At 69.2% G+C, this 42,508-nt stretch carries 49 protein-coding genes, 2 tRNA genes and 2 pseudogenes; 25 read left to right on the forward strand and 28 right to left on the reverse strand.

Features of this window, described 5'->3' with window-relative positions; translation table 11 throughout:
* Positions 1–273: 273 nt before the first annotated feature.
* The 4 genes from C503_RS0133745 to C503_RS0133760 all read right to left on the reverse strand — a co-directional run bounded on the left by C503_RS0133745 (position 274) and on the right by C503_RS0133760 (position 3,163).
* Positions 274–936 carry a VTT domain-containing protein gene (locus C503_RS0133745; RefSeq protein ID WP_018686643.1) on the reverse strand — a complete coding sequence of 221 codons (663 nt, stop codon included), beginning with the start codon at positions 934–936 and terminating at the stop codon, positions 274–276.
* 86 nt (positions 937–1,022) lie between these two features.
* The gene (locus C503_RS0133750) at positions 1,023–1,286 is read right to left on the reverse strand and encodes a hypothetical protein (RefSeq protein WP_018686644.1); all 264 of its coding nucleotides are present in this window, start codon (positions 1,284–1,286) and stop codon (positions 1,023–1,025) included.
* Positions 1,287–1,295: 9 nt separating this feature from the next.
* On the reverse strand, positions 1,296–2,438 hold the full coding sequence (gene nagA, locus C503_RS0133755) for an N-acetylglucosamine-6-phosphate deacetylase (protein WP_018686645.1): 1,143 nt from the start codon (positions 2,436–2,438) through the stop codon (positions 1,296–1,298).
* A 101-nt stretch (positions 2,439–2,539) separates the two neighbouring features.
* Positions 2,540–3,163, reverse strand: coding sequence for a SigE family RNA polymerase sigma factor (locus tag C503_RS0133760; protein WP_018686646.1), 624 nt, complete (start codon positions 3,161–3,163; stop codon positions 2,540–2,542).
* 77 nt (positions 3,164–3,240) lie between these two features.
* On the opposite strand from C503_RS0133760, the gene C503_RS0133765 reads away from it, so the two are divergent.
* Positions 3,241–3,522, forward strand: coding sequence for a YciI family protein (locus tag C503_RS0133765; RefSeq protein WP_018686647.1), 282 nt, complete (start codon positions 3,241–3,243; stop codon positions 3,520–3,522).
* A 13-nt stretch (positions 3,523–3,535) separates the two neighbouring features.
* Here C503_RS0133765 and C503_RS0133770 read toward each other — a convergent pair whose 3' ends face one another.
* The 3 genes from C503_RS0133770 to C503_RS0133780 form a co-directional block, all read right to left on the reverse strand.
* A complete protein-coding gene (locus C503_RS0133770) occupies positions 3,536–4,465 on the reverse strand; it encodes a short-chain dehydrogenase/reductase (protein WP_018686648.1) in 930 nt (309 codons plus the stop codon).
* Between the two features lie 121 nt (positions 4,466–4,586).
* Positions 4,587–5,528, reverse strand: a complete 942-nt coding sequence (locus C503_RS0133775; RefSeq protein ID WP_018686649.1) for an aldo/keto reductase — start codon at positions 5,526–5,528, stop codon at positions 4,587–4,589.
* Between the two features lie 96 nt (positions 5,529–5,624).
* Positions 5,625–5,909, reverse strand: coding sequence for a DUF427 domain-containing protein (locus C503_RS0133780; RefSeq protein WP_018686650.1), 285 nt, complete (start codon positions 5,907–5,909; stop codon positions 5,625–5,627).
* 84 nt (positions 5,910–5,993) lie between these two features.
* On the opposite strand from C503_RS0133780, the gene fbaA reads away from it, so the two are divergent.
* Positions 5,994–7,028 carry a class II fructose-bisphosphate aldolase gene (fbaA, locus tag C503_RS0133785; protein ID WP_018686651.1) on the forward strand — a complete coding sequence of 345 codons (1,035 nt, stop codon included), beginning with the start codon at positions 5,994–5,996 and terminating at the stop codon, positions 7,026–7,028.
* A gap of 55 nt (positions 7,029–7,083) precedes the next feature.
* Here fbaA and C503_RS0133790 read toward each other — a convergent pair whose 3' ends face one another.
* Positions 7,084–8,229, reverse strand: coding sequence for a hypothetical protein (locus C503_RS0133790; RefSeq protein WP_018686652.1), 1,146 nt, complete (start codon positions 8,227–8,229; stop codon positions 7,084–7,086).
* A gap of 109 nt (positions 8,230–8,338) precedes the next feature.
* Here C503_RS0133790 and C503_RS0133795 point away from each other — a divergent pair, with 109 nt between their 5' ends.
* A complete protein-coding gene (locus tag C503_RS0133795; protein ID WP_018686653.1) occupies positions 8,339–8,749 on the forward strand; it encodes a DUF3151 domain-containing protein in 411 nt (136 codons plus the stop codon).
* Positions 8,750–8,938: 189 nt separating this feature from the next.
* On the opposite strand, the gene C503_RS0133800 is transcribed toward C503_RS0133795, so the two are convergent.
* The 4 genes from C503_RS0133800 to C503_RS0133815 all read right to left on the reverse strand — a co-directional run bounded on the left by C503_RS0133800 (position 8,939) and on the right by C503_RS0133815 (position 12,442).
* On the reverse strand, positions 8,939–9,925 hold the full coding sequence (locus C503_RS0133800) for a hypothetical protein (RefSeq protein ID WP_156893697.1): 987 nt from the start codon (positions 9,923–9,925) through the stop codon (positions 8,939–8,941).
* 110 nt (positions 9,926–10,035) lie between these two features.
* Positions 10,036–10,665: an HNH endonuclease family protein gene (locus C503_RS0133805; RefSeq protein WP_018686654.1), complete on the reverse strand. Its 630-nt coding sequence runs from the start codon at positions 10,663–10,665 to the stop codon at positions 10,036–10,038.
* A 129-nt stretch (positions 10,666–10,794) separates the two neighbouring features.
* Entirely contained in the window at positions 10,795–11,655 is an 861-nt protein-coding gene (locus C503_RS0133810; RefSeq protein WP_018686655.1) for a hypothetical protein, read from the reverse strand.
* Between the two features lie 106 nt (positions 11,656–11,761).
* The gene (locus C503_RS0133815; RefSeq protein WP_018686656.1) at positions 11,762–12,442 is read right to left on the reverse strand and encodes a hypothetical protein; all 681 of its coding nucleotides are present in this window, start codon (positions 12,440–12,442) and stop codon (positions 11,762–11,764) included.
* 99 nt (positions 12,443–12,541) lie between these two features.
* Here C503_RS0133815 and C503_RS0133820 point away from each other — a divergent pair, with 99 nt between their 5' ends.
* Positions 12,542–13,828 (forward strand): adenylosuccinate synthase, encoded by a 1,287-nt coding sequence (locus tag C503_RS0133820; protein WP_018686657.1) that lies wholly within the window; start codon positions 12,542–12,544, stop codon positions 13,826–13,828.
* A gap of 63 nt (positions 13,829–13,891) precedes the next feature.
* Here the strand turns inward: C503_RS0133820 and C503_RS0133825 are convergent, their stop codons facing one another.
* The 6 genes from C503_RS0133825 to C503_RS0133845 form a co-directional block, all read right to left on the reverse strand.
* Entirely contained in the window at positions 13,892–15,037 is a 1,146-nt protein-coding gene (locus C503_RS0133825) for an LLM class flavin-dependent oxidoreductase (protein WP_018686658.1), read from the reverse strand.
* Positions 15,034–16,095 carry an ABC transporter substrate-binding protein gene (locus C503_RS0133830; RefSeq protein ID WP_018686659.1) on the reverse strand — a complete coding sequence of 354 codons (1,062 nt, stop codon included), beginning with the start codon at positions 16,093–16,095 and terminating at the stop codon, positions 15,034–15,036. The genes C503_RS0133825 and C503_RS0133830 overlap by 4 nt, the downstream gene beginning before the upstream one ends.
* Entirely contained in the window at positions 16,082–16,831 is a 750-nt protein-coding gene (locus C503_RS0133835; RefSeq protein WP_018686660.1) for an ABC transporter ATP-binding protein, read from the reverse strand. Before C503_RS0133835 ends, C503_RS0133830 begins: the two co-directional genes overlap by 14 nt.
* Positions 16,819–17,646, reverse strand: coding sequence for an ABC transporter permease (locus C503_RS0133840; protein ID WP_026316974.1), 828 nt, complete (start codon positions 17,644–17,646; stop codon positions 16,819–16,821). Before C503_RS0133840 ends, C503_RS0133835 begins: the two co-directional genes overlap by 13 nt.
* Positions 17,647–17,716: 70 nt before the next feature.
* Positions 17,717–17,794, reverse strand: a complete 78-nt coding sequence (locus C503_RS48980; RefSeq protein ID WP_156893704.1) for a putative leader peptide — start codon at positions 17,792–17,794, stop codon at positions 17,717–17,719.
* Between the two features lie 403 nt (positions 17,795–18,197).
* Positions 18,198–19,742, reverse strand: coding sequence for a Na+/H+ antiporter (locus C503_RS0133845; RefSeq protein WP_018686662.1), 1,545 nt, complete (start codon positions 19,740–19,742; stop codon positions 18,198–18,200).
* Between the two features lie 65 nt (positions 19,743–19,807).
* Here C503_RS0133845 and C503_RS0133850 point away from each other — a divergent pair, with 65 nt between their 5' ends.
* The gene (locus C503_RS0133850) at positions 19,808–20,068 is read left to right on the forward strand and encodes a UBP-type zinc finger domain-containing protein (RefSeq protein ID WP_018686663.1); all 261 of its coding nucleotides are present in this window, start codon (positions 19,808–19,810) and stop codon (positions 20,066–20,068) included.
* A gap of 53 nt (positions 20,069–20,121) precedes the next feature.
* Here the strand turns inward: C503_RS0133850 and C503_RS0133855 are convergent, their stop codons facing one another.
* Positions 20,122–21,189, reverse strand: a complete 1,068-nt coding sequence (locus C503_RS0133855) for a glycerophosphodiester phosphodiesterase family protein (RefSeq protein WP_018686664.1) — start codon at positions 21,187–21,189, stop codon at positions 20,122–20,124.
* A 326-nt stretch (positions 21,190–21,515) separates the two neighbouring features.
* Here C503_RS0133855 and purD point away from each other — a divergent pair, with 326 nt between their 5' ends.
* The 7 genes from purD (at position 21,516) to C503_RS0133890 (ending at position 27,518) form a co-directional block, all read left to right on the forward strand.
* Positions 21,516–22,784 (forward strand): phosphoribosylamine--glycine ligase, encoded by a 1,269-nt coding sequence (gene purD / locus C503_RS0133860; RefSeq protein ID WP_018686665.1) that lies wholly within the window; start codon positions 21,516–21,518, stop codon positions 22,782–22,784.
* A 90-nt stretch (positions 22,785–22,874) separates the two neighbouring features.
* Positions 22,875–23,294 (forward strand): PE domain-containing protein, encoded by a 420-nt coding sequence (locus C503_RS0133865; protein WP_018686666.1) that lies wholly within the window; start codon positions 22,875–22,877, stop codon positions 23,292–23,294.
* Positions 23,287–23,940, forward strand: a complete 654-nt coding sequence (locus C503_RS0133870; RefSeq protein ID WP_169514649.1) for a DUF3558 domain-containing protein — start codon at positions 23,287–23,289, stop codon at positions 23,938–23,940. The genes C503_RS0133865 and C503_RS0133870 overlap by 8 nt, the downstream gene beginning before the upstream one ends.
* Before the next feature lie 10 nt (positions 23,941–23,950).
* Positions 23,951–25,219 carry a PPE domain-containing protein gene (locus tag C503_RS48675; protein WP_018686668.1) on the forward strand — a complete coding sequence of 423 codons (1,269 nt, stop codon included), beginning with the start codon at positions 23,951–23,953 and terminating at the stop codon, positions 25,217–25,219.
* Positions 25,220–25,221: 2 nt separating this feature from the next.
* A complete protein-coding gene (locus C503_RS0133880; protein WP_018686669.1) occupies positions 25,222–25,986 on the forward strand; it encodes an ESX secretion-associated protein EspG in 765 nt (254 codons plus the stop codon).
* Positions 25,987–26,053: 67 nt separating this feature from the next.
* On the forward strand, positions 26,054–26,353 hold the full coding sequence (locus C503_RS41895; protein WP_018686670.1) for a hypothetical protein: 300 nt from the start codon (positions 26,054–26,056) through the stop codon (positions 26,351–26,353).
* A 10-nt stretch (positions 26,354–26,363) separates the two neighbouring features.
* The gene (locus tag C503_RS0133890; protein WP_018686671.1) at positions 26,364–27,518 is read left to right on the forward strand and encodes a transglycosylase SLT domain-containing protein; all 1,155 of its coding nucleotides are present in this window, start codon (positions 26,364–26,366) and stop codon (positions 27,516–27,518) included.
* A gap of 288 nt (positions 27,519–27,806) precedes the next feature.
* Here the strand turns inward: C503_RS0133890 and C503_RS42785 are convergent, their stop codons facing one another.
* Positions 27,807–28,472 carry an ISAs1 family transposase gene (locus C503_RS42785; RefSeq protein WP_051115011.1) on the reverse strand — a complete coding sequence of 222 codons (666 nt, stop codon included), beginning with the start codon at positions 28,470–28,472 and terminating at the stop codon, positions 27,807–27,809.
* A complete protein-coding gene (locus tag C503_RS46460; protein WP_156893699.1) occupies positions 28,472–28,738 on the reverse strand; it encodes a hypothetical protein in 267 nt (88 codons plus the stop codon). The genes C503_RS42785 and C503_RS46460 overlap by 1 nt, the downstream gene beginning before the upstream one ends.
* A gap of 392 nt (positions 28,739–29,130) precedes the next feature.
* Here C503_RS46460 and C503_RS47070 point away from each other — a divergent pair, with 392 nt between their 5' ends.
* Both C503_RS47070 and C503_RS48680 read left to right on the forward strand, forming a co-directional pair.
* Positions 29,131–29,301, forward strand: coding sequence for a hypothetical protein (locus C503_RS47070; protein ID WP_018686672.1), 171 nt, complete (start codon positions 29,131–29,133; stop codon positions 29,299–29,301).
* Between the two features lie 42 nt (positions 29,302–29,343).
* Positions 29,344–29,466 carry a hypothetical protein gene (locus C503_RS48680; protein WP_018686673.1) on the forward strand — a complete coding sequence of 41 codons (123 nt, stop codon included), beginning with the start codon at positions 29,344–29,346 and terminating at the stop codon, positions 29,464–29,466.
* A gap of 69 nt (positions 29,467–29,535) precedes the next feature.
* On the opposite strand, the gene C503_RS0133910 is transcribed toward C503_RS48680, so the two are convergent.
* A complete protein-coding gene (locus C503_RS0133910; RefSeq protein ID WP_156893700.1) occupies positions 29,536–30,036 on the reverse strand; it encodes a hypothetical protein in 501 nt (166 codons plus the stop codon).
* Positions 30,037–30,104: 68 nt separating this feature from the next.
* Entirely contained in the window at positions 30,105–31,142 is a 1,038-nt protein-coding gene (locus tag C503_RS0133915) for a threonine aldolase family protein (RefSeq protein ID WP_018686675.1), read from the reverse strand.
* Positions 31,143–31,276: 134 nt separating this feature from the next.
* Here C503_RS0133915 and C503_RS0133920 point away from each other — a divergent pair, with 134 nt between their 5' ends.
* The 10 genes from C503_RS0133920 to C503_RS0133965 all read left to right on the forward strand — a co-directional run bounded on the left by C503_RS0133920 (position 31,277) and on the right by C503_RS0133965 (position 38,571).
* Positions 31,277–31,795 (forward strand): SigE family RNA polymerase sigma factor, encoded by a 519-nt coding sequence (locus C503_RS0133920; protein ID WP_018686676.1) that lies wholly within the window; start codon positions 31,277–31,279, stop codon positions 31,793–31,795.
* A 17-nt stretch (positions 31,796–31,812) separates the two neighbouring features.
* Positions 31,813–32,568 carry a hypothetical protein gene (locus C503_RS41905; RefSeq protein ID WP_018686677.1) on the forward strand — a complete coding sequence of 252 codons (756 nt, stop codon included), beginning with the start codon at positions 31,813–31,815 and terminating at the stop codon, positions 32,566–32,568.
* A 36-nt stretch (positions 32,569–32,604) separates the two neighbouring features.
* Positions 32,605–33,195 (forward strand): TetR/AcrR family transcriptional regulator, encoded by a 591-nt coding sequence (locus tag C503_RS0133930; RefSeq protein ID WP_018686678.1) that lies wholly within the window; start codon positions 32,605–32,607, stop codon positions 33,193–33,195.
* An 11-nt stretch (positions 33,196–33,206) separates the two neighbouring features.
* The gene (gene purB, locus C503_RS0133935) at positions 33,207–34,646 is read left to right on the forward strand and encodes an adenylosuccinate lyase (protein WP_018686679.1); all 1,440 of its coding nucleotides are present in this window, start codon (positions 33,207–33,209) and stop codon (positions 34,644–34,646) included.
* Between the two features lie 155 nt (positions 34,647–34,801).
* A complete protein-coding gene (locus tag C503_RS0133940; protein ID WP_018686680.1) occupies positions 34,802–35,587 on the forward strand; it encodes an ABC transporter substrate-binding protein in 786 nt (261 codons plus the stop codon).
* Positions 35,587–36,330, forward strand: a complete 744-nt coding sequence (locus C503_RS41910; RefSeq protein ID WP_018686681.1) for an amino acid ABC transporter permease — start codon at positions 35,587–35,589, stop codon at positions 36,328–36,330. The genes C503_RS0133940 and C503_RS41910 overlap by 1 nt, the downstream gene beginning before the upstream one ends.
* On the forward strand, positions 36,302–37,030 hold the full coding sequence (locus C503_RS0133950; protein WP_156893701.1) for an amino acid ABC transporter ATP-binding protein: 729 nt from the start codon (positions 36,302–36,304) through the stop codon (positions 37,028–37,030). Before C503_RS41910 ends, C503_RS0133950 begins: the two co-directional genes overlap by 29 nt.
* An 18-nt stretch (positions 37,031–37,048) precedes the next feature.
* Positions 37,049–37,867 (forward strand): MOSC domain-containing protein, encoded by an 819-nt coding sequence (locus tag C503_RS0133955; protein ID WP_211222505.1) that lies wholly within the window; start codon positions 37,049–37,051, stop codon positions 37,865–37,867.
* A gap of 43 nt (positions 37,868–37,910) precedes the next feature.
* Positions 37,911–37,997 (forward strand) — tRNA-Leu (locus C503_RS0133960).
* A gap of 67 nt (positions 37,998–38,064) precedes the next feature.
* Positions 38,065–38,571 carry a hypothetical protein gene (locus tag C503_RS0133965; RefSeq protein ID WP_026316980.1) on the forward strand — a complete coding sequence of 169 codons (507 nt, stop codon included), beginning with the start codon at positions 38,065–38,067 and terminating at the stop codon, positions 38,569–38,571.
* Positions 38,572–38,676: 105 nt separating this feature from the next.
* Here C503_RS0133965 and C503_RS48985 read toward each other — a convergent pair.
* Positions 38,677–39,753, reverse strand: a pseudogene (locus C503_RS48985) (recombinase family protein); the annotation flags it as partial.
* A 242-nt stretch (positions 39,754–39,995) separates the two neighbouring features.
* Here C503_RS48985 and C503_RS0133975 point away from each other — a divergent pair.
* Positions 39,996–40,066: transfer RNA gene (locus C503_RS0133975), tRNA-Ser, on the forward strand.
* Between the two features lie 149 nt (positions 40,067–40,215).
* Here the strand turns inward: C503_RS0133975 and C503_RS48990 are convergent.
* From C503_RS48990 to C503_RS41915, 4 genes and pseudogenes are all read right to left on the reverse strand, one after another.
* Positions 40,216–41,289, reverse strand: a pseudogene (locus C503_RS48990) (tyrosine-type recombinase/integrase); the annotation flags it as partial.
* Positions 41,289–41,516, reverse strand: coding sequence for a helix-turn-helix domain-containing protein (locus tag C503_RS48995; protein ID WP_084477459.1), 228 nt, complete (start codon positions 41,514–41,516; stop codon positions 41,289–41,291). The pseudogene C503_RS48990 and the gene C503_RS48995, both read right to left, overlap by 1 nt.
* A gap of 12 nt (positions 41,517–41,528) precedes the next feature.
* Complete coding sequence (locus C503_RS45270) at positions 41,529–42,179, reverse strand: ImmA/IrrE family metallo-endopeptidase (protein ID WP_084477460.1); 651 nt, start codon at positions 42,177–42,179, stop codon at positions 41,529–41,531.
* A 50-nt stretch (positions 42,180–42,229) separates the two neighbouring features.
* Positions 42,230–42,508 (reverse strand): IS30 family transposase (locus C503_RS41915; protein ID WP_018682247.1); only part of this gene is annotated, 279 nt, incomplete at its 5' end.

A 42,508-nucleotide genomic window follows, 5' to 3' on the forward strand; every position in this document is an offset into this window, starting at 1 on the left:
CGGCAGGAGAAGTGGCCGGTCGAGGTGATGGTGGAGGGTCGGCTGCTGCCGCCCTACCAGGCGGCCGCGGTCACCGCCGCGCACCAGATCTGGGCGGCGGCGTAGGCGCTGTCCTGCAAGTCCGGCACGCGCTATCCGCGCCCGCGCGGCCTCTGGCCGCACGGGCGGAAAGCCCAAGTACAACCCGGTACGTGCGGCTTCCCGCCCGCACGCCCAGAGACCACGCGGATCACGAATCCCGCGCACCAGACTTACCGGACAGCGCCTAACCGCTCAGCGGTTGGTCTCGCGCCTGCGCTCGGCGCGGGCCTTGAGCATCTCGATGATGATCGGGATGACCGAGATCAGCACGATCAGGACCAGCATGGCTTCGAGGTTCTTGTGGATGAACTCGATCTTGCCGAGCACCGCGCCGAGCAGTGTGACGCCGTTGACCCACAGGACCGCGCCGACGGCCGAGTAGGTGAAGAACTTCTTGCGGTCCATCTGGCCAACGCCCGCGATGGCCGTGATGAACGTGCGCACGATCGGCACGAACCGGGCGAGCACGATGGCGCGCGGGCCGTACTTCTCGAAGAAGGCGTGTGTCTTGTCGACGTGCTCCCGCTTGAACAGCCTGGAGTCGGGCTTGTCGAACAGCGCCGGGCCGACCTTGGCGCCGATGAAGTAGCCCACCACGTTGCCGACGAACGCGCACACCGTCAGCAGCACCAGGACCAGCCACAGCGGCGCGCTGAGCTTGTCCAGCGTGGCGAACAGGCCCGCGGTGAACAGCAGCGAGTCGCCGGGCAGGAAGAAGCCGAGCAGCAGGCCGCACTCCGCGAAGATGATCAGGCAGAGGATCGGCAGCAGCGAGGGGCCCAGGCTGTCGAGGATGACCTCGGGGTCCAGCCAGCTGGGCAGCAAGGCCATGGTCACGGGGTGGTCGGCGCGCACGCGGTCAAGGTACAGGGGCCACCTGTGGCGATCCTGTGCCGGGTTTGCGGGTGACCGTCCGTCATGTCGGCTGTCGAGAGACCGGGTCAGACCAGCAGCGTCAGGAACCCGACCAGGCAGCCTGCGGCCAGGCCGAGCAGCAGCGCCAGCCCCAGGACCCACCACGCTCGCGGCGGCAGGTCCTGGTCGGTGGGGGTCGTCGTCCCCGGCACGGCGTGTCCCCCGGAACCCGTGACGCCCTCGACCTCGACGGTGACACTCGGTGGTCGTGGCGGTTCGGACAGTGGCGTCCGGGCGGCCTGCGCGCGGAGGGCGTCGGCGAGCAGGCGCTCCGGATCGGCCGCGGTCATGCCGCGACGTTAACCCACCCAGTTGCCTCTTCGCATGACCGAGTCGACCTGCAGGTCGCCGTCCAACAGCACCAGGTCCGCCGCCAACCCCTTGGCCAGCTTGCCGGTGGTGTCCGCCAGGCCGAGCAGCGCGGCAGGCCTGCTTGAGGTGGCCGCCACCGCCTCCTGCACGGACAGGCCGCAGCCCTGCACCAGGTTGCGGAAGGCCACGTCCATGGTGAGCGTGCTGCCCGCCAGCGCGGAGCTGCCGCCGACCAGGGTGGGCACGCCGCCGCGCACCTCGACCTCAAGGCCGCCGATGTCGTAGCTGCCGTCGCCCGCGCCAGCGGCCGCGATGGCGTCGGTGACCAGCACGGTCCGGCCGAGACCGGCGTGCCGGGCGGCCAGCCGCACCACGGTGGGGTGCAGGTGCACCAGGTCACAGATCAGCTCGACGGTGACCCGCTCGTCGTCGAGCAGCGCGCCGATCGGGCCGGGCTCGCGGTGGTGCAGCGGGCGCATGCCGTTGAACAGGTGGGTGGCCACCGTGGCGCCCGCGTCGACCGCGGGCAGCACCTGGTCCGCCAGCGCGTCGGTGTGCCCGACCGCGGCGATGGACCCGCCGTCGACCAGCTGGCGCACGGCCTCGACCGAGCCCTCCAGCTCCGGGGCGAGGGTGACCATGCGGACCGCGCCCTTGCCCGCGCGTAGCAGCGTGCCGACCGAGTCGCGGTCGGGGGCGCGCAGGATCGCCGGGTCGTGCGCGCCGCAGCGGGCGGCCGAGAGGAACGGGCCCTCCAGGTGCACGCCCGCGAGCAGGCCCTCCTCGACCAGCTCACGCAGCGCGGAGATCTGGTCGACCAGCTCGGGCACCGGCCGGGAGACCAGGCTGGCCAGCAGCGTGGTGGTGCCGCGACGCGCGTGCGTGTTGAACGCGACGCGGGCGCGGGCGGGGTCGGTGGTCATGAACGGCTCGCCACCGCCGCCGTGGCAGTGGATGTCGATGAAACCGGGGACCACCCAGTGGCCCCGAGCGTCCACCGTCTCGTCGGCGCGCGGACGCTCACCCGTGCCGACGGCGGCGATGTAGCCGTCCTCGACGAGCAGCCAGCCGTCGTCGACCACGCCGTCCGCGGTGACGAGTTTGCCCCCTGTGATGAGCCGTCCTGCCATGTGCTGGTCCTCCGAGCGTCTGTGCACGCGACAGTGCACAGTGGCAGTGTATTGGTCTATACCGCAATGGTCTAAACCAACTTCGCCCAGTAGGAGTACCCCTACGGCGTGTTCATGATCTTCTGCAGCGCCTCAAGGGCCCGGCTCGCGGTGGATTTGACCGTTCCCTTGGAGATCCCGGCCGCCTCGGCGATCTCCGCCTCGGTGAGGTTGCCGTAGTAGCGCAGCACCAACACCTCGCGTTGGCGCGGCGGCAGCTGCGACAGCGCGCGCACCACGCTCTGGTGTTCCGCGGTCAGCATGGCCAAGCTCTCCGCCGAGCGCGCGTTGACCGCGTGCGGTGGCGTGTACTCGCGCGCGGTCTTGCGCCTGCGCAGCACGCTCCGCGAGCCGTTCACCACCGCCGTCCGCAGGTAGCCCAGGGCGGCGGCCGCGTCGCGCAGCCCGCCCCAGTTCCGGTGCAGACCGGTGAAGGCCTCCTGCACCACGTCCTCCGCCGTCGCGGGCTCGTCGACCAGCAGCAGCGCCAGCCGGATCAACCGCATCCGGTGCGTGCGGTACAGGTCTTCGAGGGTCAGCGGCGCCTCCGGCCGCGCGGGCGGCGCGCTCTTGGTGTCGATCGCCCGCAACCGGGTCAACGTCTGCTCGACGGTGCGCTCCGCCGCGCCCGGGGCGCCACCCGGCGCCGCCGTGTACTCACCTGGGTTGATGCCATCCCCTGCCACAGGCGAACCTTACCGGGCTGCCATCCCCGGGCATACCGCAACGACCGGCAGGTGACCACCCTGGGATCATCTGCCGCATGACCTGGTTCACCGTGGACACCCGCTACACCGCCGACGCCGACCTGCTCCAGCGGGTGCGGCCCGCGCACCGCGACTACCTGCGCCCGATGGTCGACTCCGGACAGGTGCTGGCGGCAGGCCCGTGGGCCGACGGGGCGGGCGGGTTCGTGATCATCAAGGCGGCCGACCGGGCCGAGCTGGACGGGATCCTGGCCGTCGACCCGTACACCACTGAGGCGGTGGCGGCGGAGCGCGTCATTCGCGAGTGGACGATCGTGATGGGCGCGGGCGCCGAGTAGTCCGAGCGTCGAACTACCCCCGGGGTTCGCTCATCGCCGCCGCACCGCCCGCGCCGACCGGGCGTGAGGACGCGGCGGCGCCCCGGGCGGCGATATCGGCCAGCGCGGCCCGGTCCGCCTTGGCGATCAGGTTGCCGCGCACCCGCCCGCCGATCTCGACGACCGGCGGCAGGAACGCGCGCACCAGTTTGAGCAGACCGACCCAGCCGGGCACGTGCACGGCCCGGTCGCGTCGGAGTACTCCGCGCTCCAAGGCGTCCAGGGCCAGCGGCACCGGGTGGGTCCTGCCGATCGGACCGGGCATGGCGGTGCGCAGCGGTCCGAACACCGGGTGCTCGTCCGCGCCGCCGACCATGTCCGTGGCGATCCAGGACGGGTGCGCCACGCCGACCCGCACACCCAGGTGTCGGATCTCCGCGCGCAGGCAGTTCGCGAACGCCTCCGCGCCCGCCTTGGCCGCGGCGTAGGCGGCCATCGCAGGCGCGTGCGTGATCGCGGCCAGCGAGGAGACCACCAGCACGTAGCCGCGGCGGTCGATCACGTGCGGGAGGGTCACCCGGACGGTCCGCCAGACGCCGAGCAGGTCGACCTCCAGGGTCCGCTCGAAGGCGGCCGGGTCGACGGACCGGATGAAACCGGCGGCGGCGATGCCCGCGTTGGCCACCACGACGTCGATCCCGCCGAACCGCTCGACCACGCCCGCGGTGGCCCGCTCCAGCGCGGCCCAGTCGGTGACGTCGGCCTCGAACACGGCCGCGTCCGGCCCGCACTCGGCGGCCACCCTGGCCAGCTCGGCGGGCTCCAGCCCGACCAGGGCCACCTTGGCGCCCCGGTAGGCCAGCCGCCTGGCCAGGCCCGCACCGAGCCCGCGGGCGGCGCCGGTGATCAGCACGACCTGTCCACGCACATCCCGCTCGCGGGCCAGCAGGTTCGTCACGCCCATGGGTGCCTCCCGGTGCCGTCCGTCCCCAACCTACCGAGAGTAAGCTACCGCGAGTAACACATAAAAGGAATGCCGGTCCGACGCACGTCGGACCGGCATCCGGGCTGCTCGGAGCGGGTTTCTAGAGATCGGACGCGGCGGTCAACGCGGCCACCTCGTCGGCGGTCATGGCCAGTGTGGCGGCGGGCAGCAGGTCGGCCAGCTGCTCCGGCGTGCGCGCGCTGGCGAGCGGGGCCACCACGTTCGGCCGGGTGGTCAGCCAGGCCAGCGAGACGGTGGCGACGGTGGTCGAGTGCGCGGCCGCGACCTCGTCCAGCACCGCCAGCACCCGGCGGCCCCGGTCGTCCAGGTACTTGGCCGCGCCGCCCGCGCGGGGGCTGTCACCCGGCCCGGTCCCGTCCCGGTACTTGCCGGTCAGGAAGCCCATCGCCAGCGCGAAGTAGGGCAGCACGCCCAGGTTCTCCCGCTCGGCCAGCTCGGCGTACTCGGTCTCGTACTTGGCCCGCTCGACCAGGTTGTAGTGCGGCTGCAACGCCACATACCGGGCCAGCCCCTCGCGGTCGGCGAACGCCAGCGAGTCGGCGATCCGGGTGGGCGAGAGGTTCGAGGCCGCCACGTAGCGGACCTTGCCCTCGCGCACGAGCTCGTCGAACGCGGCCACGGTCTCCTCGACCGGGACGTCGAGATCATGGTCGAAATGCGCGTAGTACAGGTCGATGTAGTCGGTGCCGAGCCGCTTGAGCGAGTCCTCGGCGGCGGTCCGGATCGTGGCCGCGGACAGGTCGGCGAGGCCGGTCTTGGACCCCACCTTGGTCGCCACCACGATCCGGTCGCGGTTGCCCCGCGCGGCCAGCCACTCGCCGATGATCGTCTCGGACTCGCCGCCCGAGTTGCCCTCGACCCACTGCGAGTAGCCGTCCGCGGTGTCCAGGAAGTTCCCGCCCGCCGCCGCGTACGCGTCCAGCACGGCGAACGAGGCGGCCCGGTCCGCGGTCCAGCCGAACACGTTGCCGCCGAGGTTCAGCGGGTACACGTCGAGGTCGGTACTGCCGATGGTCGTCATGCGACGAACCTAGTGGGCCGTGGTTCGACTCAGTACGAAATAACCGGGCAGTGCGCACAACCGGGCCGCCCGGTCACACCGGGTGGCGGGCGGACGTCACGCGACCACGTCGACGCCGTGCCAGAAGGCCACGTGGCCGCGGATCTCGGCCGCCTCCGGCTTGGGGTTCGGGTAGAACCACACGGCGTCGGCGTTGTCCTCGCCCGCGACGTGCAGGGTGTAGTAGCTCGCCGTGCCCTTCCAGGGACATTCGGTAGTGGTCTCGGACGGGCGCAGGAACTGTTGGTGCACCGATTCGATGGGAAAGTAGTGGTTGCCCTCGACGACGACGGTGTCGTCGCTCTCCGCGATGATCTCGCCATTCCAGGTAGCGGTCGCCATACCCCCAGTCTGCCCAACACGCTGCCGCCCCGCTGCTCGTAGGATGCGCCAGAACGGCGCAGGCCACCCCGAGGAGGAGCACCGATGCCCATCGCCACACCCGAGGTCTACGCGGAGATGCTGGACCGGGCCAAGGCGAACGAGTTCGCTTACCCCGCCATCAACGTGACCTCGTCGGAGACCCTGAACGCCGCGCTGCGCGGGTTCGCCGAAGCCGAGAGCGACGGCATCATCCAGGTCTCCACCGGCGGCGCCGAGTTCGCCTCCGGCACCAAGGTCAAGGACATGGTCACCGGGGCGGTGGGGCTGGCCGAGTTCGCGCACGTCGTGGCGGCCAAGTACCCGGTGAACGTGGCGCTGCACACCGACCACTGCCCGAAGGACAAGCTGGACGGCTTCGTCCGGCCGCTGATCGCGATCAGCCAGGAGCGGGTGAACTCGGGCGCCAACCCGCTGTTCCAGTCGCACATGTGGGACGGCTCGGCCGTGCCGATGGACGAGAACCTGCAGATCGCCGCCGACCTGCTGGCCAAGGCCGCGGCCGCGCGGATCGTGCTGGAGATCGAGGTCGGCGTGGTCGGCGGCGAGGAGGACGGCGTCGCCAACGAGATCAACGACAAGCTGTACACCTCGGCCGAGGACTACCTGAAGACCGTGGACGTGCTGGGCACCGGGGAGAAGGGCCGCTACCTGCTGGCCGCGACCTTCGGCAACGTGCACGGCGTGTACAAGCCGGGCAACGTCAAGCTGCGCCCGGAGATCCTCAAGCAGGGCCAGGACGTGGTGGCGCAGAAGCTCGGCCTCGCCGACGGCGCGAAGCCGTTCGACCTGGTCTTCCACGGCGGGTCCGGCTCGCTGCTTGAGGAGATCCACGAGGCGGTGTCCTACGGCGTGATCAAGATGAACATCGACACGGACACCCAGTACGCCTTCACCCGGCCGATCGTCGCGCACATGTTCGCCAACTACGACGGTGTGCTGAAGATCGACGGCGAGGTGGGCAACAAGAAGGTCTACGACCCGCGCAGCTACCTGAAGGCGGCGGAGCAGGCCATGGCCACCCGCATCACCCAGGCGTGCGAGCACCTGAAGTCGGCGGGCCGCATGATCGCGGGCTGATGATCCGGTATTCGGGCGGCCCTCTCACCTACCCGGTGAGAGGGCCGTTTTCGGTTCAGCGCACGGAGAACCGGCGCTGTACCGGGCGGGCGGCGAACCAGATGGCCGCGACGCCGACCAGCGCGATCGGGGCCGACCACCAGGCGGTGGGCGGGGCGGCGAGCATGCGGTCCTGTAGGTAGAGCGCGGCATAGCCGATCGCCACCGCGGCAGCTGCGGTAGCGAGGAGCTCCGGGATGGACGACAGCTTCGCGCGGCGGACCAGGTCGATGGCGAGGCCGACGAACAGCAGGTAGAACGGCACGGCCGAGGGCGGGAAATCGGCCGCCACCAGCAGCGGCCAGACCACCGCGCGGTAGGCGACGTAGGCGCCCGCGATCATCGTGGCCGCCCACGGGTGCTTCACCGTCTTGGCCGCGAGGACCAGGACCAGCGCGCCGACCCCGATGCCCCACAACGGATACACCCACGGCGGGATCGGCAGCGCGAAGTGCTCGATGGCGGCGTAGTCGACCGGTCGGCCGATCTGGTTCGCGGCGAACTCCAGCAACTCCCGTTCGGCGTAACAACTGTCCGGGGTCAGCACGCCGTTCGGCAGGCAGGACCGCATCTCCAACGCGCCGTACTCCTGTTGCCCGTTGGGGAAAACGGTGTTCTCCAGGAAGAACACCCACAGCGCGCCGAGCATGACCGTCCACCCGCGACCGCGCGGCCCGGCGGCGTACCAGCCGTCGATCAGCCCGGCGATCATCAGCGCGGTGCCCGCGTAGAGCAGGGCGTGCGAGGGGCTCCACGCGGTCAGGTCCAGACCGTTGACCCGGTGGTTGATCACGTCCAGCGGCGCGGCGATCAGGAACACGGCCAGCCCGGACTGCAGCAGCCGCAGCGACCGGCGGGTCGCGGCCATCCCGGTGAAGGTGTGGATCGCCACCAGCACGATCGCGATCCCGGTGCCCACGGTGTTGATCAGGTGCGGCGGGGCGAGATCGTCGCGCAGGAACTTGAAGTGCCACGACTCGTCCCAGGACGAGCCGAGCAGCTTGAACACCAGGGCCAGCACCCAGGTGCGGTAGGCGAACCGCCACACCCACTCCGGGGTCTCGGTGCCCGCCGCGCCCCGGACCCAGTGCTCCCGGAAGAACGTGCGGAACTGGTTGACCGGGCCCCTGACCTCGACCGTCGCCTCACTCACGCGGGCCATCATCCCTGCCGTGCCGGGGTGACCGGAAGGCCGGGTAGATCCGGCCTACGCGTCGGTAACCGGATGGTCACCCGAGGGTGCGGACCGCCGCGTGCGGCAGGATGGCGGCATGACCGGAAACCTGCTCGGCCCCGACCCGACCCTGCTGCCCGACCGCGCCGAACCGCAGGCCGCGCTGGCCGACGGCACCGACCCGGCCGAGGTCGCCCGCCGGTGGCCGGACTTCAGCGAGGCCTGGGCCGCGCTCGCCGAACGCGCCCTGACCGCGGGTGACCCGATCGCCGCCTACGCCTACGCGCGCACCGGCTACCACCGCGGGCTCGACCAGCTGCGCCGCTCCGGCTGGAAGGGCTTCGGCCCGGTCCCCTGGTCGCACCGCCCCAACCAGGGCTTCCTGCGCGCGCTGGCCGCGCTCGCCCAGGCCGCCAGGACCATCGACGACACCGAGGAGTACGAGCGCTGCTCGACCTTCCTCGCCGAGTCCGACCCGGCCGCACCCACCGCGCTCGGCCTGGTCTGATCCCCGCTGCCGCGGGGGACGCTGCCTCACGGGCAGGGCTGCTCGTACGGGTTCTGCGGCGGGGGCGACGATCCCGACGGCGCCGTCGCCCCAGGTCGTGGTAGGTGCGTTCGCGAACGGGCGAGGCTCCGCCCGTGGTGACGGACGGAGCCTAACCGGCGTCGATCTTGAAACTCGGGTTGTGCCCGACTAGCAGTTGCTGTCCTGCGGCATCGGGGTGTTCGGGTCGAAGTAGCTCTTGCCCGACCGGTCCCGATCGCCGTCCGAGAACCGCGCGGGCTCGGCGTAGGCGGGGGCGAGCTCGCCGCGGGCCATCGCCGCGCAGGAGATCGAGTAGTTGTAGCCGCTGCCATCGCCCGCGACCATGCCCTGGTCGGCGGGTTCCCACTTGTCGCCCAGGTAGTGCAGGTACGCCACCTCCGACCGGGAGACGGCGACGATCTCCATCGGGTCGTGCGCGTCGCCCGGGTCGGGGATGGCGAAGGCGTAGGCGACCACGTAGTTGGTGTGCACCGCCAGCGCACCCGACTCCTGGTCGACCTCGGCCCACATCTTCCCGTTGACCTTCGGGTCGACCGGGAGCAGCGGGTACTGCTGGTCGATGCGGGCCACGATCACCGCGGTCTTGCGCGGGTCCTTGGCCTCGTCGCGCAGGGCGGCCTGGGAGCCGGGGCTCATCAGGCGCACGTACTTCTCGAAGTCGTGCTTCTCGATCACGTCGCGGTCCAGGTACGCGGTGACCAGCGCGGTGCGGGTGTGCTCATACGCCGCCGCCACCTGCTCGGCGGTGTAGGCGCCGACCGGCTCGGCGGCGGGGGCCACGATCCCGGCGGCGCCGTCGCTCCAGGCGTCGGCTGGCGTGTTCGCGAACGGCCGGGCGACGTCGATCGAGGCCTGTGGCTGGAGACCGGCGATCCCGACCTCGTTCTGGTGGTCGCGTGAGTACAGGTAGATCGACAGACCTGCGACCCCGGCCGCGAGCAGCGCGGACAGCACCTTGACCCGCATCCCCCGCGGCGCCCCCGGCTCCCGGCGGGACTTCGGCTTCCGGCCGCGCGGACCGCCATCCCGGCGGTGGTCGCGCAGCGCCTGCCGGGTGGCCTCGGCCTGCCAGCCGCGGTCGGCCAGGTCGGGATGGTTGGACAGATCCGACGGATCGGTTGGTTCGAGCGACACGCCCACTCCCCAGTGGTGAAACGGGCGCGGCTCCGCCCGCAGAGCAAAACGGGCGGAGCCTAGCCGCAACACCGGCCATTACCTAACCGTGATTCACCGGGGAGATCGGGTCAGCAGCGATCCAACATGGACGACAGCGCCGCCTTCTCCGAAGAGTTGACCGACAGGCTGTAGGTGTACTTCACGTGCGTCCACATCCGGGCGTAGGTGCACCAGTAGCCGGTCAGCGGCGGCTTCCAGCTCTCCGGGCTCTTGTCGCCCTTGGCCTGGTTGACGTTGTCGGTCACCGCGATCAGCTGCGGGTGGCTCAGGTCGTTGGCGAACGCCTGCCGCTGGGCGGTGGTCCATGAGGACGCGCCGGAGCGCCATGCGGCGGCCAGCGGGACGACGTGGTCGATGTCCACATCGGATGCGGCGGACCAGGTGGCGCCGTCGTACGGGCTGTACCAGGAGCCCGAGGTGGCCGCGCAGGACGAGTTCGTGGCCACGCCGGTGCCGTCCCGCTTGAGCACGGTCTCGCGGGTGTCGCAGGCGCCCGAGATGGTGATCCAGTGCGGGAACTTGTCCCGGGAGTAGCCGGTCATCGAGCCGTCCGCGCGGACGGTCAGGCCGGACAGCTCGGATCGGGCGGTCGTCGCGCTCGGGATGCCGGGCGGGGTCGCGTCGGCCGCGGTGGCCAGGCCGAGGGTCGCGACGACGGACAGGACTAACGCGCCGAGGGCGCGTGTCTTGCGGGACATGTCCTTCTCCTGTGGGAAAGTTTCACCAATGGGCGGCGGACGTGGTGCGTTGTTCACCGTGGTGGCCGAACGTGGCGTCCGCCTCACCGTAGGGTGACGAGTCGATAACGGCCAGTGAAAAGGTCCGCCTCAGACCGGGCACCCCGGACGGTTCGCCTGCTCCGGGTCCGGCCAGTACCCGAAAGCGGGCTGGGTCGGGCTCTTCACCGCCGCCGAGCAGCCCCGGGCGCGGATCGACGCGTCCGAGTAACCGACCCCGGTCTTCAACCCGGATAGGCTGCGCAGCTGCACCACCGGCTCGTCGAAGTAGACGGTCGCGCGGCCCTTCGGCTGCACGCAGGACGCGGGCACGAACGTCCACACGCCGTAGTCGGTACCTGTCCTGGGCGCGCTGACCAGCGCCACCGAGCCGTCCTGGGTCACGTACCGGAAGGACACCTTGTTCAGGTCAAGACCGGACACGCGTTGTGCCGCGTCGACCACGTCCGGTGCGTTGTCCCGTCGCGTGTAGTTCAGCGACGGTGTGCAGTCCGCGCCAGCGGCGAGCCTGACGCCGGTGCCGAAGGTGATCCGCCGCCAGCCGGTGTGCTCGTCCACGGTCGCCTTGCGCAGCGAGTGGAACGGGGCGTTGATCGCGCCCACCCAGTCGCGCCAGCGGTCGCCGTCGGTGCCGCAGCGCTCGGGCACGCCGTCGAGGCCGCCTGCCTTCGCCGCGTTGCGCAGGTTGCCGCGCAGGACCCAGCCCACCGGCGTCGCCATCGCGTGCGCGGTCGAGACCTTGATGCGCGCCCACTGGCCGCAGTACGCGGTCACCTCCACCCGGTCGTCCTTGACCGCGTTCGCCAGCACGAGCCTGCCCGGGTACTCCCGCACGGTCGCGCGGTCGGACGAGATCGTGTCGGTCCGCGCGGACGCCGCCGTCGCGCTCGGCACGGCCACCACCGCGCCCACGCCGACCGCGAGCACGGCCGCCATCGCCCACTTGCGCACAACAAACCTCCGGTGTCGTCGATGCGTGATCACCGGTAGTAGCGCGCGAAACACCCGTCCGACGACACCGTTGTTGCCCATCCGGTCAACGGCAGTGCACGGGCTGTCACACCAAGCCGCGGGCCACGCGCAGATCCTCGGTGTGACGGTACCAGGTCCACTTCGCCGCGTCCTTGACCTCGCCGTCGCGCACCAGCCGGGTCCGGATACAGCCGATCTGGAACGCCCGCCCCGCCTCGGTCGTGATCCGCTTGCCCAGCAGGCCACCGCGCACCACGCGGACCACCAGACCCGCGCCGCCGTCCGGGTCCGGGGTGACCTCGATCCGCTTCGCCCGCCCGCGCAACACGGTCGTGTCATCGCAGTAGGCCACGCCCTGCGGCTGGTCGACCACGCCGAGCCCGACCAGCACCCCGCCCGCGTCGTCGCGGATGAGCGGGAACGGGTCGACCTCGCCGCGCAGCGCGGTCTCCGCCAGCCGCTCCCGGTCGGCGGGCAGCCCCCACAGCGCGGGCACGGCCGAGGCCCGCGGTTCCACCGGCACGTAACCGATCGGCGTGTCGGCCAGCCGATCGAGGCGCATCAGGCGCAGCACCACCGCGGCCAGGTCGGCGTCCCCGCCCAGCACCACCACCCGACGCCCGTCGGCCGCCTTGAGCAGCGGGTCCAGCTCCGCGCGGCCGGGCGTCGCTGGCAGCTCTCGCCAGTCCAGCCCGTCACGCTCGGTGAGCGTTGCCGGGCGGCCGGTGGCGGCCGCGTTTCCGCAGGCCAGCACGAGTGCGCTCACTGCTGTCTCCTGGTCTAGTCTCAGTCACCGGCATTCGCCCGAGCCAGCCCGGGTACGGGTGTCCACAGGTTTCTCCACTGCCAACACCTGGAGTTTCACATGCCGGCAATCGTGCTGATCGGCGCCCAGTGGGGCGACGAGGGCAAGGGAAAGGCGACCGACCTGCTCGGCGACCGCGTCCAGTGGGTCGTGCGGTACCAGGGCGGGAACAACGCCGGGCACACGGTCGTGCTCCCCGACGGCCAGAACTTCGCGCTGCACCTGATCCCCTCCGGCATCCTCACCCCCGGCGTGACCAATGTCATCGGCAACGGCGTCGTGGTCGACCCCGGCGTGCTGCTCACCGAGCTGGCGGGCCTTGAGCAGCGCGGGGTGGCCACCGACCGGCTGCTGATCTCCGCCGACGCGCACCTGATCATGCCCTACCACGTGGCCATCGATAAGGTCACCGAGCGCTACCTGGGCAAGGCCAAGATCGGCACCACCGGCCGCGGCATCGGCCCGGCCTACCAGGACAAGGTGGCCAGGGTCGGGGTGCGGGTGCAGGACCTGCTGGACGAGAAGATCCTGCGGCAGAAGGTCGAGGCCGCCCTGGACATCAAGAACCAGATGCTGGTCAAGATCTACAACCGGAAGGCGCTGGACGCCAACGCGGTGGTGGACGAGGTACTGACGGCGGCGGAGAAGTTCGGGCACCGCATCGCCGACACCCGGCTGCTGCTCAACCAGGCCCTGGAGCGCGGCGAGACCGTGCTGCTGGAGGGCTCGCAGGGCACCCTGCTGGACGTCGACCACGGCACATACCCGTTCGTCACCTCGTCCAACCCCACCTCGGGCGGCGCCAGCGCGGGCTCCGGCATCGGCCCCACCCGGATCACCACGGTGATCGGCATCCTGAAGGCCTACACCACCCGGGTCGGCTCCGGCCCGTTCCCCACCGAGCTGTCCGACGAGATGGGCGAGCGGCTGCGCAAGATCGGCGGCGAGATCGGCGTCACCACCAAGCGGCTGCGCCGCACCGGCTGGTTCGACGCGGTCATCGCCCGCTACGCGGCCAGGGTCAACGGCATCACCGACTACTTCCTGACCAAGCTGGATGTGCTGTCCGGCCTGGACCGGGTGCCGGTGTGCGTGGCCTACGAGGTCGACGGCACACGCGTGGACGACATGCCGATGACGCAGACGGACGTGCACCACGCGGTGCCGGTGTACGAGGAGCTGCCGGGCTGGTGGGAGGACATCAGCCACTGCCGCACGTTCGACGAGCTGCCCGTCAACGCGCGCGCCTATGTGGAACGGCTGGAAGAGCTGTCGGGGGCCAGGGTGTCCGCGATCGGGGTCGGCCCCGGCCGCGACCAGACCATCGTCCGCCACCCGATGGCGTGATCCTCGGGGGCCGGGTCGCACTGGGGCGACCCGGCCCGTTCGGATCCGTTGGGCTCTGTTCGGTCAGGACGCGGCGACGCGTAGACCCGGTGCGGTCGCCGGACGTCGTCCCGCGATGAGGCCGCGCCGGGCGAGTTCCGGGTAGACGCCCTCGCCGAACCAGTAGGCCTCCTCCAGGTGCGGGTAGCCGGAGAGCACGAACTCGGTGATGCCGACCGAGTGGTACTCCTCGATCAGGTCCGCCACTTCGGCATGACTGCCCACCAACGCCGTACCGGCGCCGCCGCGCACGAGCCCGACACCCGCCCACAGTCCCGGATGGATCTCCAAGCCACGCACCCCTCGGTCCAGCGCGCCCTCGTGCAACGCCAGCATCCGTTGCTGCCCCACCGATTGGCTGGCCGACAGCTGTTTCTGGGCCGCCTCGACATTGGCCGGGTCCAGGGACGACAGCAGCCGTTCCGCCTCGGCCCACGCCGCCGCCGACGTGTCGCGGGAGATCGTGTGCAGGCGGACGCCGAACCGGAGCGTCCGGCCCTCCTCGGCGGCGAGCGCCCGCACCCTGGCGATCTTCTCGGCGACCTGGGCGGGCGGCTCGCCCCAGGTCAGGTACACATCCGTGCGCTTGGCCGCGACCGGGAGGGCGGCGTCCGACGAGCCGCCGAAATAGACGGTCGGCAGCGGGTCCGGCGGCGCCAGCACGGTCGCGCCGACGACGTTGTAGTGCGCGCCGGTGAAGTCGAACGGCTGCCCCGACCAGGCGCCGCGCACGATGGCCAGGAACTCGTCGGTGCGAGCGTAGCGCTGGTCGTGGTCGAGGAAGTCGCCGAAACGGTGCTGCTCCACCGCGTCGCCGCCGGTGACGACGTTCAGCAGCAGCCTGCCCCGGGAGATCCGCTGGTAGGTGGCGGCCATCTGGGCGGCCAGGGTCGGCGAGACGGCGCCGGGGCGGAACGCGACCAGGAACTTCAGGGTCGTGGTGTCCCGGATCAGCGCGGCGGTGGTCAGCCAGGCGTCCTCGCAGAACGTGCCGGTGGGGGTGAGCACGCCGGTGAAGCCGAGCTGTTCGGCGGCGCGGGCCACCTGGGCCAGGTAGTCGATGTCGGGGGCGCGGCGGGCGGAGTACTCGGCGCGGTTGGCGTGGAAGCGTTCCACGATGGTGCGGCCGTCGCCGGAGGTGGGCAGGAACCAGTGCAGGGTCAGGGTCATCGCTGCGCTCCGGAGTCGGCCACGGCCTTGACGTCCGCGGCGAATCGCCGGTCCACGAAGTCGGCGACGGTGAACTTGGTGGGCAGGACCTTGGCGGCCACGAACGCGTCGGCCAGCCGCTGCTCGTCCGCGATGACGGCGTCGGTCAGGTCGATCGGGTGATCCAGACCGCGGTGCACGGCCGCCAACGCCACCTGCGGGTCGAGGCCGGTCTCCTTGGCCCACGCGGCGGCGCGTTCGTCGGGGTGGGCGCGGGAGTAGTTGAGGGCCTTGGCGTAGCGGACGACGTAGTCGCGCAGCGCGGTGTTCTTGCCCGCGTCGTCGAGCGCCGCGCGACCCGCGACGAGGAAGCCGTAGCCGTTGGTCAGCGCGCCTGCCCCGGCCTCGGTGCCCGCCGTGCCGCCGCCGGGGGTGCCGGTGCCGTCGATCAGGATCCGCGCCTTGGCGTCCCGTAGGGCCTGCGAGGTGTACGGGTCCCAGATCGCCCAGGCGTCGATCTGCTTCTGGGTGAACGCGGCGAACGCCTCCGAGGGTTGCAGGAAGCTCAGCTTGACGTCCGAGACCTGGAGTTTCGCGGCGAGCAGGGTGTTGAGCACGACGCCGTGCGCGGAACTGCCCTTGGCCACGCCGATCGTCTTGCCGCGCAGGTCTTCGATCGTGCGCAGCGGAGAGTCCGCGGGGACCAGGATCGTGTCGCTGGAGACGTCGCCCTGCTGTCCGGACACCACGGCGATCTTCGCGTTCGCCGCGGCGGCGAACAACGGCGGCGTGTTGCCGACGACGCCGACGTCGATCGCGCCCGCGGAGGCGGCCTCCAGCAGCGGCGGGCCGGAGGTGAAGGTCGCCCATTCGATCTGATAGGGCAGATCCTTGAGCAGGCCCGCCGCTTCCAGCAGGGACTTCTGGCCGCCCTTCTGGTCGCCGACCTTCAAGGTCACCTTGGCCAGGTCGGCCGTGCCGACGGCGTCGGGCACCGGGGCGGACTTGGCGGGCGCGGTGGTGCCGCAGGCCGCGAGCACGAGGGCGGCCAAGGGGATGAGCAGGTTACGCGGTCGCACGGTCGGTCACTCCCAGATCGCCCAGCACCCGGGCGCGGACATCGATGTGGTCGGACAGCTGCCTCGGTCGGGCATGGGTGAGCCGGTACTCGGCGGCAATGTGCCCCTCGTCGAGCACCAGTACGCGGTCGGCGAGCAGCAGCGCCTCGTCCACGTCGTGGGTCACCAGCAGCACCGAGGGTCGGTGCCGCTGCCACAGGTCCTCCACCAGCCGGTGCATGGCCAACCGGGTCAACGCGTCCAACGCGCCGAACGGCTCGTCGAGCAACAGCAGGTCCGGCTCCCGCACCAGCGCGCGGGCCAGCGAGACCCGCTGCGCCTCGCCGCCGGACAGGGTGCGTGGCCAGGCGTCGGCGTGGTCGGCAAGCCGCACCTCGGACAGTGCCTTGACCGCGACATCGCGGCCCGCTGTGTTCGTGTCCCCGACGTGCTTGTTCCCGACGTTCTTGCCACCGGCGGGATGCAGGCCGAGCACTACGTTGCGCCAGACCCGCCGCCACGGCAGCAGCCGGGGCTGCTGGAACGCCACCGACACCTGGCCGTCCACAGTGGCCTCGCCGGTGACATCGGTGTCCAACCCCGCCAACACCTTCAACAGCGTCGACTTGCCCGACCCGCTGCGCCCCAGCAGCGCCACGAACTCGCCGGGGGCGATCTCCAGGTCCAGCCCGCGCAACACCGCACGCTCGCCGAACCGCTTCGTCAGCCCGCGCACGGACACGGTCACGCCCGCCATCGCAACGCCCTCCGCTCGACCAGGCGCACGATCGCGTCGGTGGCCAGGCCGAGGGCGGCGTAGACCACCAGGCCGACCACGATCACGTCGGTGCGCAGGAACTCCCGGGCGTTGTTGATCAGGTAGCCGAGCCCGCTGCTCGCGTTCACCTGCTCCCCGACGATCAACGACAACCACGCCACCCCGAGCGACTGCCGCAACCCCACCAGCGTGTTCGGCAACGCCGACGGCAACACAACGTGCACCAGGCGCTCGGTCCGGGTGTAGCCAAGCGCCACGGTCGCCTCGACCAGGTGGCTGTCCACGCCCCGGATCCCGGAATGCACGTTGAGGTAGAGCGGGAACGCCACCCCCAGCGCGACCAGGGCGATCTTCGGCTCCTCGCCGATGCCGAACCAGAGGATGAACAGCGGGATCAACCCGAGGAACGGCAACGTCCGCAACATCTGCACCGGCGGATCGACCAGATAGTCTCCCCACCGCGACAACCCGGCCACCACACCGAGCCCGAGCCCGATCGCCGCCCCGACGACGAACCCGACCCCGACCCGCGTGGTCGACACGACGAACGCGTCGCCCAGCTCGCCGGTGCTCGCCAGCTGGACACCGGTCTGCAACACGGTCCACGGCGAACTCAACTTGTCCGGCGGCAACAACCCGCTCTCGCAGGCGAGCTGCCACAACACCACTATCGCAAGTGGACTAATCCACCGCCGCAAATCCGGCAGGCGGCTGGACTTTCTTCGTTCGGGCGGGGATTCGGTTTGCTCGACAACGTCGGCGCGTGCGGGTGCGCCCAGGGTGGAAACGGACACAGGGGTCTCCTGGGAGAAGAGGAAACGCGCACGGGATCACGGCGCGCGTCGGAGAGATGCGGTCGGGAAATCAGACCGAACAGATCGCGCTGGCCTGCCGCCGCAGATCGACATGCAGGCGGTAGACCAGAACCGGACCACCATCCATGCGAAAAGTGTCGAATTCCCACCCGCTCGACGTCAACGACCGGACACTCAATCCCGGATCATGGAAACCCGCACGCTGTTACATTTTCTCCCGCCACCCACCCCCTCGTCCCCGCCCGGCACCGTCCCCGACCTGGCAGCCGCACCGCCACCCCGGCACCGTGAGCGCTGCGGGACGGGCCACCAGCCGCTGGGCAGCATGGCCGAGCCGGACCCGCACAACTCACCACCAGGCAACCCCGCCCAAGGCAGGCCTCGCCCCAAGGCAACTCCCCCAGGCAGGCCCCGCCCCACCAGGGGGTGGGCCCACTAAAGACGAACGTAGGTGATCATCACCGCTGTCAATACCCCCCGACCGGCACCTGTGGACGAATCCGCCCCCTTGTGGACAACCCGGCCCAACCTCACTCCCGCGACAGCGCCGCCTCCTCAAGATCCAGCTCCCGCTGCACCCGCCGCAGGATCTCGTCGTCGATCTCGCCCCGGTCCCGGGCCTGCACGAACACCACCCGTTCCGCGTCCAGCATCTGCCGCCGCAACCGCCGGAACGCCGCCGCCGGGCTCTCCATCTCCTGCCGCCCCAACCGCTCCCACGCCGCGTTGCCCCGGTGCTCCGCGATAGCCCGCAGCCGTTCCGCCAGGTGCTCCGGGATGTCGCCCTCGTCCAGCAGCTCGTCCAGCCGGTTCACCGACGCCTGCGCCGCCGTGTTCTGCACCTGCGCCTCGGCCAGCACCCGCCCCTGCTCGTCATCCGACTGCACCCCGAGCCGCCGGATCAGCGTGGGCAGCGTCATCCCCTGGATCAGCAGCGTCCCCACCGTGATCACGAACGTCAGCAGCACCACCACGTCCCGCCCCGGCATGTTCTCCGGGATCGCCGCCGCCGCGGCCAGCGAGACCACGCCGCGCATGCCCGCCCAGGAGATCACCGTCAGCGACCGCCAGTCCGGTCGTGCCTCGCGCTTGCGGATGTGCGGCAGCAGCCAGCGCGTGAGGTGGGTCGTGGGGAAGATCCACGCGAACCGCACCACGATCACCGCCAGCAGGACCACGCCGGACGCGGCCAGCAACGCCCCATCCGGATGAGCCTCCGCGATCACGCTGCGCAGCTGCAGGCCGATCAACGCGAAGACCAGCGACTCCAGCAACACGTCCACCGCGCGCCACACCGCCGTCTCCTGCAAGCGCGTCGAGTACCCCGCCGCGGGCGCGTTGTGGCCCAGGTAAAGACCGGCGACCACCACCGCCAGAACACCGGACGTGTGCAGCTCCTCCGCCAGCAGGTAGGCCCCGAACGGCACAAGCATCCCCAGCGCGCTCTCCAGGATGCCGTCACCCAGCCGCAGCCGGATCGCGTGCACCACCACACCCAGCACCAGCCCGATGGCGATTCCGCCCACCGATGTGATCAACAGCGTGACCACGCCGTCCACCCAGGAGAACGCGGCCATGCCGGTCGCGGCCGCCAGTGCCACCCGGAACGCGGTCAACGCCGTCGCGTCATTGCCGAGGCTCTCGCCCGTGAGCAAGGTCATGCTCCGCCGCGGCAGGCCCAGCCTGCGTCCGATCGCGACCGCCGCGACCGCGTCCGGCGGCGCCACCACCGCGCCCAGCACCAGCGCCGACGCCAGCGGCAGCCCTGGCACGATCATGTGCGCGACCAGCCCGACCACCACCGTGGAGAACAGCACCAGCCCCACCGCGAGCATCCCGATGGGCCGGATCTTCGCCTTGATGTCCAGGTAGGAGCTCTCCAGCGCGGCCGAGTACAGCAGCGGCGGCAGCACGAGCACCAGCACGAACTCGGGATCGAGGTGGAAATCGGGTAGTCCGGGCAGGTATGACACCCCCAACCCGATGGCGACCAGGAGCAACGGCGCGGGCCAGTCCAGTTTGCGGGCCGCCGCGGCCACCGCCAGAGATCCCGCCAGCAGCAGGAGTAGTTCCACCCGAGCCTCCTCGTCGTCGTAGGCAAGGATTACCCACGCAACCTCCGGCGTGAAAGGAGTGGGCAATGGCCTGCGAACACACCGAGACCCTGCCCGCCGACGTGGCCGTGGACGCCACCGACGAGTGCCGCGACTGCGTTGCCGAGGGCAACCGGTTCTGGGTCCACCTGCGGATGTGCCTGACCTGCGGGCACATCGCGTGCTGCGACTCCAGCCCGCGCAAGCACGCGACCGCGCACTACCAGCACAGCGAGCACCCGGTGATGCGCTCGTACGAACCGGGTGAGAACTGGCGCTGGTGCTACGTGGACAACCGGATCGTGTGAGCGGACGCGGACGGGCCGTCACCATGCGGTGACGGCCCGTCCGCGCGCCGGGGTCAACGACGCGGGAAGGTCTCCGCGCGCGAGGCGACCGCGATGTCCGAGTTGTCGGTGAACAGGCCGTCCACACCCGCCGCCCAGAACGCCGACAGCTCGCCGAACAGGTTGCCGTACTCCGCGGGCACGCTCGACGAGCGCAGGTTCGTCGGCAGGAAGTTGTTCTCCGCGCGGAAGGTGTACGGGTGCACCTTCAGACCCGCCGCGTGCGCATTGGCCACCAGCGGGCTCGGCTGCCCCAGGTTGCCCGCCGCGTCCCGCGGGATGACCTGGTTCTTGTCCGGCCCGATCCCGTCCGCGTACCGCGCCACCTCGCGCAGCCCGGCCGGGGTCAGCAGGTCCGCGTAGGTGCGCTTGTCACCGCGGTCGACGAAGTCGTACGGCGCGCCGGAGGCCGAGGTCAGCTGGATCAGCGGGACTCGCAGCTTGCCCTTGAACGCCTGGAGGTTGCCGACCTCGAAAGACTGTACGAACACCTTGGCGCCGGGCCGGTTGAGGCCGTTGCGGTTGAGCGCGTCGACCAGCTTCGGGTTCAGGTCGAGGCCGAGCTTGCGGAAGTACGTCGGGTGCTTGGTCTCGGGGTAGATGCCGATGTCGCGGCCCAGTTCGCGGGACAGGCGCCTGCTGAGGTCGATGACCTCCTGGAAGGTCGGCACCTCGTAACGGCCGTTGTAGATCGTGTTGCGCTGGCGGATGTCCGGGATGCGCTCCACGGCCCGCAGGGTCTTCAGCTCGGCGAGGGTGAAGTCCTCGGTCCACCAGCCGGTGACGTTCACACCGTCCAGCACCTTGGTCTTCTTCCGATCGGCGAACTCGGTGTGCTTCGCCACGTCCGTCGTGCCGCCGATCTCCGGCTCGTGCCGGGCGACCAGCACGCCGTCCTTGGTGGAGACCAGGTCCGGCTCGATGTAGTCGGCACCCATGCGGGCAGCCAGCTCATAGCTGGCCAGGGTGTGCTCGGGGCGGTAGCCGGAGGCCCCGCGATGGCCGATGACCAGCGGCTGGGCGCTGTGCCCGCCGCCGTGCCGGTCGTCGACCTGCTCCGGGCCTGCGCTGGCGGTGCTCATGGTGGCAACGCCTAGCAGGGCCACGGCGGAGACGGCAACACCGACCCTCCGGATAGCCTGCATGGTTCCTCCTCGTGCTCGGTCACCCTCGTGACCGGGCCACCCTCGCCGCGGGCCGCGAAATCGGAACCACCCCGCGGCGACCGGCCGCCGACGTGCGGATGAACGCCCGGGTGCGCACTCGGTCACCGTCCGTAAACGATCTTGGGGCGACCCGATCCGGTCCCGCTGACCACGGCCAGGCAGGCGGTAGTTGTCGATCTTCCCGGGCGGGCGTTGTGGGCTGGTTGCCGGTTCCGCGCGGCGGGCCTCTAGGCTCGACGACCGTGCGAGTCCTGGTTATCGGTTCCGGCGCCCGTGAACACGCCCTGGTCCTGGCCTTGTCCAAGGACCCCGAGGTGGTCGCGCTGGCCTGCGCCCCGGGCAACGCGGGGACCGCCGCGCTCGCCGAGTCCTACGGCGTGGAGGCCGCCGACCGCGATTCCGTGGTCGAGCTGGCCACCCGCTGGCAGGCCGACTTGGTCGTCATCGGGCCCGAGGGCCCGTTGGTCGCCGGGGTCGCGGACGCGGTGCGCGGCGCGGGCATCGCCTGCTTCGGCCCAGGTGCCGAGGCCGCCCGCATCGAGGGCTCCAAGTCCTTCGCCAAGGACGTGATGACCGCCGCGGGCGTGCCGACCGCGCACAGCGAGATCGTGGACAACCCGGCCCGCCTGGACGCCGCCCTGGCCCGCTTCGGCCCCACCTGGGTGGTCAAGGACGACGGCCTGGCCGCGGGCAAGGGCGTGGTCGTCACCGCCGACCTGCCGACCGCCCGCGCGCACGCCATGACCCTGCTGGACGGCGGCCACCCGGTCCTGCTGGAGAGCTACCTCGACGGCCCCGAGGTCTCCCTGTTCTGCGTGGTCGACGCGACCGGCACGGTCATCCCCCTCATTCCCGCCCAGGACTTCAAACGCGTCGGCGACGGCGACGCGGGCCCCAACACCGGCGGCATGGGCGCCTATGCCCCGCTCCCCTGGGCCCCCGACGGCTTGGTCGACGACATCGTGACGCGGATCATCCGCCCGGTCGTCACCGAGATGGCCCACCGCGGCACCCCGTTCTCCGGCCTCCTCTACTGCGGCCTCGCGCTGACCAGCAACGGCCCCGAGGTCATCGAGTTCAACTGCCGCTTCGGCGACCCGGAGACCGAATCCGTCCTCGCCCTTCTCCGCAGCCCCCTCTCCCGCCTCCTCCACGCCGCCGCCAACGGCACCCTTGCTGGCCACCCACCCCTGGACTGGGCCGAGGGCTACGCGGTCACGGTCGTCGTCGCCGCCGACAACTACCCCGGCCGCCCCCGCACCGGCGACACCATCACCGGCGCCGAAGCCGACGGCGTCCTACACGCTGGCACCCGCCGCCGCGACGACGGCGCCCTCGTCTCCGCGGGCGGCCGAGTCCTCGCCATCGTCGGCACCGGCGACGACCTGTCCACCGCCCGAGCCGACGCATACCGCAAGGTCGACGCCATCCACCTGGCCGGTTCGCACCACCGCACCGACATCGCCCTCCGCGCCCTCAACGGCGAAATCGCCCTCCCCGCGCACCACTAGTTTCCCGAACCCGGGTTGGCACCCCCGGCACGTTGGTAGCCTCGTCCCCGAGACCTCACCGTCACGATGCGTACTCGGGGGTGCCACTCAATGAACGCAGGCCCGTCCTCTGGCGGCATCTTCAGCGCGATCGGCCGGACCCTCGCCGAGGTGGGCGAGTCGATCGCCCGTGCCACCCCGCCTGCTGGCGGGCATTTCGTGGTGAGCAAGGACAACGTCCTCGCCGCGGTGAAGATCATCCAAAGCAGCGCGGACGCGCTCCGGAACGACGTCGAGCAGGCCACCGCGGACCTCACCGTGGTGCCGCCGGGCGATGACGATGTGAGCGGCCAGATGACCGATGCCTGGAACGCCCGGCTCAGCGGAGATCCGGATTCGTACCGGGAGCGGATCCAGCTGTACATCGATGGCCTGCACAACCTGATCACCCAACTGACCGCCAGTGCCAAGCAGTACGGCTACACCGAGGACGACATCTTCCATGCGCTCAACGGTGGCGCGCGTGGGTAAGCGCGGTCTGTTGTTCCTGGCCGCCGCATTGGTGCTGTCGACGACGGCCTGTACGACGACCGACCCGGGCCGGGCAACGGAGGTGGGCGGGGTCGGGACCACCGAGCAAGGCTCGGACGTGACTTCCACCAAGAAGTCGAGACCGTCGTCCTCGCCGCCTTCGGTATCCATCCCGCCACGTCCGAAAGAGTTGCGGATCGACAGTGTCGACCCCTGCACCCTGTACACCCAGGACCAGTTGGCCCAGCTCAAGGTGAGCCGCTCGCCCCGGCCGCGTACCGGTGACAACGAGGTCTTCAAGGGTGCCAAGGAGTGTGTCTTCGACGTCAACGGGCAGGGGACCGACACCGACTACGATTACGCCCTCATCCTGGTGACGAACGGCGGCATCGAGGATTGGCTGACCGGAAAGCGCAATGTCGACGCCACACTGGTGTCGGTCAACGGATACGCGGCAGCGCGCTACTACCTGCGTGGCGGTACGCAGACCAATGCTTTCGACTGCAATATCGCTGTCGATGTCGCCAAGGGCCAGCAGCTCCTGATCACCATGACTGTGCTTCGCCGGGGTACTTACTCGTTGGACCAGATGTGCGACATGGGCGCGCAGGCCGCGGGGCTTGCGGTCACCACGTTGTCTAGGTGAGGGGCTTGCGATGACAGGGCTGGGTGATCTGCGGTTCGAGGGCTACGGCTATGAGGAGCTGGCGGAGCAACTCGACCTGCTCCGTGGTGGTCCCGGAGCCGAGAGCCTGCACCGGGCAGTGACCGCGTTGCTGCGTATCGCCAAGGGGCTTGCTCAGATCGACCACGATCTTCGCCAGCAGCTCATGTCGATCGGCGTGTATTGGGAGGGCGCGGCCGCGGACCAAGGGGTACAGGCGACGCAGAACGCCAGTGTCTTCGCGTCGGACGCGGTGCCCAACGTGGCCCAGTCCGCCGGTGGCGTGAGCCAGCAGGGCGACAGCTTCTCGACCACCCGCAATGCCGCACCGGACGGGCAGGACCTCCGGGGCGCGACCCAGACGACCTTCGTGGACCGGACTCTCGGCGCCTTCGGCCTCACCACCGACCACGCCGCCGAGGTCGAACGGACCCGTGCCGCACATCAGCAGGCAGCGGCAGCGATGAACAACTACGCGCGAGGCAGCCAGAGCGCGCTGAACAACTTCCAGGCGTTGCCCATCCCGCCGGGCCTCAACCTGGTCTCGCAGTCCACGACTCCTCAGGGTGTGACGTCTCCGGGAAGTGTCACCACCGGTCAGAGCGCCTACACCCCAGGCGGCAGCACCGGCGGCTTCGGCATGCCCGGCGCTGTCACCACCGGCCCCGGCGGCCAGGTCGGCTCCTTCTCCGGCACCCCGGGCGTAGGCGGTTTCTCCCCCGTCGAAGGCGGCCTCCAACCGGGAACCCCCGGCACCCCAGGCGTTCCCGGCATTCCGGGCACTCCCGTCGGCGGTCGCGTGTCCGGCGTAGGCCCGGTCGTCCCAGGCTTCCCGGGCATGCCGAACTCCGTGTCCGGTATGAACGGCATCCGCCCCGGTTTCCCTGGTGGTCTCATGGGTGACATCGCAGCCGTGGCCGGGATCGCGGGTGCGGGTGGCGCGGGTGCGGCGGCCGGTGCGAGCCTGGAGAAGGACCGGCTGGTTCGTGGCGGCAAGGGCGCAGTCGAGGGCTCGGAGGCGAGCCGACGGATGAGTGCGTTGGCCGAGGCGCCGGAGGAGCAGGCGCGGGCGGCAAGGAATGCGGAGCGGTTGGCCGGAGGGAAGGCTGGGCGGTCGTCGTCGTTGATGCAGCCCGCGGCCGGGGCCGGGGTGAACGGCGAAGAGGACGATGAGCACGTGCGCAAGTACGGCATCGACTCCGAGGACGTGTTCGGCGACGAGCGGCTCGTGGTGGCTCCCGTGCTCGGTGAAGACGACTAACGTTGTCCAGCAGCATTGTCCTGTCCGCCCTTGAGTTCGACGTGCTGTGGGAGTCCGAGCGGCTGCCGATGAAGCACGTCGTGCTCGATGTCCCCAGCCCAGGCAAGACGCACACCGAGCGGGCCGAGCTGGTGGCGGGCGCGTTCGCGGAGTTGGAGCGGCGTGGGCTGGCGTCCGGTGGGCGGGCCGTGCCGGAGCTGGCCGACCGGTTGAGCCTGTTCGCGCACGCTCAGATGAGCATCGATAGCTGGGTGTGGACGGACCGCGAGATCCGCGCGTTGGCCGTGGCCTCCGGTGACCAGGCGGGTTTGGCCGTGGTCGATGCAGGCCAGGTCTGGCTCATCGCGGCGCGCGCGACCGCGCTCGCGGAGGCGGCGGTGTCGGTCGCCGGTGAGGCGCCCGCGGGTCCGGGGCGTTCTGTGAGCTTGCCCACCGATCTGCTGTTGGACGCGGACAAGCGGTCGGCGGGCGAGCCGCAGAACATGATCACCCCGCTGCACCAGGGTGGGGCGCCGCTCTACGACGCGCAGACCGTGGCGTCGATGGTGGCCGGGTTGGCGGTGCGTGGTCAGTTCGGGGTGGAGCGGCTCGGGCGGGGCCAACGGCGGCAACGCGCGGGCAGGGTGGTGTGCTTCCACGACACTGACCGCGGCCGTTACGTCTACCTGGCGCGGCCGAGCAATGACGGTCGCCTGTGGAGCACGCTCGCGCCCGCCGACAATGCCCGAATTGCCAGTTGCGTGTGGGAATTGCTGGACGAGGTGTGAACGCGGGGAACCGGGTAGCGGTCCGGGCCGTCTGACCCGAGCGCACCGAACCGCTGAGGGGGCACCCGTGTCAGGCGCGAACTACAACCTGCAGGCCATCGAGCAATGCCGCGCCGCGGTGTCCGGTCAGGTAGGCCCGATGGCGGCCTCCGGGGACGACCTGCCGCGTGACGCCGTTGGTTCGGTTTTCGGCACCCTGCCCAGTTCGGCGGCCCTGGCCGAGGCGGTGCGCAAGCTGGCGCAGACCGCGAGTACCGAGGTGGACAAAGCGGGCACGCTGCTGGGGACCATCGACCGCGCGTTGGACGCCATCGGCCAGTCGGTGACCAACAACGAGCAGGCGTCCGCGCAGTCGATGCGGGCCTGAGGGGGACAGCGTGACCGCGAGGGAAGAGGCCGCGGGCCTGGGTGGGGTCGCCGCGCGGCTGGCGGAGTCGGCGAACAAGGTCTACCAGGCCGACCCGGGCGCCATCGGCGACCTGGGCGCCCGGTTCACCAAGGCGGGCACGGCCTGCGCGGACTCCGCGGCCAAGATCGACGGCACGGTCAAGCAGCTGGACGGCGCCTGGCAGGGCACCTCTGCGGACGGTTTCGTGGCGTACATGGCCACCTTCGGCAAGGCGAGCACCTCGGTGCACGACGTGCTCACCGCCGCCGCGGCCGACCTACAGACCGCGGCCTCCGGCCTGGGCGATGCGAAGAGCGCCCTGGAGGGCATCTTCAGTGAGCTCTGCGGCAACGCGAGAACGTGGCTGAACGCGAATAAGGACGCCACCGAGGAAGAGAAGCGCGGCTACCTCGACAACCTCGCCTCGGGCTACTCCGGCCGCGTCGAGCAACAGATCCAACACGCCGAGGACGCCGTCGCCACCGCCGCGTCTGCCCTGTCCGGCCACACGCTCAACCCGACTTTCTCCTCCATTCCGGACCCGAACACCCAGGCCTTCACCCCCACCCCGGGCAAACCGATCGATTGGACCCCGACGCCGCCCGCGGCCACCTCGACGTCCACCGCGGCGCCGCAGGCCCAGAACGGCAGCCATGCCACCACCAACGGTCACGGCTCCTCCAGCGGCTCCGGCCACAGCGGTGGTGGTGGAGGCGGTGGTGGAGGCCACGCGGGTGGCGGCGGCGGCCTCGGCTCCAGCGGCGGCCCGCCCGCAGGCCCACCCCCGGGCAACGTCCAGGAATGGATCAGCCAGGCGATCGCCGAACTCCGCGCCCGCGGCATCAACGTGACGGAAGCCGACGCCCAGCTGATCTGGGAAATCATCCAGCACGAGTCCGGCGGAAACCCCAACGCGATCAACAACTGGGATTCGAACGCGGCCAAGGGAACCCCGTCCAAGGGTCTGATGCAATGTATCGACCCCACATTCCAGTCGTACAAGATTGCCGGCCACGACAACATCTGGAATCCGGTCGACAACATCTGCGCGGGCGTCAACTACGCCATTTCCCGCTACGGCTCCCTCGGCAACGTCCCCGGTATCAAAGCAACCCACGGCGGCGGCGGTTACGTGGGCTACTAGCCCATCCTGCCAACACTTCTGACCTGCGGACACCCTTCGCAGGCCAGTCTCTTTTCCATTCCAGGTCACCAAACCCACCCCCTCCGCGCCCCACTACGCAGAACATTACCCGCCCCGTGCGCCGCATTCCCGCACCATTCCCCAATCGAGGGACAGTCGTCCCCATTTTCGCCCGCCACCCCACCGCAAAATAGACCCCCGCCCTCCCGGAAGGGGTCCGTCAAAGTCGGTTTGTGCTGGTGGGTGTGGGGATTCCGAGCAGGGTGAGTGGTCTTGTGATGTCTCGGGTCATGGTGCGGAGTGCTTGGGCGATGTTGGTGGTTCCGGTGATGCGCAGGGCGCTGATGGCGAGGTTGCGCAGGGTGGCCATGGCGGGGGTGCGGTGCCTGTGCGGACCCGGGAGGGGTCTTCGCGGTAGGTGACATCGCGGACCCGGTGCAGCCGGTTCTCGATGTGCCAGTGACCGCGTAGCAGTGTCGCGATCTGGGTTGGTGTGGCTTGCTGTGCTGTCAGATCGGTGATTCCGACCCAGGTGTGGGTTTCATGCTTGCCGGTGGCATGGTCGGTGCGTCGGCGGGTGATGCGGAAAACCTGTGCCGCGCCAGGGAAGGCGATCTCGTCAGGGGCGGGCAGCAGGTCGAGGGAGCGTTGTTCGGTGCGGCCGTGACCGATGTCGTCGCTCGATGAGAACTCGGCCGATGTCCAGTCCGGATCGCGCAGCAGGTCGTGCAGGCGACGCAGTTGTTTCTTGGCGACGAACACGTAGTGCCCGCCGCGGCCGGTGACGTAGCGGGCGTGCTCCCGGGTCGTGTGCAGGGTGTCCGCGGTGATCACCATCCCGGTGAGGTCGGTGACCTGGTCCAGGACCGGAGCGAACCAGGCGACCTCGCTGTCGCCCCGCGGGACGAGCCGCTGGCCGACGACGATCCCGGTGTGGTGGGTGATCCCGGCCATCAGATGACATCGACGTCGACCGCCTGTCCTTCATCCGCTCGTTCCAGGCCATCCGCCGCCAGGTCACCGACCAAGCGGCCTTTCCTCCCGAAACACTCCACACGACCACGACCGACACCATCACCGAGATACTCCAACGCCGTAACCCACCACGACGCCACCGAAGCTACCCCCGCGTCGTCAAGAAAAGCCAAAGCCGATACAAGAAACGAAAACCCGACTACGCCCAAACACGCCACCACGGCCCCGCCCTGACCGTCACCCAAGCACTCAGACCGTACATAATGGACATAACACTCCGAATGGACAGCCCTGACCAGCGCAGATGCTAAGTAAGTGGCATTGCCCGGGGGCGGGCCCACGCGGGAGATTACGCGAGTCCGGCGGTTGTCAATATAGCCCGCGCAGCTCCTCTTCCTTTGCCCTAACCTGCGCAAATAGGATCGCCTCAAGGGCCTGTCTCCGGGCGGGAGGGGCCGGTCCCGCGGCCGGATGTCGATCTTGACGCAGCGACCGGGGAGGAGGTCGGGATGGTGGCTGGGAAGGATCGGGAGCGGGGGTGAGAAGGACCGGGGTTTCACTTGTGGACAGACGGGAACGTTTGGGGGTGGGATGGACGTTGAGTGGTCAAGAGTGAGGCTTTGGGGAGGCGGCGGTCATGCTTGTGAAGATCATTGGGGCCATCATCGTCATCTGGCTGGCGTTCAGCGTGCTCAGCTTCCTGGTGAAGGGCGTCGTGGTGCTGCTGGTCGTGGCGGCCGTGGCGACCCTCGGGGTGGCGGCGTACGGGGCGATCAAGGGCGGCTCGCGGAACCGGCAGATCCGCTAGCACCGCTGGTCAGACCGCTCGGCCCGAGCGAGGATGGCGGGCGTGTCTGACGAGGAGCCGCGGTTGGCGGCGTGGGAGGCGCGCACCGAGTGGCCCCTAACGGGGCTGGCGGTGGTGTTCCTGGTCGCCTACGCGTGGCAGGTGCACAGTGCCGGGCTCGGTTGACGAGCTCGGCCTGGCCCGTCTCCGTCGCCAGGCACTGCGTGATGTCACCAACGTCATGACCCGCAACAGCTAGCCGTCGTCCCCACTTCGGCGACGAGGCCGACGGCCGAACGGTCGAGAGAAGCCTGCCCAAGCACCAGCGAACCGCGGGAAGAAGAGCAAGAGGCCGATCACCGCCGCGAACATGGGCACGGCGATCAACGGGCCGCGCAGCAAGCCGACGGCGGTGGCAGCCGGGCCACTCAGCACGGTGGCAGGGTTCTCACAGGTGATCGAGCCGGAGCCGGCGACGTCCGAGAGCACGGTCCCCCAGCTCAGGTAACGGGTCCATGTCCCGTCGGTAGCCGAGGTGATCTCACAACGGAACGTGGTGTCCGGAACGTCGCCCGCACCCCCGGGCCGGAAGACGCCGACCTCGACTCCTTCTTGCAATGACGCAGCGTGTCCGGGCCCGGCGGTCTCGCCGTGCCTCAGCAGGAACCAACCCATAGCGATCATCACCGCGGTGATGGCGATCCCGCCGAGGAACAGGACCCAGGCAACACGGCGCAGGGGCTTGCGTTCTCCCATCACCCGGCTCGCAGGTTGGCGATGACCATGGCGGCCGCCCGATCCGCCCGGTCGCACCCGGGCCGAGCTCACGCCGCCGGGGCCGGGCTCCGCGCCGCGGTGATGCGGCGCAGCACCTCGGCGATGTCGTGTGCGGGCGCGTCGCGGTGGGTGACGAAGCGGATCGCGCCGGGTAGGGCTGTGGCTAGGACGCCCAGCCGGGCCAGTGACTCCAGTGCGGCGGTCGTGTCCGGTACGGCGGCGATCACGATGTTCGTCTCCGGCGGCCGCACCTCCCAGCCCAGTTCCGCCAGACCGGCGGCCAGTGCGGCGGCGTTCGCGTGGTCCGCCGCCAGGTCGTCCATGCGTTCCAACGCCACCAGTCCGGTCGCGGCCAGTACGCCGCCCTGGCGGATCCCGCCGCCGAGCATCTTGCGCACTCGGCGAGCCTCCGTGACGAACGAGGACGAGCCGCCCACCAGGGAGCCCACCGGCGCGCCGAGGCCCTTGCTCAGGCACACCTGCACGCTGTCCACACCCACGGTCAACGCGGCAGGTGGCACGCCTAGGGCCACCGACGCGTTCCACAGGCGGGCGCCGTCGAGGTGCACGAGCATGCCCGCGTCCCGAGCCGCGGCGACCAGCTGGGCGTGCTCGTCCGGCGGTGTCACCGTGCCGCCCGCGAAGTTGTGCGTGTTCTCCAGGCACAGCAGCCGTGTGGTCAGTGAGTAGTACGGTGCCGCGGCCGAGGCGTACGCGCGCACGTCGTCCGCCGAGATCCGGCCCGGCCCGTTGGCCCAGTCCAACGGCTGCGGCATGCCACCGGCCAGCCAAGCGGTGCTGCCCAGCTCCGCCTCCAACACGTGCGCGCCGCGCGGGGCCAGGAACCGGTCGCCGCGGCGCAGGTGGATGGTGGTGGCGATCAGGTTGCCCATGGTGCCGCTGGGCACCCACAGCGCGGCGGCCACGCCGAGCCGGTCGGCGACCTCCTCCTCCAGTCTGCGCATCGTCGGGTCGTGGTCGAGCACGTCGTCGCCCACTTCGGCACCCGACATGGCGACTCGCATGGTCTCGTCCGGCTGGGTCACGGTGTCCGAGCGGAGATCGATCCGGCGCGCGTAAGTCACGATCCGATCACACCACAGCTTTGCCCGCTCGGCCCAGGTCGGGGGTGGCGTATGTCTCGTCAGGTCACCGTGCAACCGTAGGGTGGGGCACATCCGTCCCCTACCCGTAGCGAGAACGAGCGGAGAGAGTCCGCGTGGAGCAACGCGAGGAGCAGGAGTTCGCGGAATACTTCGCCGCCCGGCGAGACGCCGTGCGCAGGACCGCGTACATGCTCTGCGGCGATTGGCACCGGGCGGACGATCTCGCCCAGACGGCGTTCGTCGCGCTGCACCGCCGTTGGCGCAAGATCCGGGACCGCGGGGCCCTGGACGCGTATGTGCGCCGGTCGGTGGTGCGGGCGATGATCGACGAGACCCGGCGGCCGTGGCGGCGGGAACGCCAGGTCGACGCGGTGCCGGAGGTCCCGACCGCCGACACCGAGGTCGGCGAGGCGGTGGCGACCCGATCGGCGCTGCTGGCCGGGCTGGCCAGGGTGCCACCGCGGCAGCGGGCGGTGCTCGTGCTGCGGTTCCTGGAGGGACTGGACGTGGCGGGGACCGCCGAGATGCTGAGTTGTTCGGAGGGAACCGTGAAGAGTCAGACCGCGCGCGGTCTCGCCACGCTGCGGGACGTGCTCGGCGACGCGGTTGGCGACCTCAGGTCGACCTCGTGACGGGGAGGTGGCGATAGGTGGACGAAGGCAAGATCTCCCAGCTGTTCCAGGACGCGGTCCGCGACGTGCCCCCGCCCACGTTCGGCGGTGACGACGTGACCGCGGAGTCGGCCCGGCTGAACCGCAGGCGCACCGGGATCATCACCGGCTCGGCGTTGGCCCTCGTGGTGCTGGCAGGCGGCGCCACCGCGGTGGTGGCACTGTCCGGATCCGGGTCCTCAGGTAACAATTCGGTAGCGGCCGCACCCATGGCGACGCCGGATAGTAACGAGACCACTGCTCCGAACGAGGTACCTTCCGACGCCCCGCGTATCGCGGCGGGGTCGGATTCTGGCTCTCCGTCGGCGACGCCCAAGCAGGGGGGCTCGCCGGGTGGAGAAGTCGGCCCTGGCGCCGACGGCACCCAGAACGGGTGCGGACCGGCGGACCGGGAGCTCGCTGCTGCCCTCGCGGGCGAGCTCCCGTCCGCCGTTTCCCACACCGATCCGCAGTCCTCGCCGCTGGCTTGCCCGGCCGGGTCCCGCTCGGCCGCGATGCCGATCACGGACGGTCCGCGCCGCGGCATCATCTCGATCATGCTCACGCCCAAGGGCACCGCGCAGGTGCAGCAGCCGCCGTGGGGCGACCGGCAGAACGCCGAGGGCATCGTGGTGGTGGCCAAGTCCGGCGCCACGCTGGTGCTCAGCGTGGAAGGCGTGCGTGGCTCGGTGGCCCCGCCGGTGATCGGCGAGCAGCTGAAGGAGCTGGCCGACAAGGTCGCCAAGCGGTACTGATCCCGGCGGTACGCCAGGCCCGGCACAATGCCCGACATGACCACCGCCAGCACCCCGAAGGGCGAGCGGCGTCGACAGGCGCTCGTCGAGGCCGCCGCCGAGCTGCTCGTCGAAGGCGGGTTCGAGGCGGTGCGGCACCGCGCCGTCGCGGAGCGCGCCGGGCTGCCGCTGGCGTCCACCACGTACTACTTCGAGTCGTTGGACGAGCTGGTCGGGGCCGCGCTGGAGTTCCACGGCCGATCCGAGCTGGCCCGTGGCCGGGCCGTGCTGGCGGAGCTGACGGAGGCGCCGCGCGGGGTGGACCGGCTGGTGGAGCTGGTGCTCGACCAGCTGCTCGGCCCGGCAGGCGACAACGACGCGGAGGCCGTGCTGCTGCGCTACGAGCGTCTCGTGGCCACCGGGCGCAGGCCGTACCTACGGCCGTTGATGCTGGATCTGGGTGCTGAGCTGCGGCAGTTGCTGTTGGACACGTGCGCGCGCGCCGGGGCCGAGCTGGACGCCAAGCGGCTGGAGCAGTTGATCGCGTTGGTCGACGGGGCGGTGGTGAACGCGCTCATCGAGGTCGACCCGCACCCGCGCGCGGCCGCCCGGCGGATGCTTCGGGAACTGCTCGGACAGTCCCGGTAGGCTGGCCAGACGTGACCGCAGCGCAGAAGCCCCGCATCCCGAACGTCCTCGCCGGACGCTACGCGTCGACCGAGTTGGCCGCGCTGTGGTCGCCAGAGGAGAAGGTCCGGTTGGAGCGCGAGCTGTGGCTGGCCGTGCTCACCGCGCAGGCCGTGCTCGGCGTCGACGTGCCGGACGGCGTCGTCGACGACTACCGGCGGGTGCTGCCCGATGTCGACCTGGCGAGCATCGCCGAACGCGAGCGGGTCACCCGGCACGACGTGAAGGCGCGCATCGAGGAGTTCAACGCGCTGGCCGGGCACGAGCACGTGCACAAGGGCATGACCTCCCGCGACCTCACCGAGAACGTCGAGCAGCTGCAGGTCCGGCGCTCGTTGGAGCTGGTGCGCGGCCGGGTGGCGGCGGTGCTGGCGCGGCTCGCGCGGCTGGCCGTGGAGCACGCGGACCTGGTGATGACCGGTCGTTCGCACAACGTCGCCGCGCAGGCGACCACGCTGGGCAAGCGGTTCGCCACCGCGGCCGACGAGCTGCTGGTGGCGTTCGCCCGGCTCGACGACCTGATCGAGCGCTACCCGCTGCGTGGCGTGAAGGGCCCGGTCGGCACCGCGCAGGACATGCTGGACCTGCTCGGCGGCGACCAGGACCGGCTGGCCGAGCTGGAGGAGCGGGTCGCCGAGCACCTGGGGTTCGCGTCCCGATTCGTCAGCGTGGGCCAGGTCTACCCGCGGTCGCTGGACTACGACGTGGTGTCGGCGCTGGTGCAGCTGGCCGCCGCACCGTCCAGTGTGGCCAAGACGATCCGGCTGATGGCCGGGCACGAGCTGGTCACCGAGGGCTTTAAGCCGGGGCAGGTCGGCTCGTCGGCCATGCCGCACAAGATGAACACGCGCTCCTGCGAGCGGGTCAACGGCCTCGCGGTGGTGCTGCGCGGCTACGCGTCGATGGTCGGCGAGCTGGCGGGTGACCAGTGGAACGAGGGCGACGTGTCCTGTTCGGTGGTCCGCCGGGTCGCCCTGCCGGACGCCTTCTTCGCCCTCGACGGTCTACTTGAGACATTCCTCACCGTGCTCGACGAGTTCGGTGCGTACCCGGCGGTGATCGCCCGGGAGCTGGACCGGTACCTGCCGTTCCTGGCCACCACCAAGGTGCTGATGGCCGCCGTGCAGGCGGGCGTGGGCCGGGAGACCGCGCATGAGGCGATCAAGGAGCACGCGGTCGCGGTCGCGCTGGCCATGCGTGAGCAGGGTGCGGCGGACAACGACCTGCTCGACCGGCTGGGCGCGGACGCGCGGATCCCGTTGGACCGGGCCGGGTTGGACGCGCTGCTCGCGGACCGGCTGCCGTTCACCGGGGTCGCGGGGGCGCAGGTGGCCGAGGTCGTGAAGCGGGTGGAGACCGTGCTGACCCGGTTCCCGGACGCCGCGGGGTACGCGCCCGGGGCGATCCTGTAGTGGTCATCACGCTGTCGGGGTTCCGGCATGTGAGAGTTCTGCCCGGTTTTGGCGTTGCTACCGGTCAGTTGCCTACCGTCGGTCACGAACGCGGCAGGCCCTGACCGGGGCTCGCGCCGCGTGATTCGTTGTGCGACAAGCACATGGACCACGGAATGCCGATGAAGATCTCATTGCCGCGCGTGATCGCGCTCGCCGTTGCCGGACTACTCGCGCTGATCGCCTGCGGGTCGAACTCCGGCGACCAGTCGCAGGTGCTGCGGGTGGGCACGCTGGGGGACGCGCCGCCGAACGTGTACCAGGAGAACGGCGTCTACACCGGGTTCGACAACGAGCTGTTCAAGGCGGTCGCGGCGAAGGCCGGGTACAAGACCGAGTTCGTCGGCACGGACTTCTCCGCGTTGTTGGGCCAGGTGTCGAACAAGACTTTCGACGTGGGGTCGTCGGCGATCGCGCAGACCGAGGAGCGGCGCAAGAACGTCGACTTCACCGAGGCCTACAACTTCGAGTACGTCAGCGTACTGAGCAAGGACAAGTCCATCACCGACGCGAAGCTGCTGGACGGCAAGCGGGTCGCGGTGATCCAGGCGACGGTCGGCGACAAGTACCTGGCCGCCACCGTGCCGGGCGCGCAGGTCGTGCGGTTCCCGAGCTATGACGCGGCGATCGCGGGGCTGCGCACGGACAGCGTGCAGGCGTGGGTGGTGGACCTGACCATCGCGGAGAAGTACGCCAAGGACGACCCGTCGCTGTCGGTCACCGCGACGATCGAGGCCAAGGACCTGCCGCACGGGTTCGCGGTGCGCAAGGGCAACGACGAGCTGCGCGGGAAGCTGAACGAGGGCCTGCGCGCGGTGATCGCCGACGGCACGTGGCTGCGACTGCACGACAAGTTCATCCCGAGCGTGCCGGTGCCCGACCAGTTCAAGCCGAAGTCCTGATGTCCGATCTGTTCGATACGTTCCTGGACTGGTCCTATATCGCCGAGGTCTTCCCGGACCTGCTGCGTACCGGTCTGTGGAACACGCTCACCCTGGCTTGTAGCTCGGCGTTGCTGGGGACCGTGCTGGGGCTCGGTCTGGCGTTGATGGGCCTGTCGCGGCACAGGTGGCTACGTTGGCCCGCGCGCGTGTACACGGATGTCTTCCGCGGCCTGCCTGCGATCGTCACGATCCTGCTCGTCGGGCAGGGTCTGACGGTCGTGGCGCGGCCGGTGGTCGGCACCAACCCGTACCCGCTGGGGATCCTGGCATTGAGCCTGATCGCGGCGGCGTACGTGGGTGAGATCTTCCGCGCGGGCATCCAGAGTGTCGACAGAGGACAGTCGGAGGCGGCGCGGGCGCTGGGCATGACGCACACCGCGACGATGACCAGGGTGCTGATCCCGCAGGGCGTGCGGCGGGTGCTGCCCGCGTTGGTGAACCAGTTCATCGCGCTGGTGAAGGACTCCAGCCTGGTGTACTTCCTTGGCCTGCTGACCTCGCAGCGGGACCTGTTCCGGATCGGGCAAGACGCCGCGGCGAACTCCGGGAACCTGTCCCCGCTGGTCGCGGCGGGTCTGGTGTACCTGGCGATCACGGTCCCGCTGACCCACGTGGTCAACCACATCGACCGCAGGCTGCGCGAAGGCAGGCCGGTACGGGGAGGTGACACCCTTGCCGAGTTCGAGCCTGCGCGTGGCTGACCTGCACCTGTCGTTCGGCGACCTGGAGGTGCTGCGTGGGGTGGACCTGGTGGTGCCCCGGGGAAGTACTACCTGCGTGATCGGACCGTCCGGTTCCGGTAAGTCCACACTGCTGCGTGCGATCAACCAGCTGGAGCGGCCGTCGCGCGGGGACGTGCTGTTGGACGGGTTGAGTGTGATCGGCACCGACCCGGATCTGTTGCGGCGGCGGGTGGGGATGGTGTTCCAGCAGTTCAACCTGTTCCCGCATAGGACTGTCCTGGACAACCTGGTGCTGCCGTTGCGGTCAGTGCTACGCCTGTCCAAGTCTGCGGCGCACGAACGGGCACTGCGTTATCTCACGGACGTGGGGGTCGCGGACAAGGCGCCCTACCGCCCAACGGCGTTGTCCGGCGGTCAGCGCCAACGGGTGGCGATCGCGCGGGCGCTGGCGATGGAACCGGACCTGATGCTGTTCGACGAGGCCACCAGCGCACTCGACCCGGAGCTGGTCAAGGGCGTGCTCGGGTTGATGACGGGGCTGTCGGAGAGCGGGATGACCATGGTCGTGGTCACCCACGAGATGGGCTTCGCCCGCTCGGTGGCCGACCAGGTCGCCTTCATGGACCAGGGGCAGGTGGTGGAAGCCGGACCGCCGTCGTCGGTGTTCGGTGCGCCGGAGAGTTCCAGATTGCGAAGGTTCCTCGACCAGGTCCTGTAACCGGGTAGTTTGGAGACCGTGGCGACTGTCTCGGCTCTTACGTATTACCCGGTCAAGGGCCTGTCCGGGGTCCCGTTGGCCCAGGCGGAGGTCCTCGACATGGGCCTGCGCGACGACCGCCTGCTGATGGTGGTCGAGACCCGCGACGGCAGCTTCGTGAGCCAACGCAAACTCCCCGCCATGGCCGCGGTCCAGGCCGCCCTGACCGCGGGCGGCCTCCGCTTGGCCCTCCCCGGCCACGACGACCTGGAAATCGAGATCGCGACCGACGGCCCCCGCCGCGACGTGAGCCTGTTCAACAAGTGGTTCGGCATCGGCGTCGACCAAGGCGACACAGCCGCCAAATGGCTTTCCACCACCCTCGACCGAGACGTCCGCCTGGTCCGCATCCCCCCGGACCACAACCGAGACGGCTGGGGCATCCACGCCGGAAAGGTCGGTTTCGGCGACGCGCACGCGGTCCTGCTCACCAGCCAGTCCTCATTGGACGACCTGAACGCCCGGATCGAGTCGGCAGGCGCCACCCCGATCCCGATGAACCGCTTCCGCCCCAACATCGTCGCCACCGGCTGGCCCGACCCGCATACCGAAGACCGCCTCCTCCGCGCCCGAATCGGCACCACCACCCTGGGCTTCTCCACCCGAGCCATCCGCTGCGCGGTCCCCACCGTCGACCAGGAGACGGGCCTGCGCAAAGGCCCCGAACCCACCCGAACCCTGGCCACCTACCGCCGCGACCCGGACCGGCCGGGGGTCAGCTTCGGGGCCAAACTCGCGGTCCTCGTGCCCGGCACCTTGTCGGTGGGGGACGAGATCGTGGTGGAGGAGTGGCAGTGACACCTGCCATCGTCCGACCAGGTAGTATGTCGGCACACCACAGGTCCGGGTGGCGGAATGGCAGACGCGCTAGCTTGAGGTGCTAGTGCCCTTAACGGGCGTGGGGGTTCAAGTCCCCCCTCGGACACCAAAACGGTCACGTTTGAACCCCGGTCCCGGTTGGGTCCGGGGTTCTTCGTATCGGCGGGAAGTGGGCCGTGCGGGCGCTGTATGGCGTCCTCGGGCCGCACCAGTTCCAGGGTGGCGCGTTGTGCGCCGCCGGGTCGTCCCCGACCCCTGGCGGGGCGGGAACGGGTTGTGATCTTCGGTTCGTCGGTCTTCGCCTCCGGCAGCCCTGCGGCAAGCTCGGGGGCGAGGAGGTGGGCGAAGCCTTCGGTGAGGTCCGCACCCTGTACCTGATCGTCCATGATCCAGAGCCGCACGAAGACGGCCTGGTTGAGCTGACGGCGGACGTCGGGCGGGGCGCTGAGGTACAGCCGATGTGCGTTGGCGCAGAGCAACAACGCCTCCTCGACCACCTTCATCACGGCCTCCATCTCGGTCGAGCACTGGTCGATGATCTGCTGTGCCTGGGCAAGCTCGCGGGTAATGCGCTCCTGCTCAGACTTCAGGTGCTCCAGGGAGATCGCGTCGGCGTACCGCATCTCGATCAGCTTGAGCTGTTGGTTTTGCAGTTCCTTCCTCCGCTTCTCTTGCCGGTCTAGTTCGGCTCGGTTGCTGTGCTGGCGGCCCACAAGCGCGGCCATGACTTGCTCACGGATCGCGGCGATGCGGCTCTCGGACAACTGGATGCGAGACCAGTAGTCCTCGACGGCCGTCTCAACCTCAGCGATCAGGATTGTTGACTGCGTGCAGTCCTCCTTCTTGGCCCGGCCAAGGCAGTAGAAGTACGGGTAGACCGTGCCCCAGCGGTTCTTGGCGTTCATGACTCCGAACCGTCCGCGGCAGCGACCGCAGAAGATCGAGCCCTTGAGGTAATGCGGGTGCTTGTGGACCTTCTCCCGCGCTGTTGCACGAGCGGTCCTCACAGCCTGCACTTGTTCGAAGGTCACCGTGTCGATGAGCGCCGGGTGCCGGCCGTCGTACTCGATGCCCTCGTAGCTGACGAAGCCGATGTAGTAGCGATTGATGAGCATCTTGTCGATGTGCTGGTAGCGCAACGGACGCTCCGGGAGCTTCTTGGTGGCAGGGATGCGCAGTCCTCGACGGTTGAGTTCGTCGGTGAGCTGGCGCATGGTCCACTCGCCCGTGGCGTAGGCGCTGAACATCCACTGGATGAGCGGTGCCCGCTCTGGATCGACGGCGACCGTACGAATCTCACGGCCGTCGATGCGTTCGCGGACGTTCCGGTAGCCGAGGGGTGCGTGACCCGGCGTGCCGCCGGACTTGGCCTTCTGCCGCAATCCCTTCTTGGCTTCGCTGGCCAGGTTGGCGGAGTAGAACTCCGCGATGCTCGCCATGATCCCGTGCAGGAGCTTGCCCGAGGGCGTCTCGTCAATGTTCTCCTTGGAGGAGACGAACTGTGCTCCGGCCTTGCGAACGGCCATGTTGATCAGCACGTCGTCTTCCCGGTTGCGGGCGAGCCGGTCAACCTTGTCCACGATGACGTAGCTGATGACGCCCAGCTCGCGGATGAAGCCGAGCATCTGTTGCAGTTCGGGGCGGTCGGCCGTCTTGGCAGACTCAGCCGCGTCCACAAACTCGGCCACGATGACCGCGCCGAGCTGTTCGGCCTTCTTCTGGTTGGCCTCGCGTTGGGCCGCGATGGACAGGCCCTCTTCGTCGTAACCGGTCTCGGTCTGCGCCTTGGTAGAGACGCGAAGGTAGCTGACGGCGAACTTGGTGCCTTCGGGGAATGGTTGTGTCGGATCGAGGAGTATGCGCATAGCGCCGTCCCTTCGTTGGTCGGTGAGCTGAGATGAGCGGGTTCAAGACCGGCTCCTTTCGGGTTGTGGAAGTAGGGAGGGAGCGCATCCGGCGGGATGGAGGACCACGTTCGCGTGGCTTGTGTCGGCACATCATGCTGCAAACTCCAGACTGGAGGATTTGACGGCAATGCTGACGGCGACACACCCGAGTTTCCATGTACGAGCACGGAAACTCATGGCAAGGCTTATCGAGGTAAGGCGGTCCTGTATGTTGGACTGGATGGGCCTTTTAAGCCGCGTGTCCTGGGTTCGAGTCCCAGTGGGCCCTCCAGAGAGAACTTCACCAATCAGGTGGAGTTTTTTCTTTGCTGACGGCTGACTTTGACGGCTACTCGTTTGATCCTCTGCGAACTGCTCTTCAAACAGATGTCGCTCCACCTTTTCTAATGCCACCAGCTTATTTTCTAGACTCACGTGCTGGTAGATGCGCGTTGTTGACGTACTGCTATGTCCGAGTACAGCTTGAGTGTCGCGCTCTGGCACATTGAGGTCCTTTTGGGTCGTGCCGTTAGTGTGTCGCAACTCGTGCAGCTTTATGCGGCGGATTCCGTGCTTCTCGATGATTCGATGGAATGATCGGTAGAGGTTACGTGGCTCAATGGGACTTCCGGTCCGAGTGGTGAAGACCAGCTCGTCATCTGCGCCCGCTCCTAGCCATTCGGTACCAGCCGTAGATCGGGCAATTCCCTGATTGATTCGCTGTTGCAGCAATACCTTGCGCGCAGTGTCCAAGAGCGGTTCGTCTCGTTCGCTCGACTCGGTCTTTAGCTCAACCTGCTGGAGGCTTCCGCCGATCCGTTGCACCTGCTGCCTGATACGCAGAACACCGTTGTCGAAGTCGACATCACACCACCTAATTCCCAGCACCTCACCTCGGCGCAGTCCATAAAGTACAGACAGGACGAATGCGTGGTACAGGGGGTCTGGCCGCGCCGCGCGGAGAAACTCGATAGCTTCAGGGGCTGTCCAGAATTGTCCTTCCTTTGGTTTGTATCGCGGCATCTCTGCTAGTCGAGCTACATTGCGAAGCAGCAACTCTTGTCTCATGGCGTGCGTAAGAGCACTGAGGACCTTCTGGGCCTGGTAGACGGTATTTCGTGAAGCACCCTCGGTCAGCAGGTTCTTATAAAACTCTTCTAGCATTCGCACCGAGAGCTGTTGAAGCTGCTTCTTCCCCAGCGCCGGCTTCAAGTGGAGCCGGACTACGCCTTCGTACCGTCTATAGGTGTTCGGTCGTCGGTCAGGGTTGACGGCATTGCTAAGCCAGTAGTCCAGGTATTCGGCCAGCTTCCAGTTGTGATCCGGCAGCGATACGCCCTGTTGCGACCGCGCGAATGCTGCGGTCAGTTTCTCGTGTGCTTCCTTGCGGGTCTTGCCATACACACGGAGCCTTTTTGCCTTTCCGCTGATTGTCCCCAGGTAGGCTGCGCCTTCCCATCTGCCGTCCTTGCGCTTGTAGATACTCCCTTCGCCGTTTGCTTTCCGCCGGGCCATTACGCAATCGCCTCAATGGTTAGCTTTTCGACTAGAGCCCGGATGGCGCTGCGAGGGATTAGGCGACGACTACCGAGCTTTACGCTGGCGAGTTGTCGGGAGTGGAGATACATGTATAGCTTTGATTTCTTTATGCGCAGCTCATCACATGCCTCCGCCACAGTAAGCAGCTCGTCGGAACCCTCGGCCGCGGTGCGAAAGTAGGTTGGTAGATAACTCATTGTCATAGGCGTTCCTCCTTACGGTGTTGTTGGGCAAACTTCGGGTCGCATTACCGGAGCCTTACGGAAGTAGCTGCGGACTGGGCGGCTCAACCCACGCAGACTGATGTGACGTGTTCGTGGTTCGATGAGGCGTAGTTCGCGGAGACGAATCGTCATTGCGGCCTCGGATACATTGAACTTGGCGGCGAGTGCTGCCGGGCTTTGAATACCGCTCGCCCAAGCACTCTTGAGCCAGCCGCGCGGCATGAGCAAGCAGGCTGCGAAGTAGTCGCAAATCTGCTCGGTCATGCGGTGCCGCTCTTTTTCTGTTGATCCAAGCTCGCTGTAGATTTCATTGATAAATGGGTGATCGAGTACATGCTTGAACTCGTGGCTTAGCGTGAAGCGGCGACGGGTCGGGCTGTCTTCGCGGTTGACGACGATGAGCCAGCGACCCCGGCTCCATTGTGAGACACCTGAGATATCGGCAGCTTTCGGTATTGGCTCTACCTTGACCTCAATGCGAGGCAGCTTGGTAATTAGCCCGACGTCAACGGCGGACTCCCGCTGACCGAGAAGCTCCAGAAGGAGTGTGGCTTGACGTTCAGCAACGCTCTTGGCTTCGTGTAGTTCGAGCGGTCGGTTTGGCATGAGCGCCCGTAGTTGTTTGATGATTGATGTGTGCATGTACTGTCCTTTCTGTGGTTTGACTTCTATCTATCCGGCGGTGCTTGACCTCATGTGGTCATTGCGCCACCGTGTCTGAGCAGGAGTTCGTTCATCTTCTCGACGGGTTTGTAGCCGCCGAGGGTCTCACGGGGACGGCCGTTGAGTTCCCGGGCGACCGCGTCGAGGTGAGCCTGGGAATGGACCGACAGGTCGGTCCCCTTCGGAAAATACTGGCGCAGCAGTCGATTCGTGTTCTCGTTCGTGCCCCGCTGCCATGGGCTGTGCGGGTCACAGAAATAGACCGGCATTCCGGTGGCCATGGTGAAGTACGCGTGATCGGCCATCTC

Origin of the sequence: Actinokineospora enzanensis DSM 44649 (assembly GCF_000374445.1) — a bacterium.
Taxonomy (GTDB): Bacteria; Actinomycetota; Actinomycetes; order Mycobacteriales; family Pseudonocardiaceae; genus Actinokineospora; species Actinokineospora enzanensis.

Coding starts and splice junctions, on each gene's coding strand:
- C503_RS0133750 (WP_018686644.1), bottom strand. CDS start 1,286: ATGACCGCGGCCGATCCGGAGCGCCTGCTCGCCGACGCCCTCCGCGCG.
- nagA (WP_018686645.1), bottom strand. CDS start 2,438: ATGGCAGGACGGCTCATCACAGGGGGCAAACTCGTCACCGCGGACGGC.
- C503_RS0133765 (WP_018686647.1), top strand. CDS start 3,241: ATGACCTGGTTCACCGTGGACACCCGCTACACCGCCGACGCCGACCTG.
- C503_RS0133770 (WP_018686648.1), bottom strand. CDS start 4,465: ATGGGCGTGACGAACCTGCTGGCCCGCGAGCGGGATGTGCGTGGACAG.
- C503_RS0133775 (WP_018686649.1), bottom strand. CDS start 5,528: ATGACGACCATCGGCAGTACCGACCTCGACGTGTACCCGCTGAACCTC.
- C503_RS0133780 (WP_018686650.1), bottom strand. CDS start 5,909: ATGGCGACCGCTACCTGGAATGGCGAGATCATCGCGGAGAGCGACGAC.
- fbaA (WP_018686651.1), top strand. CDS start 5,994: ATGCCCATCGCCACACCCGAGGTCTACGCGGAGATGCTGGACCGGGCC.
- C503_RS0133790 (WP_018686652.1), bottom strand. CDS start 8,229: ATGGCCCGCGTGAGTGAGGCGACGGTCGAGGTCAGGGGCCCGGTCAAC.
- C503_RS0133795 (WP_018686653.1), top strand. CDS start 8,339: ATGACCGGAAACCTGCTCGGCCCCGACCCGACCCTGCTGCCCGACCGC.
- C503_RS0133805 (WP_018686654.1), bottom strand. CDS start 10,665: ATGTCCCGCAAGACACGCGCCCTCGGCGCGTTAGTCCTGTCCGTCGTC.
- C503_RS0133820 (WP_018686657.1), top strand. CDS start 12,542: ATGCCGGCAATCGTGCTGATCGGCGCCCAGTGGGGCGACGAGGGCAAG.
- C503_RS0133825 (WP_018686658.1), bottom strand. CDS start 15,037: ATGACCCTGACCCTGCACTGGTTCCTGCCCACCTCCGGCGACGGCCGC.
- C503_RS0133835 (WP_018686660.1), bottom strand. CDS start 16,831: ATGGCGGGCGTGACCGTGTCCGTGCGCGGGCTGACGAAGCGGTTCGGC.
- C503_RS48980 (WP_156893704.1), bottom strand. CDS start 17,794: ATGGATGGTGGTCCGGTTCTGGTCTACCGCCTGCATGTCGATCTGCGG.
- C503_RS0133850 (WP_018686663.1), top strand. CDS start 19,808: ATGGCCTGCGAACACACCGAGACCCTGCCCGCCGACGTGGCCGTGGAC.
- C503_RS0133855 (WP_018686664.1), bottom strand. CDS start 21,189: ATGAGCACCGCCAGCGCAGGCCCGGAGCAGGTCGACGACCGGCACGGC.
- C503_RS0133865 (WP_018686666.1), top strand. CDS start 22,875: ATGAACGCAGGCCCGTCCTCTGGCGGCATCTTCAGCGCGATCGGCCGG.
- C503_RS48675 (WP_018686668.1), top strand. CDS start 23,951: ATGACAGGGCTGGGTGATCTGCGGTTCGAGGGCTACGGCTATGAGGAG.
- C503_RS42785 (WP_051115011.1), bottom strand. CDS start 28,472: ATGGCCGGGATCACCCACCACACCGGGATCGTCGTCGGCCAGCGGCTC.
- C503_RS47070 (WP_018686672.1), top strand. CDS start 29,131: ATGCTTGTGAAGATCATTGGGGCCATCATCGTCATCTGGCTGGCGTTC.
- C503_RS0133910 (WP_156893700.1), bottom strand. CDS start 30,036: ATGGGAGAACGCAAGCCCCTGCGCCGTGTTGCCTGGGTCCTGTTCCTC.
- C503_RS0133930 (WP_018686678.1), top strand. CDS start 32,605: ATGACCACCGCCAGCACCCCGAAGGGCGAGCGGCGTCGACAGGCGCTC.
- C503_RS0133940 (WP_018686680.1), top strand. CDS start 34,802: ATGCCGATGAAGATCTCATTGCCGCGCGTGATCGCGCTCGCCGTTGCC.
- C503_RS41910 (WP_018686681.1), top strand. CDS start 35,587: ATGTCCGATCTGTTCGATACGTTCCTGGACTGGTCCTATATCGCCGAG.
- C503_RS48995 (WP_084477459.1), bottom strand. CDS start 41,516: ATGACAATGAGTTATCTACCAACCTACTTTCGCACCGCGGCCGAGGGT.
- C503_RS45270 (WP_084477460.1), bottom strand. CDS start 42,179: ATGCACACATCAATCATCAAACAACTACGGGCGCTCATGCCAAACCGA.